The organism is Limnobacter sp. UBA7229, assembly GCF_002473065.1.
In the GTDB taxonomy this organism is placed as follows: domain Bacteria; phylum Pseudomonadota; class Gammaproteobacteria; order Burkholderiales; family Burkholderiaceae_B; genus Limnobacter; species Limnobacter profundi.
In genome coordinates this window covers 399347-455812 of record NZ_DKTN01000003.1, presented here as the reverse complement: position 1 = coordinate 455812, position 56466 = coordinate 399347, and the positions used below count along the sequence as shown (strand labels likewise).

Below are 56466 nucleotides of genomic sequence, written 5' to 3'. Positions count from 1 at the left end.
CCCCCGAGATTTTCTTTCGCCATTCCGAGCCGGGGCAATATGCCACCGTGGCTGCCATTCTGGAAAATGTCATTGCGAAAATGGACGACCAACAAGTGATGGCCGACCTGGACAAGTGTGTGGAATTTGCAGGCTCCGAGGGTGCGGATGTAAAAAAACTCGCGATCACCGGGTTTTGTTGGGGTGGCCGCATTACTTGGTTGTACGCAGCACACCAGCCGGCTGTGAAGGCAGGGGTGGCCTGGTATGGTCGCCTGGTTGGGGCAAAAACCGAATTAACGCCTGCACACCCGGTGGATGTGGCTTCGAAACTGAAAGCGCCGGTGTTGGGTTTGTATGGTTCGGAAGACAGCTCAATCCCGCTGGACACCGTAGAGCAAATGAGAAAAGCCCTCGCCGAAGCCGAAAAAAATCCATTTGCAAAGGCCAGCAGCATCACCGTATTTGACAAGGCTCAGCACGGTTTCCACGCCGATTATCGCCCCACCTACAATTCCACCGTGGCGAAACAGGCGTACAATCAGGCGCTTGAGTTCTTGCGGGGCAAGAACCTGATCTAATCTCGGACCCAATCAATCGTGCAATCCAGTTTACCGCTTGTTCTCCTGGCCGCTGCCCTGGGCACGGCCTTGGCCATTTTTGCATCTGCATTGTTAACAGCACGACACATCGCCCGCTCGCTTGAGCCCATGGTGAGCGTGTCTGCTGGTGTACTTCTGGGCGCATCGCTTTTGCATTTGTTGCCCGAAGCGCTGGACAAGGGCATGGATCATCACAACTTGTTTGCCCTGTTGCTGGCGGGTTTGCTGTTTTTCTTTGTGCTGGAAAAGTTTTCAATTTTTCGCCACAGCCATCACCACGAGCACGATGGACACGACCACCACCATGGTTTCGACAAACGCGAGGCGCGCCGCGGTGGTTTGTTGATTGTGGTGGGCGATTCCATTCACAACTTTGCCGATGGCTTGTTGGTGGCCAGTGCATTTTTGGTTGATTTCGAGTTGGGTTTGGTGACCACGCTGAGTGTGGTGTTGCATGAAATTCCGCAACAAACCGGGGATTATCTGGTGCTGGTGAATGCCGGAATTGCTCGCAAAAAAGCCTTGCAGCTGATGTCGGTTGCTGGTTTGGCTGCAGTGTTGGGCGCAGGTTTGGGTTACACCTTGTTCACGGAATTGCAGGCTTTACTGCCCTATGCCTTGGTGTTTGCGGCAGCCAGCTTCATTTATGTGGCGGTGGCCGATCTGATTCCGCAAATGCAGCAGCGTGTGAAAATCAAGGAAAGTGTGGTGCAGTTGCTGTGTATTGGGTCAGGCGTGGCTCTAATCGCGATTTTGGCCGAGATACTTCATCACCATCATTGAACAACTACTCGCCCACCAGTTTTCTCTGGTGGGTTGCATAAGAAGACATTGCTCCGCAGGCAATAATCAGTAAAACACCCAACCAGGTTGTGCTGGTGGGAATGTCGCCCAGCACCACAATTCCAAAGAATGTCGACACCAGAATTGTGCAGTATTGCAAAGCGGCTGAAAGCCAGGTTGAGCCGCTTCCGAATGAACGGGTCAGCGCCAGATTGCCTGCACCACCAAAAAACCCCAGCGCCACAAGCCACAACAAGGTCCAATCGGTATCTGGAGCCTTGAACACCTCAAATTCCCCGAAGCCAATGATGTACACCAACGATGTGACTGTGGCTGTGCCTGCGAAGTACAGCACGGTTCGCCACTCGGGTTCGCGGGCCTGCCCAAGGCTTTTTAATTGCATGTAAGCCACGGCAGACACCGCACCAGCACTCAGGCCTATAAGGGCAGTTTGTAGTTGGTTGCCGTAAAACACGGGTTGAAGAACCGCAATGACACCAGAAAAGCCGATTGCAATTGCGAACTGCTCCAGGCGATTTCTGGATTGCCCATACCAAAGCCACAAGATCAGGGCAATGAACAGGGGGGAGGTGTACATCAGTGTGGTCGCCGTGGCCAGGGGCAATTGCGTGGTCGCATAAAAGCCGCACCACATGGCAATAATTCCTGCAACATTTCGTTTCAAATGAAGAAAGGCAACCGGGCTTTTCAGGCTAAGGCCCTGAAGCAGAGCCCAAACGGTGATTGCAATGGCTGGCACTGCACCGCGAAAAAGAACAATTTCACCCAATGTGGCATGGGTGCCCGCGAGTTTAACCATCAGGCCCATGGTGCCGAAACACAGGCAGGCCATTAACATCCAGAGTGCTTGCATGGGGGCAGATTGTAGCTTGGCTTCCGGACGTGGATGAATGATCAGGACAATTCGGGCGTGGCTTTGTAATGTGCAAAGCTCGGATCAAGCCACACCTCCCGTTTCTCCAGCGGCGTGTTGTCCATCGAATGGGTAATGCGAAATACACGCAGACTGGGCGCATCCGGAATTTTATTGAACAGGCTCGCGATACGGGGCTCCATCGACTTCACCGACACTTCATCGGTCATCTGGCCAATCCGCATTTGAAACACCTCGGAGGCCAAACGGTACAAGTTGCCAGCCGATTTCTGCAGCATTTCAATGCTCAACTTCGGAAAAACCTTTTTGGAGAGGCACAGCTGTTCGTAAGCAATCAGTTGGGTGTGCAGCATGTGCCGAACTTCAATCAACCAGATTGGATCGCCCAAGGCGATACCCAGGGCTCGAGATTCTTCGGTGTCAGCCTGAATACTCTCCAGGCTGATCAACTCGGTTTTTACTTCGGTACCCGCGTACTCGGTTGCCCAATGGTCATTGAGTTTGAAGGGATCTGCCCGATCGTATACCGGTGAAGGCAAGGCTTTGTCGGTCACAAATGTCCCGAGCCCCTGCATTTTTGTCACCAGTCCAGATTTTTCCAGTGATTCAATTGCGCGGCGAATAGTGCCGATTGACACCTGAAAACGGTCCGACAGTTTTTTTTCATTGGGCAGTGGTTCACCGACTTTCCAGGTTTGCCTGAAAATTTCATCGGTCAGAACTTCACTGATTTGCTGGTAGGCGGGGCCGCCACTGCGTACAACGGGCCCGTCCAAGGAATTGGAGCCACGCATCATCTAAATATATCCAGAGTTTTATTTTTGTCTAATCAATGTACCAGAAAAAGATTAAACAAAAATACAAATCGCGATATTGATTTTGACGATGCGTGGTTTTGCCGGTCAGAAGGTTTTTTTCAGTTTCCCTGACTGTTTATGTGTAGGGCTCATTTGAGCCCCATACCAGGAGTGAAAGTGCGCCATGCCATCTTCCATCGGGCTTTGATAGGGGCCTGCGTCGTGTTCCCCTCGATCCATCAGCACCCGGCGGCCTTCGTCCATTCTCTCGGCAATTTCATCGTCTTCAACAGCGGTTTCCATGTAGGCTGCTTGTTCAGCCTCCACGAATTCCCTTTCAAACAGACGAATTTCCTCGGGGTAATAAAATTCGACCACATTCAGTGTTTCCTGAGGGCCTTTGGGGTGCAGCGTGGAAACAACCAGCACATGCGGGTACCACTCCACCATGATGTTGGGGTACATGCAAAACCAGATTGCGCCGTACTTGGGTTCTACGCCGTTGCTGAACTTTTTCACGGCTTCGTGCCATTGCCGGTATACCGGCGTGCCTGGGCGACGCAGGCCTGCTTTCACACCCACCGATTGCACGCTCCAGTTCTCGCCGTAGTACCACTGCAAATCCGAGCAACTTACAAACTGGCCAAGGCCAGGGTGGAAGGGCTCAACGTGGTAATCCTCTAGATAAACCTCAATGAAGGTCTTCCAGTTGTAGGGCAGCACATTGGTTTTTACGGAATCCAGTTGAAATTCCGAGAAATCGATCTCTGCGAGAAACGGAACATTTTTCAGATCCTCAAGCACGTTACGCCCGGAATTGAACAGCAGGCCGCGCCAGTTCTGCAATGGATACGACTGAAGTTTTGTGCAAGGTTGCTGCGCAAAATGCGGTGCGCCCAGCAATTCACCCTTCAAATCGTAAGTCCAGCGGTGAAGCGGGCAAACGATATTGCTGGAATTGCCATGGCCTTTCAACATAATGGCTTGACGGTGGCGACACACATTGGACAAAAGCTCGATTTCAGAGCCGTTGTTGACTAGAATGCGGCCGTCGCCTTCCCACGGAAGTGACCTCCAGTCGCCGCACTCGGGCACCCAATGGGTGTGACCGACGTAACCCGGTCCGTCTCGATAGAGTAGTTGGATTTCATCCTTCAAAACATGTTCATCGAAATACGTTGAAACATGAGGCTGTAAACTTGATTGCGTCACGGCATGTGACACATTGGACAAATCACTCAAATCGGACATGATCCCGGGGACCTCCTCCAACAGTGTCCCTGATCGACACTGATGCAAATTAACCTGTTGAACAAAAAGAGAAAGTGGGATTGTACCCTTTAGTCTGCATTCCGGCCAAAGACTTTTCGCCTTTGGACAAAGTCGCAGTAAAATGGAGGACTTTGCATCACGCACAGCAGCACAATGAGCCCAAGCAAATCGAAAACAGCGCCAGTCGACAATGCCCAAGCGGTGCCAGCCTCTTTTGAAGAAGCAGTGGCCGAGCTTGAGGCTTTGGTGAATACCATGGATTCCCAGAATCTTGGCCTGGATCAATTGCTGACCGATTACAAACGTGGGGCCTATCTCGTGAAGTATTGCAGGGACCGGTTAAGCCAGGTTCGCAAAGAGGTCACCGAGATTGAACAAACATTGAACAAACCCGCTGATGAAGGTGCACAGTGAGCTTCGCCCAGCCCATTCAGTTGAACTGGTTTGATGAGACCCGCGCGGGTTTTGAAACAGCATTGGCAAAAAAGTTAAACCAGTCCAAAGGTCCTTCCAGTGAGCTGAATGCTGCAATTGAATATGCCTTGCTGGATGGCGGAAAGCGCTTGCGCGCCATGTTGGTATTCGCCGCCGGCCATGCAGTGGAGACACCAGCCAGTGAGTTAAGCGATGCGGCCTGCGCCATCGAAGCCATGCATGCCTATTCTTTGGTGCACGACGATTTGCCCAGCATGGACAATGATGTACTTCGCCGTGGCAAACCAACCTGTCATGTGAAGTTTGGTGAGGCTTTTGCCCTGTTGGCAGGTGATGCACTACAAACGCTTGCTTTTCAATGGCTGGCTGAATCGGACCAGGGTAATGTTCAGGTTCGCATACAGCAAATTGCAGCCTTGGCCGGCGCCTCTGGTTTGCAAGGCATGGCTGCCGGGCAGGCAATAGACCTTGCGCATGTGGGCAAGCCTATGGACTTGCAGTCGCTTGCCAATATGCACGCGCGCAAAACAGGTGACTTGATCTCGGCGTCAGTTCGCATGGGATATGTCAGCAATACAGCGCTTTCGGCCGTTGAGAAGAATGGATTAGAGGCCTATGCCCATTGTTTGGGCTTGGCATATCAGGTAATAGACGACATATTAGACGTGGAGTCCACCAGTGAGGTGCTCGGTAAAACATCGGGCAAAGACGCGCTGAACAACAAACCCACCATGGTGAGTTTGATGGGCTTGGGCGAAGCCAAAGCACTTTTGGCCCGGCTGCGAGAACAGGCTTTCACAGCCTGTGAGGTTATTGCTGCCCCGCGCCGCGCCCCGCTGGAAACCCTTGTAGAACTGATTACAAACCGGAAATCATGACCGATCTGCTGAAAAAAATTGATTGCCCCGCAGACCTGCGGCGACTGTCTGAAAACCAGCTGCCCAAGCTGGCAGACGAGTTGCGCAATTACATCGTGGAGCAAGTGGCCAAAACCGGCGGGCATTTGTCATCTAACCTGGGAACGGTCGAATTAACCGTGGCCTTGCATTATGTGTTCAACACCCCAAATGATCGCGTGGTGTGGGACGTGGGCCACCAAACTTACCCGCATAAAATTTTGACTGGCCGGCGCGATGCCATGCCGGGTTTGCGCCAATACGGCGGCATCTCCGGTTTTCCAAAGCGTTCGGAATCTGAGTACGATGCCTTTGGTACTGCACATTCCAGCACCTCCATTTCCGCTGCCTTGGGCATGGCGGTTGCCTCACGCAACCTGGGCGTGAACCGAAAACACATTGCTGTAATTGGCGACGGCTCCATGACCGCAGGCATGGCCTTTGAAGCCTTGAACAACGCCGGTGTAACGCCCGACATTGATTTGCTCGTGATTTTGAACGACAACGACATGTCCATTTCACCGCCTGTGGGCGCGCTGAACAAGTACTTGGCCAAGTTGTTGTCGGGCCGCATGTTGAACAATGTGAAGGAAGTGGGCAAGGGCATATTGGGTGTGGCCCCACCCCTGTATGAACTGGCGCACCGGCTTGAAGAGCATGTCAAAGGCATGATGAGCCCGGCCACACTGTTCGAGGAATTTGGGTTTAATTACTACGGCCCCATTGATGGCCACGATCTGGACGCACTTGTGCCCACGCTGCAAAACCTGCGTGCAATGAAAGGCCCGATCTTCCTGCATGTGATTACCAAAAAGGGCGCAGGCTACAAGCTGGCCGAGCAAGATCCCGTGCTATACCACGGCCCGGGCAAGTTCGATCCCAGCATCGGTATTCAAAAATCAAGTACACCTAAGCCCCCTACCTACACCCAAATTTTTGGCAAGTGGTTGTGCGACATGGCGCAATCCGATCGCAAACTGGTGGGCATTACCCCAGCCATGCGCGAGGGTTCCGGCATGGTTGAATTCGAGCGTCGCTTCCCTTCGCGCTACTTTGATGTCGGTATCGCAGAACAGCACGCAGTCACCTTCGCGGCCGGTTTGGCCTGCGAGGGCATGAAGCCCGTGGTGGCCATTTATTCAACATTTTTGCAGCGCGCCTATGACCAACTGATACATGACGTCGCCTTGCAGAATCTCGACGTTACTTTCGCGCTGGACCGCGCCGGCTTGGTGGGGGCCGACGGTGCAACGCACGCGGGCAATTACGACATTGCTTACCTGCGTTGCATTCCCAACATGGTGATTGCCGCTCCCTCCAACGAGGATGAGTGTCGCAAATTACTTACAACCGCTTATCACTACCCCGGCTGCGCTTCGGTTCGCTACCCGCGCGGTATGGGCCCCGGTATAGTCGCTGACGAATCACTCGATTCCCTTGAAATTGGCAAGGCAATTGTGCGTTATTCGCCCGATGAATCGGAGCATAAACTTGTAATTTTGGCATTTGGCTCCATGTGTGAACCAAGCCTTGAGGCTGGCCGAGCGCTGGGTGCCACCGTGGTGGACATGCGCTGGGTCAAGCCAATTGATGCAGAATTGTTACAACGGTTTGCCGAGCAGCGCTACAGCTTTGTGACCATTGAAGAGGGCTGTATCATGGGTGGCGCAGGTTCAGCCGTGACCGAACACTTGCACGCCCAAGGATTTAATAACGCAGTGTTGCAACTCGGCTTGCCCGATGAATTCATCGACCATGGAGACCCCGCTCTCCTGCTCAAGAATCTTGGACTGGACGCCCAAGGCATAGAAACGTCCATCAAGCAGCACTATGGCGAGCTCTTTGATCGCCACACCAATGTGGTACGCCATGTAGCAGGGCGTGCCGCGAACACATGAGGAAGTTATGAATACACGTGACAAAGGCTTGGAGAATGCCGTGGCCACTAACCCAATTGACCAGGCCATTCCCGACGTCCAAAGCACCATCGACACCCGCCACATTGCAATCCAATCGGTGGGCATTCGTTCTGTCAAGTACCCAGTTCTGATTGAGCTTCAAGGCCAAAAGCCGATGCCCTCTGTGGCCGAGTTCGAAATGACCGTGTTTCTGCCTGCCGATCAAAAAGGCACGCACATGTCTCGTTTCATTGCTTTGCTGGAGGAAGCGCAGGGCACTGTGCTGACGGTCAGCGGTTTCCGTGTCATGCTGGTTGAAATGTTGCAGCGTTTGGACGCACCTTCTGGTCGCATCAAGATGGAACTGCCTTATTTCCTGTCCAAGGTTGCGCCCATTAGCGGCGTTTCAAGCCTGATGGACTATCAGTTGACCCTCGAAGGTTCAGCCACTGCGACAGGCCAAGACATTTACCTCACAGTGGTTGTTCCGGTGACCAGTTTGTGCCCCTGTTCCAAGAAGATTTCTGAGTATGGTGCGCACAACCAGCGTTCGCACGTCACCGCGCGCGTGCAGTTGAAAGAAGATGTGGACATTGCACAGTTTATTTCCGCGATTGAGCAGCAGGCTTCCTGCGAACTGTATGGTTTGCTCAAGCGCCCCGATGAAAAGTATGTGACTGAGCGTGCCTACGACAACCCGAAGTTTGTGGAAGATTTGGTTCGAGATGTGGCCATTGCCATGAACAAGTTCTCGCAAGTGGGTCAATACACAGTAGAAGCGGAAAACTTCGAATCAATTCACAATCACTCGGCTTATGCTCGCATCGATCGAGCTTAAGTAGACCCTCGCTGGTTCTTCAGCGCGCTGTAAGAATCAACCCCGACAATACTTACAAAATTAAATGTCGGGGTGCGTGTGTACCTCAGGAGCTATTCGGTTATGGCTGAACCACCCAAGGTCAAGCCCAAGGAATTTTTTATTCTCGGACTCACGTCGGGAGGGCGGCCCTTTCGTCCTTCAGACTGGGCCGAACGTCTTTGCGGTGTGTTGTCTTGTTACCGCCCGCCTGGCCGCCAGCAGAGCCAGCAACACCTGGCTTACAGTCCCTACGCCAAGCCAATCTTGATGAACAATGTAAAGTGCGTTGTGGTCGATGAGCGCTTGCGAGACATTGAGCCCATGGCCATGACTTTTGTATTGAACTTTGCGCGTGACAACGATTTGCAACTGCTGGATGCCTGTCTGTTGCCTGACCCCGAGTAGTCAATTTCTCAGGGATGGTTTCCAAAGCCGGCTTGGCTTTGGCAACAGAATTCGGCAACACAAAAAGCCCCTTTCAATCAAGGGGCTTTTCTATGTGGAGCAAATTAAAACCTTAAGGCCTCTTAAGGCCTCTTAAGGCCTATTAGGCGGCCATGCCTTTCACAAGTGCTGACAAGCGTGACTTGTTACGTGAGGCTTTGTTTTTGTGGATCAGGTCTTTGTCTGCAACGCGATCCAGAATGCTTGTTGTTTCGCGATAAACTGCCTGAGCGGCGGCTTTGTCGCCTGCTTCAACAGCAGCGCGTACTTTTTTAACTGCGGTTCTCATCGCTGAGCGAATGGCTGAATTGTGCGCATTTGCTTTGGCGGCTTGTTTTGCGCGCTTGCGCGCCTGTGCTGAGTTGGCCATATTGCTGAGGCTCCAAGGGGTGTAGAATTCGAAAACCTGCAATTTTAACAAAATACTAGCCCTTTCACAATCACTATATGAATTTATTGAAATCGGCCGCTGCGGTCAGTGCCATGACCATGCTCTCTCGGATCACTGGTTTGATCCGAGAGACAATCACTGCGCGGCTCTTGGGGGCCGGGGCTGAATCCGATGCCTTTTTTATTGCTTTTCGAATTCCCAACCTTTTGCGCAGACTGTTTGCAGAAGGTGCTTTTTCGCAGGCTTTCATTCCAATTTTGTCCCAGACCAACGCCACACAAGGAAAATCAGCAGCGGTTGACCTGGCCCGGCGCGTCAGTTCTCTCTTGTTCATCGTTTTGTTGCTGATTGTTGTGGCTGGTGTATTGGGTGGCAGTTGGGTGGTCATGGGCATGGCCAGCGGGCTTGCGCAGGGTAGTGAACAGTTTGAACTCACCGTGTTGCTCACCCAGTGGATGTTTCCCTACATTCTTCTTATTTCAATGGTCGCACTGGCCTCGGGCTTGCTGAACACTTTCCGTTCATTTGCCTTGCCTGCCTTTGCACCGGTGCTGCTAAACATCAGCTTCATCGCGGGCGCTTTGCTGCTTGCCCCTTATTTTGATCAAGCAGTGAAAGCATTTGCAGTTGCAGTGATGGTGGGTGGTGTTTTGCAGGTTGCCGTGCTTTGGTATGGCTTGGCGCGCACCGACTGCCTGATCAATCCCTTTGCAGGATTTGGGGCGATTAAGGCAGCTTGGGGTGATGAGCAGGTTCGTCGGGTTCTGAAAAACATGGTGCCAGCAACGCTTGCCGTGTCAGTGGCGCAGATCAGTTTGATCATTAACACCAATATTGCGTCGCATCTGGAGCAGGGCAGTGTGTCCTGGATTTCTTATGGCGATCGCTTGATGGAATTTCCCACCGCTTTGTTGGGTGTCGCTTTGGGTACTGTGTTGCTGCCATCGCTTTCTGCTGCGGCCACACGCAGCCACGATGAATATTCACGCTTGATGGACTGGGGCTTACGCCTAACAGTGGTGCTTGTGCTGCCGGCGGCCGTGGGCATGGGCTTGTTTTCAGATGCCTTGGTGGCCTTGCTGTTTCATTATGGGCGCTTTGATGCCAACGACGTGGCCATGACTAGCCAGGCCGTGATTGCTTACAGTTTGGGCTTGGCTGGTTTGGTGTTGGTCAAAATTCTGGCGCCTGGTTTTTATGCCAAACAAGACATTCGGACTCCCGTGAAAATCGGGATTGTGGTTGTGTTGGCTACTCAATTGATGAACCTGTTCACGGTGCCCTGGCTAGGTCATGCGGGTTTGCCGCTCAGCATCAGTGCTGGTGCTGTGTTGAATGCGACGGTACTTTATTGGGGCTTGCGCAAGCGTGGCCTGTACACGCCTTCAAGCGGTTGGGGGCTTTATTTGATCAAGGTGTCAGTGGCTGCAACGGCCATGGGCTTTGCCTTGTGGCTCATGAATCAGCAGTTTGACTGGCTGAGCATGGCTTCTACACCACTGGTGCGTGTGGCTGCTGTACTGGGGGTAATTGGGGTTTGCGGCGTGCTTTATTTTGCAGTGTTGGCCGCCTTGGGTCTAAACCCGAAACGCTTGATTCGCAAGCCTGCTGTCTGATGGTGTGTGCTGTCCAGCTTGCGGCACCCAGGTTGTGGGCGCCGCAGCCGTGTATGGTCTTTACTTCAAAGCATCAAAGGCGCGTGCCTTGATTTCTTCTACGCTGCCAACACCAGCAATTTTGCGATATTGTGGCGCGCTGGCATCGCCTGTCGCTGCCCATTGGCCGTAGTAGTCCACCAAGGGGCGTGTTTGCTTTTCATATACGTCAAGGCGTTTCTTGACGGTTTCTTCTTTGTCGTCATCACGCTGAACCAAAGGCTCGCCCGTCACATCATCAATGCCTTCCTGTTTCGGAGGGTTGAATTTTATGTGATAAGTGCGCCCCGAGGCCGGGTGCGTGCGGCGGCCACTCATGCGGTCAATAATCGCGTCGTGGGGCACATCAATTTCAAGCACGAAATCAATTTTTACGCCGGCCTCTTTCATGGCTTCGGCTTGTGGAATGGTGCGGGGAAATCCGTCAAACAAATAACCATTTGCACAATCGGATTCTTTCAAGCGCTCTTTCACCAAATTGATGATGATTTCGTCGGACACCAGGCCGCCACTGTCCATGACTTTTTTTGCTTCGATACCCAGGGGGGTGCCGGCTTTAACAGCTGCGCGCAGCATGTCGCCAGTGGAAATTTGGGGAATGCCAAACTTTTCCTTGATGAATGTCGCCTGCGTGCCTTTGCCAGCACCGGGCGCTCCCAATAGAATTAAACGCATAGTCGCCTCAAGAGTTTTAAATCTGCTGGCCTGTTGTACAAGATGCGTCGTTTACAACAGGCAATATTTTTGGCCGTTTTTTCTTATTCGAGGCCTTTGCGATTATGGGTGCTTCAACTTGCAGAAAACTTACCCATGGGCAGGCTCGAATATTTTTTCATGGTCGTTCAGCCTTAACGAGACCCGAACAATGCCCTGACTTTCTCCAGGTCTTGCGCGGTGTCTACCCCGGGAAGCGGGGCATCCTGAATCATACACACTTTTATGCGAAAGCCATTGGCCAGCGCCCTGAGTTGTTCAAGTGATTCAAGCACTTCAATTCTGGCTGGAGGCAGTGTTTGATACACCTTCAGAAAGCGGGCGCGGTAAGCATACAAACCAATGTGGCGAATGCCCAGTTGCCCCGCTGGCACACCTTGGGGCCAGGATTCAGTGGCATAAGCATCCCGCGGATAAGGAATAGGGGCCCGGGAAAAGTAAAGTGCTTCGCCGTCTTCACGCATGGCGATTTTCACCACATTGGGGTTTTTGAATTCTTCCCAGTTGTCGATTGCATGCCCACAGGTCGCAATGTCTTGAGCATCTTCCAGCAAGGCTTTGGCCACCAGGTCAATCAAGGCTGGGTCAATCAGGGGCTCATCGCCCTGTACATTCACCACCACGGTGTCGTTGGCCCAGCCTTTGAGTTGGGCCACTTCCGCAATCCGATCGGTGCCTGTTGGCCAGTCGCCACGGGTCATGACAACCTGCAAGCCATGGTTTATACACACCGACTCAATTTCCGGGTGATCAGTGGCGACCAAGACTTCGTCTGCCCCCGATTTCAAGGCCTGCTCGGCCACTCGCACAACCATGGGCTTTCCCGCAATGTCCAGCAGGGGTTTGCCGGGCAGGCGAGTAGATGCATGGCGGGCCGGGATAACGGCTTTGAACATGGAAACTTAGTTGTTGGAGGTTGATACGGGTTCGGCTTGTTCCACCAGCATGATGGGTATTCCGTCCCGTACGGGAAATGCAAGTTTGTCGGCTTTGCATACCAGATAGCTGTCGCTTGGGCGTTTTTCAAGCGGCCCTTTGCAGATGGGGCAAACCAGAATGTCAATCAATTGTGGGTCCAATGCAATCCTCTAGGGCTTGTGTCAGGGCAGGGGGCAATTTCACGCTGATCTCGGCCACCCACACTTTTGGGTTTGAATCACCCAATTTTACGGCATCTTTGCCACTTGTGATCAGCACTTGTTGATCGAACTGTGCGCAAAAGTCTCCAGGGTAATTGAAATGGTCAGGAAGGCCGCGGCTTGCGTCAAGATTGAGACCGGCTGATCGAATCGCATCAAATAATTTGCCTGGATCACCAATGCCGGAAAACGCCATCAGTTTCAGCGGTTTCCACTGTTCCATGGCTTGTTCGGTTGTCAGGAATTGGCCAGAGCTTAGTTGCCGAAAGCCAGTGAGCTGAACATGGATCGCATGCCAGTTGTCTCGCAATGGCCAATTCAAGGACTTGCTTAAGGATTCGGGCGAAATATTGGAGCACAGCACTGCATCCACCGAATTAAGCCGGGAAAGTGGCTCGCGCAGAGGGCCAGCCGGCAACATGCGGCCATTGCCATGGGCCCGCCGGTCAAATACCACCCATTCAAGTTGTCGGGCAAGTTTGTGGTGTTGCAGACCATCGTCTGACACAATCAATTTCAAATCCGGGAAGTGGGTCAAAAGAAGCCTGACCGCTTGGTTTCGATCCGCGCACACAGCCACCGGGCAACCGGTTTCACGGCTTAAAAACAGCGGCTCGTCTCCCGCTTCAATTGCGGCGGGTGTGTTTTTGGCTGGGTCAATTACTATTGGCGCAGTTGTTGATCGCCCATAACCCCGGCTCACGATGCCAACCTTGTCACCGCGGGCGACCATGTATTGGCAAATTGCCATCACGATGGGCGTTTTTCCTGCACCGCCGGCAATCAGGTTGCCGACCACCAAAACTGGCGGATGGCTTGCTTTCTTTGCGGCGATCGATTTGTAATTTTGCCGGGTGGCCCAGCGCAACGCCTTGTAGGTACATTCAAGTAAACCCAGGGTCAAGCCTGTAACAAGCCCTGGTTTTTGTCCCGAGTACCAAATATTGAGCAAGGCAGACTCAATCCTGGCCTTGCGTTCATCTGTGCTCATGGGGATTTGCCACCGGCTGTGGCAATCGACACTTTGGCCACGCCCAATGAGGCCAGCATGTCCATCACCATCACCACCGATTGGTGCGTGGCAGCCGCATCGGCCTCAACAATGGCCCTGCGTTCCTCGCTTGCAGGTTTGGCTGACAAAACTTTGCTGAGTTCTGTGCGAAGTTGGGTTTCCGTCAATACACCCTGAGCGCCCAGCGCATAGTTGCCATCCCGACCCACTCGAATTCGAAGTGCTTCAGGCGGTGTGGCATCTTCCTGAGCACTTCGTGTACCAGGTAAATCAACTTCCAGTTGGCTAGGCTGCATGAATGTGGTGGACACAACAAGAAAAATCACGATGACCAACAACACGTCGATCAGCGGGATGAGGTTGATGTCGGGTGCTTCCGTGCTCGTTGTACGCTTGATTCTCAAAGACCCGCTCCTTAGCCTGCTTTGCGCGAGTTGGTGTGCTGTTTCAGCAGGTCTTCAAAAGGCTTCAGTGAGTTTCCCATGTCCTCGAGCAGGCCGTTGATACGGATCCGGAACAGTCGATAGGCGACCAGGGCCGGTATCGCAACAATCAAGCCGAATGCCGTGTTGTAAAGAGCTACTGCGATGCCAGCGGCAATCGCTTCGGGCGTCTGGGCACCAGAGCCTTGAACTGCAAAAATCTCGATCATGCCGATGACCGTTCCCAGCAAACCCATCAAAGGCGCGGCACTGGCGATCATGGACAGCACGTCAAGGTGTTTTTCAAGTGCGTTTTGAATGCCGACGGATTTGTCCTGCATCGCGGTTTCTATGTCCTCGTTCTTGTAGAACGCAGACAGCCCTGCAGCCATCAAGCTTCCGAGCGCACTGTGTGATTCCAGACGGGCAATGTTTTGCCGGTCTTTGAACTGGGGCAGTGTTTTGCACACATCGGCCACCAGGTTTTCCGGGATCAAGTCTTTTTTTCGCAAGGCCCAAACGCGCTCAAGCACGATTGCCAACGCGACCACCGAGCCAAAAATCAAAGGCCAAATTGGCCAGCCCGCCGCAGAAATGATTGACCACACAAGTACACTCCTATTCAGTAAGACAGGGACTCTAGCGAAAAAACCAACATTACACAAATTACACAAAAGCCGACATATTTGTTCATTGTGGATAACTTTGGGGAAAAGCCCCCCAAATTTTCGAATAATCAGTCGCTTGTGAGAAAAATGAACTTTTTGTGTATCGTATTTTGTTGTATTTTTCCTTTTTAATCAGTCGCTTGTGTTTATTTTCTTGTATTTCAGCCATGTTGCACAGAAAGTAGCTTTTTGTTAGCGCATGTGGAAATGTTCTGGTTTTTTAGCCAATTTGGTCTATAAATGATTGACTTAAAAACGGTTTTCTCGGTCAGCCAGCTCGCCAGGCACCTGAATGATCACCTCCGAAATGAATTTGGCTCCATCCGGATTCAGGGTGAGGTGGCGTCTTTTACCCGTGCCTCCTCCGGGCATTGGTATTTGGCCCTGAAGGACGAATCTGCACAACTGAAGGCGGTTATGTTTCGCCAACGCAATGTTCTCGCAGGTTTTTTCCCAGCGGTGGGCGACAAAGTTGAAGTGCTTGCGCAACTGGCCATGTATGAACAGCGTGGCGAGTTGCAGTTGATCATTGATGTCATGAAAAAGGCCGGGCAAGGCAATCTGCATGAACAGTACCTGCAACTGAAAACCAAATTGACTCAGGAGGGGTTGTTCGATTCTGCCCGCAAGCGCCCACTGCCTTCGGTGGTTTTTAATCTCGGGGTGATCACTTCACTGCAAGCCGCTGCACTTGCTGATGTAAAACAGGCCTTGGCAAGGCGCGCGCCCCATGTTGAGTACTCGGTTTACCACACCGCGGTGCAGGGCGAACAGGCCGCAGCACAAATTATTGAGGCCCTTCGCAAAGCCGATTCAGCAGGCCATGAAGCGCTTGTGCTATGCCGTGGGGGCGGGAGCCTGGAAGACTTGTGGAGTTTCAACGTCGAGGCTGTTGTGCGCGCAGTCGCGGCTTGTAAAACACCGATCGTAGTTGGAGTAGGGCACGAAACGGATGTGACCCTGGCTGAATTTGCCGCAGACCTTCGCGCTGCCACGCCGACCGCAGCTGCCGAATTGATCAGCTGGCCCACCAGTGAACTGCTGTCCGAGATTCAAAGTTTGCATGTGGGCTTGCGCAAGGCTTTACGTCACCGAGCCCAAATGCTTGTTCAACGGGTGGATCGGGCTGAACTAGGTTTGCTGACCCCTACTGCTTATCTGAACACCCTTGAATCTCGTTTGAGCACCGCAAATGGCCGCCTGCCGCGCCTTGTCGAGCGAGGCCTTGCACAACAAAACAATTCAATTCAGGTGTTGTGGGAATCCGTGTCGCTTGAAATGAATGCAGCTCAAAACTCAGCCAATCGAAGTGCCCAGCTTCTTGAAAGTGGGCTAATGGCTGCGCAGCGGCGCAACATTGCCGCATTGGATTCTCGCGTGGACCGTCTTGGCTCTGTGGTTGAGGCCGTCTCCCCCCAAAGAACGCTGGAGCGTGGCTATGCCTTTTTGCAGCCACAGCACGGAAACGCAGTTGTTCGCTCTGTGCTGGATGTGCAAACTGGCGATGCCTTGCGAGCCACAGTGGCGGACGGTGAAATTTTGGTGAATGTGCGCGAGAAAACTGAGCTGCGTGGACCGTTCAACGAGGACGTCAAAAATTCAAGATAGAATCAGAGGGGTTGAAATGTGGGGTTTTGCCCCAAGCTGAAGTTTTCGTATTGATTGAAGTGAGAGAGGATACTGATATGCAACATACACTGCCCGAATTGCCCTACGCGATGGACGCGCTGGCTCCCCATATTTCCAAAGAAACACTGGAGTACCACTACGGCAAGCACCACGCTGCTTATGTGACCAACCTGAACAATCTGGTAAAAGGCACCGAGTTTGAAAGCTCCAGCCTGGAAGACATCGTCAAGAAGTCAACCGGTGGTGTATTCAACAACGCGGCACAGATCTGGAACCACACGTTCTACTGGCACTGCCTGTCACCCAATGGTGGTGGTGCACCCACTGGCAAGTTGGCCGACGCCATCAATGCCAAATTTGGCAGCTTTGATGCGTTCAAGGAAGCCTTTACCAAAAGCGCGATTGGTAACTTTGGTTCTAGCTGGACATGGCTTGTGAAAAAAGCCGACGGTTCAGTGGATATCGTTAACACGAGCAACGCAGCCACACCCTTGACCACTCAAGACAAGCCTTTGTTGACCTGCGACCTGTGGGAACACGCCTACTATATCGATTACCGCAACGCTCGCCCCAAGTACATTGAAACCTTCTGGAACCTGGCGAACTGGGAATTTGCATCGAAGAATTTCGAAGGTTAATCCCCCGAAAGCCTTTTCAACACGCCAGCCCCTCCTTGTGCTCACAGCGCAAGGAGGGGTTTGTTTTTGCGGTCTATTCCCTGGTTTCCAGGACATGCTCTGGCACATGCAGTTTTTCACCCGCATCAATACCGCGCGTTGAAAACCAGCCATGGTTCATTTCCAGCGCAAGTTTGGCGTTGCCGCTGGAGCAGTGAATGTCAGTCGTACCTGCTTTCATCTGTTCAATATTCAGAATTTTGCCGTTGGCGTCTGCAAAGGCCACATCCAGATCAATCAGGGTGTTTTTCATCCACATACATTGTGTTTCACTGCGTTTGAACACAAACAGCATTCCTGAATTCCCGCCCAGCTCCTTTCGGTTCATTAGCCCGATTTGACGGCTTAGATCGGTGTTGGCCAACTCTGCTTTCACATCATGTTGGCCCACGCGCATTTGAAGTGTTGGCAATTGGGATTGCGCCGGCCCTGCAGCATTGCTTATGCAGGCAGCCAAGCCCAGCGCAGCTGTCACCAAAGTCAACCTGAAAGTAGTGCAGTATTTGTTGATGTGATCAAAGTGCATGAAATCTGGTTCCTGTCAGAGATCTGAAAGAAGATGGCGGTATTATACGGCTTGGCGCAATAAGGAATGCAATTTCATATTGCGAAATAATTGTGATTTTCGTAGTGAAGGGATACACTAGAGTGTTCCCTCTAACACACCAGAGAAGCAGCGGAGAGACCATGTACCAACACATTAAAGTCCCATCAGTCGGCGAAAAAATCACGGTCAATAGTGATTACTCGTTGAACGTACCCGATCAACCCATCATTCCATACATCGAAGGCGATGGCACTGGTTTTGACATTACACCAGTGATGATCGACGTGGTCGACGCTGCTGTGGCCAAAGCATACGGTGGCAAGCGCAAAATCAGCTGGATGGAAATTTACGCGGGCGAAAAGTCCACCAAGGTGTACGGCCCCGATGTGTGGCTGCCAGAAGAAACCCTGGAAGTGTTGAAAGAATATGTGGTGTCTGTCAAAGGCCCATTGACCACACCCGTAGGTGGCGGTATTCGTTCCATTAACGTGGCTTTGCGTCAGCAGCTTGATTTGTATGTGTGCCTTCGCCCAGTGCGCTACTTTGCCGGCGTGCCCAGCCCGGTAAAAGAGCCCCACAAAACCGACATGGTGATTTTCCGCGAGAACTCGGAAGACATTTATGCCGGTATTGAATACGAGGCGGAAACCGACAAAGCCAAAAAGCTGATCAAGTTTCTGCGTGAAGAAATGGGTGTGAGCAAGATTCGTTTCCCCGAAACTTCAGGCATTGGAATCAAGCCAATTTCTAAAGAAGGCACAGAGCGCCTGTTCCGCAAGGCCGTTCAGTACGCCATCGACAATAAAAAGCCTTCGGTGACGATTGTGCACAAGGGCAACATCATGAAGTACACCGAAGGCGCTTTTGCGGCTTGGTCGTACGCTTTGGCCAAGAACGAATTCGGCGCCGAACTGCTGGACGGCGGCCCCTGGATGAAAATCAAGGCTGCGCATGGTGACATTGTGATCAAAGATGTGATCGCCGATGCCTTCTTGCAGCAAATTCTGCTGCGCCCAGCTGAATACAGCGTGATCGCCACCATGAACTTGAATGGCGACTATATTTCTGATGCCCTGGCCGCCCAGGTCGGTGGTATTGGCATTGCCCCCGGTGCGAATTTGTCCGATTCAATTGCCATGTTTGAAGCCACCCACGGCACAGCGCCCAAGTATGCAGGCAAAGACTATGTGAACCCGGGTTCGCAAATTTTGTCTGCAGAAATGATGCTGCGTCACATGGGTTGGGTTGAGGCGGCTGATCTCATTATTACTTCCATGGAAAAATCCATCACGTCCAAGAAAGTAACTTATGATTTTGCGCGCTTGATGGACGGTGCCACACAGGTAAGCTGTTCAGGTTTCGGTCAAGTCATGATCGACCACATGTAACAAGCCTGCTTCTGCTGTAAATAAAAAAGCCCCATAGAGATGGGGCTTTTTTTATGGGCAAGAAAAAAGCCGGCTTGGGGCCGGCTTTTTTCTTAATCGGTGGTTTGATTATTTTACTTGTCAGGCGGCGCTGGTTGCGTCCATCACAGAGATGTTCTGAGCCTGCTTACCTTTTGGTCCATCCACCACTTCAAAAGTCACTTTCTGACCTTCTTTCAGTGTGCGGAATCCAGATGCCTGGATTGCTGAAAAGTGGGCGAAAAGTTCATCGCTCCCTTGATCTGGAGTAATAAAACCAAAACCCTTTGCATCATTGAACCATTTTACGGTGCCGGTCGCCATCGCGAAACCTCCTTCAAAAAACAATACTTCGATCGGAACGCACGAACTTTCCGACAACTCGCCAGTCTGAACCAGCTTGCCTTCTATTCTTTGACCTGTTTGGGCTGGGGTCAACCATACAATAGATACATTTTTTAAGGGTTTACCCCTTGTAATAGACAGGTGTTGTCTACATCTGGTTAATTCAGGCTTTTCGGGTGATTGACCTTGTGGGTTATCGATTGCAAATTTGAGAGTGGGTTTGCATAATTTTTGAGATGTTCCTGATTGAATTTTCAGGAAAAATTTCTAGCCTTGAATAAAGGCAGTGTATTGCTCTCTAATCCTTGTTGCGTGCCCCTTAGAAGTGATTACAATGAAGTTATGAGTTCGCAAAACAATCCATCAACAGTACTGGAATCGCAGGCGCAAAAAGCGAAGCTGCCCCCGATGTATCAGGTCGTGCTCTTGAACGATGACTACACCCCCATGGAGTTTGTCGTGATTGTTTTGCAGAAGTTTTTTGGAAAGGGAAGGGAACAGGCCACCCAAATCATGCTGAAAGTGCATCGAGAGGGCAAAGGGGTCTGTGGGGTATATCCCAAAGACATCGCCTCGACAAAAGTCGAAATGGTATGCGGTTTCGCAAAGCAGCATCAACACCCGCTGCAGTGCGTGATGGAGGAAACATGATTGCGCAAGAGTTGGAAGTAAGTTTGCACATGGCATTTGTTGACGCACGTCAGCAAAAGCATGAATTCATCACGGTAGAGCACCTGCTATTGGCCTTGCTGGACAATCCTTCAGCGGCTGAGGTGCTACGTTCATGCTCATGCGATGTCGAAGAAATTCGAAAGAACCTGCAAAATTTCATCAAGGACAACACCCCTGTGGTGTCCGGTCAGGATGAAGTGGACACGCAGCCCACGCTGGGTTTCCAGCGGGTTATTCAGCGCGCCATCATGCATGTTCAAAGCACATCGAATGGCAAGAAAGAGGTGACTGGCGCGAATGTGCTGGTTGCGATTTTTGGTGAGAAAGACTCCCATGCGGTGTATTACCTTCACCAGCAGGGTATTACCCGTCTGGATGTGGTGAATTACATTTCACACGGCATTACCAAAACGCCGCAGGCGCCCGCGCCGAAGCCCGAGAATTCCCAGAACGAGAATCAGGAGCAGGAAGCCGAGGCCACCCAAAACGTGGGTGACAAGCAGTCGCCGCTTGACCAGTACACCCAGAATTTGAATGCATTGGCCAAGGAAGGGAAAATTGATCCGCTGATCGGCCGTGAGCAGGAAGTGGAGCGGGTTATTCAGGTGCTGTGCCGCCGCCGCAAAAACAACCCGCTCTTGGTGGGTGAGGCTGGTGTGGGTAAAACCGCGATTGCCGAGGGCTTGGCTTGGAGAATTGTGCAAGGTGACGTGCCGGAAATTTTGGCAACAGCGCAGGTGCATTCACTGGACATGGGCGCGTTGCTGGCGGGCACCAAATACCGTGGCGATTTCGAACAGCGTTTGAAAGCGGTGTTGAAACAGTTGAAGGCCAACCCGGATTCCGTGTTGTTCATTGATGAAATCCACACCTTGATTGGCGCAGGCTCCGCTTCTGGCGGCACGCTGGATGCGTCCAATTTGCTGAAACCTGCCTTGTCGTCAGGGCAGCTGAAGTGCATTGGCGCAACTACCTTTACCGAGTACCGTGGCATTTTCGAGAAAGACCACGCGCTTTCACGCCGCTTCCAGAAAATCGATGTGTCTGAACCCACCGTGGAACAGACCATTGAAATTTTGCGCGGTTTGAAGAGCAGGTTTGAAGACCACCATGGCGTGAAGTACTCCAGCGCGGCCATTTCGGCAGCCGCTGAGTTGTCGGCCAAGTTTATCAATGATCGTCATTTGCCCGACAAGGCCATTGACGTGATTGATGAAGCCGGTGCGGCTCAGCGTATTTTGCCAAAAAGCAAACAGCGTAAAACAATTACGAAGGGCGACATCGAAGACATTGTCTCGAAAATTGCCCGTATTCCGCCACAGTCGGTTAATACCGATGACCGCAACAAGCTGGCCACGCTCGATCGCGATTTGAAAGCCACTGTGTTTGGGCAAGACCCCGCCATTGAGGCTTTGGCAAACGCCATCAAAATGTCGCGTGCAGGTTTGGGCAAGGCCGACAAGCCGATTGGCTCGTTCTTGTTCAGCGGCCCCACGGGTGTGGGTAAAACCGAGGTGGCCAAACAGTTGGCCTTTATTCTCGGCATTGAAATGCTGCGTTTCGACATGTCGGAATACATGGAACGCCACGCTGTTTCTCGTTTGATTGGTGCGCCCCCAGGTTACGTTGGCTTTGACCAAGGCGGCTTGTTGACCGAGGCCATTACCAAGAAGCCACATTGCGTGTTGTTGCTCGACGAAATCGAGAAAGCGCACCCCGATGTGTTCAATATTCTGCTTCAGGTCATGGACAACGGTACTTTGACCGACAACAACGGTCGCAAGGCTGACTTCCGCAATGTGATCATCATCATGACCACCAACGCGGGTGCAGAAGCCCTGACCAAGCGCGGTATCGGCTTCATGGAATCCAAGGTGCAGGGCGATGAGATGGAAGACATCAAGCGCATGTTCAGCCCCGAGTTCCGCAACCGTCTGGATTCTGTCATTTCCTTCCGTGCGCTGGATGAAGAAATCATTCTTCGCGTGGTCGACAAGTTCCTGATGGAGCTGGAAGAACAGCTGCACCAGAAGAAAGTGGATGCGGTGTTCACAGACGAATTGCGCAAGCACTTGGCCAAGAAAGGTTTTGATCCATTGATGGGTGCTCGCCCAATGCAGCGCTTGATTCAAGACACCATCCGCAAGGCCTTGGCCGATGAGTTGCTGTTTGGCAAATTGGTGAACGGCGGCAAGGTGACTGTGGACCATGATTTGGAAAATGACCAGGTGTCACTGACTTTTGATGAAGGTTCATCGGGGCAAGAGTCGGAGAGCGGCACTGAGGTTGCTGTTGATTAAAAGCAAAGTTTGGTCGTAATAAAGCATCAGGTAGCGACAAGCCCGGACAGGTATCCGGGTTAATCGCGAAGTGGGCTCGCCTGAGTATCCCTTGTGGTTACTCAGGCGTTTTGTTTTTGGACTAGGCCTTGCTTGCCTGATTAACCACTCACTTGGCCCAGGCAACTGCGGTTTCTACCTTTGTTCTTGGCTTGGTAAAGCGCGTGGTCAGCTTGCGCCATGGTACGGTCAATGCTGTCAGCGTGGGTGATGTCGCAAATTCCTGCCGAAAACCCAACTTTGCAATTGCCGTTCAGCCGAATTCTGTCCACGATTCTTTGGGTGTCGTCGGCGGTGCAGTTCGGTAGAAGCACTGCAAACTCTTCGCCCCCGACACGTGCGATCAGATCACCAGGCCTGAAGTTGGTTCGAAGCGTTTCGGCAAACTCCCGAAGTCGCATATCCCCGGCCTCGTGGCCATAGGTGTCGTTGTATTGTTTGAAGTAGTCAATGTCGATAATTGCCACACTGCCTTGACGCTGATTTTCTCGTTGCATTTTTCGCAGATAGGCGCTGCTCAGGTCTTGCCAGCCCCGGCGATTGAGCAAACCAGTGAGTGGATCGCTGCGAGCCTGATTGCTCAGGTGAAGCAGTTCAATTGCGAAGCGCTTTCGCAAGTTTGATTGTCGCCACAGAGTGAGGCTGACAAAACTTACCGAGTGAACCAAGACAATCAATGTGAGTATCAGGTTGTTGCGTTGCAATGCATTAACCTTTTCATCGGCCGATTGTGCATGTTTCTTCAAGGTGGTGTTGAATATCCCAAGCTCGATCAACCAAAACTCGATGCGTTGAGGGTCGGGTTTTCCGAATTTTTCAAGTTGCTGGTCCATCGCGATCAGGTGTTCTCGAAGGCTTGCAGCCGATTCAGTCAGCCCGCTGTGGGTGTTGATCGTTTCGATGACAGCCAATCTCGCAGCCAGTTGATTGAGTAACTCTTGGGGTGAGCTGTAGCCACGCATTTCCAGACCAAGTTTGGTTTCATAAGCATGCTGATTGCCCAGGTGATGCAGGGCGGTGCTTTGTACGATCAGGTCTTGCAGGGACACTTCAAGTAGCCGTCTCTTGGCCAGATCACCTTGAATTTGATGTACTTTGCCGTAGTTGAATACAGCCACTGCCGCCAGAATGACGCAGAGTGCCAACCAAAAATACCGGATGGTTTTTTCAGAACAGGGACGCAGCTGCCGGATTGCGTGAACCAACCATGTACGGCCTGTCGTTGTGGCTGGCCCGTTGCCCCCTGAGTCCATTGTTTTCCTGATGATTCACAATGACACTCAGTGGCAAATCTGCTTGGGGTGGTTCCTTTCGCTTGGTTTTCTCTAGCGTGTCCCGGTGCTTCCGAATCCGCCTTCACCGCGTTCGCTGGGGGTGAAATCGCTGACCACCTTGAAGTCGGCGTGTGCCACCGGCAAGATGACCAGTTGAGCGATGCGCTCCATGGGTTCAATGGTCACTGGCACTTGGCTGCGGTTCCAGGCCGAGACCATCAGCGGGCCCTGGTAGTCGGAATCGATTAAACCCACCAAATTGCCAAGTACCAAGCCTTTTTTGTGACCCAAGCCTGAACGGGGCAAAATTGTTGCACAGTAATTGGGGTCGCCGATATACATGGAAAGACCGGTTGGCACCAATTCAGCCTGGCCGGGTTGCAAAGTCAGTGGCTCAGTCAGGCAAGCGCGCAGGTCGATGCCTGCACTGCCCGGTGTGCCATAGGCAGGCAATTGCTCTTGCATGCGCGGGTCGAGTACTTTCAGTTCAACTTGAATTTTCATGAGGGTATTTGTATTCAGGAGTGTTTGGAAATGAAAGACAAAACTGCCCGTGCAGCTTGCAGTTTGTCCAAAGAGGCCAGGTATTCAGGGGGCAGTTTTTTACTGTAAATGGTTAACTCGGTTTGGTCGGAGCCCAATGCTTGTTGCGCCAGGTTGCCAACAATGAAATGCGCTTTCTTGCTGTCCAGTTTGCGGTTGGCGTAGTCATCCAGATTTTCTGTTTCGGCAGCAAAACCGACCACCGTCAGCGATTTTTTTCGAGTGCTGGCAAATTCGCCAACATCTGCAAGAATGTCGGGGTTCAGTTCGAACTCCATGTTTAAACCCGCGGCTTGATCGGGTTGTTTTTTCTGCTTTTGGGCGCTTGGGTTTTTAATACCGTAATCGGCCACAGCGGCGACACCAATGAACAGGTCTTGTTGCTCGATTTGACCGAATACTGCAGCATGCATTTGCCTGGCAGATTGAACACTCACCATGGGCACACCGTACGGTGTTGGCAAAGCGGTAGGGCCACTCACCAAACTCACTTCGGCACCCATTAACCATGCTGCTTGTGCCAAGGCGTAGCCCATTTTTCCGCTGGATCGATTCGTGATGCCGCGCACCGGGTCAATGGCTTCAAAGGTGGGGCCGGCTGTTACCAATACCTTTTTACCAGCCAGGGGTTTGTGATTCACTGCCCGCGCCAGTTCCAATACGATCTCAAAGGGTTCCAGCATGCGGCCACTGCCGACTTCACCGCAGGCCTGTTCGCCAGCAGCGGGGCCAAACACATTGATACCATCGGTTTTAAGTTGACTGATGTTGCGCTGGGTGGCTGGGTTGTTCCACATTTCCACGTTCATGGCCGGCGCAATGCCCATGGGGCAATTGCGGGCCAATACGAGGTTGTCCAGCAGATTGTCAGCAAACCCGTGTGCATATTTCGCCATGGAGTTGGCGGTGCACGGGGCAATCAATAAAAAATCAGCGTTGCGGCTGATGTCGATGTGCGGCATGCCACGGTCAATATTGTTATCACTGTGCCCAGCTGGCCATTGCGACACATGCACAGCCTTGCCCGAAAGGGCTTGGAAGGTGAGTGGTGCAATGAATTGTGTGGCCGATTCAGTCATGACCACTTGCACCGTGCAGCCCTGTTTCATTAACAGGCGTACCAGCTCGGCCGATTTGTAAGCGGCAATGCCGCCGCACACGCCCAACACTACACGCAGTTGGTTCAAACCAGGAAGCGGTGGCAATTCGACTGGGCGCATGGGCAATAAACCTTATTCGCTTTTTGCAGGTTTGGCGGCTTTGTGTTCTTTGTTGAAGAACAGTTCGTCGATGATTAGACCGACTGCTCCCATGGTAATTGCAATGTCGGCCACATTGAATGCGGGCCAGTGATAATTTCCCACATAAAAATCGAGAAAGTCGATGACTGCGCCGTGAGCGACACGGTCAATCAAATTGCCGATCGCACCACCCAGAATACAGGCCAGGCAGAACATCGCGAATTTGCGGTGGCTGGAGGAACGCATCATGAACAGAATGACAATGGACGCAATGACCGCTACAGCGGAAAGAAAATGTTTTTGCCAACCCGCCTGATCGGCGAGGAAGCTGAATGCAGCACCCGGGTTGAGCACGTACACCAGGTTGAAGAAAGGGGTGATTTCAACCACCGCACCCAGATCAAGGCGTGATTGAACCCACAGTTTGCTGATTTGATCAACCAGGATAAGCAGCAGGGAAAAACCGATCCAGGGGAGGATGGATTTTTTGGGTGCCCTCAACGCGCCGGTTGCATTGACTGGTTTGGTGGTTGAGGCTGGTTTTCTCGGCATGGGTTTAGACATGATCACGCACCTCGCCTTGACCAAACAGATTGCTTACACAGCGGCCACAAATACCTGGGTGTTCGGGGTTTGCGCTTGTGTCGGAGCGCACATGCCAACAACGTTCGCACTTTTCACCTTCTGCAATACCCACTTCAATTTTCTCCTCGGCCGCTGGGGCTATTTCAATATTGGAAACGATGAACAGGAATTTTAGATCATCGCCCAGACTGGCCGCCGCCTGATACAGATTAGGTGGCAAATGAAGTGTTGCTGTGCCCTGCAGGGAGGAGCCAATTTTGCCCTCGGTGCGCAGGTTTTCCAGTTCCTTCACCACGCGTGCGCGCAGCGCGAGCAACTCAGCCCACTTGTTGCCCAATTCATCAGCCTGCGCCACTTGGGGCACTTTGTAAAACTCGTTGCAGAAAATCGAAGGTTCTACATTGCCCATTACTTCGCGGGCTTCTTCAGCGGTAAAGCTGAGCACTGGTGCCATGAGGCGAAGCAGGGCATGTGTGATGTGGTAGAGCGTGGTTTGCGCACTGCGACGTGCCTGCGAATTCTCGCCAGTGGTGTACAAGCGGTCTTTCAGTACATCCAGATAGAAGGCACCCAAGTCTTCGGAACAGAAAATTTGCAGTTTGCTGACAATCGGGTGGAACTCGTACTTCATGTAGTGCGCTTCGCACTCGCTTTGCAGCTTGCCCAGCAGTGTGAGTGCGTATTGGTCTACTTCGGCCAGTTCTTCGGTGGGAACGGCTTCTGTGGCAAAGTCGAAATCGGAAATATTGGCCAATAAAAAACGCAGGGTGTTGCGAATGCGGCGGTAGCTTTCGACCACACGCTTCAAAATTTCATCGGAAATAGTGAGTTCGCCGGAGTAATCGGTGCTGGCCACCCACAGGCGCAAAATTTCCGCGCCCATTTTGTCGGATACCTGCTGGGGCGCAATCACGTTGCCCACGGATTTGCTCATTTTGCGACCCTGGCCATCCACCACAAAACCGTGGGTGAGCAAGGCTTTGTAAGGTGGTACACCGTTGATCATGCAGCTGGTGAGCAATGAGGAGTGGAACCATCCACGGTGCTGGTCAGAGCCCTCCAGATACAAGTCGGCCGGAAAATGGCTTTCATCGGCATGGCTGCCGCGCAGCACGGTTTCGTGCGTGGTGCCAGAGTCGAACCAAACATCGAGCGTATCGGGGTTCTTGACGTAATCTTTTGCTTCATTGCCGATCAATTCTTCAACAGTGACGTGTTGCCACGCTTCGATACCTTGTTTTTCGATCAGTTGTGCAATGGTTTCGGTCAGCTCAGGGGTTCGTGGGTGCAATTCACCGGTTTCGCGATGCACAAGGAATGCCATGGGTACACCCCACTGGCGTTGGCGCGACAGGGTCCAGTCTGGGCGATTGGCGATCATGGCGTGCAAGCGCGCCTTGCCCCAAGCCGGGAAAAACTCGGTGGCTTCAACACCAGCCAAGGCCTTTTCGCGCAGGCTTGCGCTGCCATCGTTGGGTTTCACATCCATGCCCGCGAACCACTGTGAAGTGGCGCGGTAAATGATTGGGGTTTTGTGGCGCCAGCAGTGCATGTAGCTGTGGCCAAATTTCACTTGTTTGATGAGCGAACCCACTTCGATCATTTTTTCAACAATGAGCGGGTTGGCTTTCCAAATGTGCAGGCCGCCGAAGAAGGGCAGGGAATCTGCGTAAACACCATTGCCTGTCACCGGGTTGATGATGTCGGCATCTTTCAAGCCATAAGCTTTGCTGGTCAAGAAGTCGTCTACACCATAGGCTGGCGAGCAGTGAACTATGCCTGTACCTGCATCGGTACTCACGTATTCAGCAAGGTACACGGGGCTCAAGCGGTCGTAGAAGGGGTGCTTGAATGAAACGCCTTCCAGCGCGGCACCCTTGGCGGTGGCCACTTCTGAACCATGTAGCTCATAGCTTTCAAGGCAGGGTTTCACGCGTTCCTGGGCCAGCAACAAATACTTGTTGCCCACGTCTACCAGGCTGTACACCAATTCAGGGTGCATGTTCAGTGCCTGGTTGGCCGGCAGTGTCCATGGGGTGGTGGTCCAAATGACCAATTGCCCTGGCTTGGCCTGAAGCGTGGCCTTGGGGATGTTGAATGCTGCGGCGAGCTTGTCCAGGTTCGATTCGTCGAATGCAAAACCCACATCGACAGCGATGTCTTGTTTGTCTTTGTACTCGACCTCGGCTTCAGCCAATGCAGAACCGCAATCGAAGCACCAGTTCACGGGTTTCAGGCCACGGAACACATAGCCCTTCTCCATGATTTTGCCCAACGCGCGAAGCTCGTCTGCCTCGTTGCCAAAGTTCATTGTTTTGTAAGGGTTGTCCCAATCAGCCAGCACACCCAGCCGGATGAAATCTTTTTTCTGGCGTTCAATTTGTTCAGCTGCGTAAGCGCGGCTTTTCTCTTGAACTTCCAGTGTGGGTTTGCCCTTGCCGATGGTTTTTTCGATCTGGATTTCAATCGGCATGCCATGGCAGTCCCAGCCTGGAACGTATCGGGCATCGTAGCCAGCCAGGCAACGACATTTCACGATGATGTCTTTCAGGATTTTGTTGACCGCATGGCCAATGTGGATGTCGCCATTTGCATAAGGGGGGCCGTCGTGCAGCACGAATTTTGGCTTGCCTGCCTTGGACTGGCGAATCGCCTTGTACAAGTCTTCCTTGCACCATTGTTCAACCCAGTTCGGTTCCCGTTGCGGCAGGTTGCCGCGCATTGGGAAGGGCGTGTCTGGCAGGTTCAGTGTGTTCTTGTAATCCATGTTGGGTTAACAGCCTGTATTTGAAATCTTGGGTTGGTTGGCATCAAGCATTGCCATGGCTTTTGCCGTGTCTTTGTGCATTTGCTCAACCATCGTATCGAGCGAATCAAAGTGTTGTTCTGGGCGAATGTGCGCCAACACCTCGATGCGCAGCAGCTTGCCGTAAGCATTGTCTTGCCAGTCTGGAATGAATGTTTCAAGCAAAATTTGATCGGATTGTTCAACGGTGGGGCGCACACCCATGCTGGCGACAGCAGGAAGTGGCTGGGGCTCCAGCCCATGCACCCACACCGCCAAAATACCAGTGAGTGCGCTGGCCCGCCCTGCAATTCGCAAGTTCATGGTGGGGAAGCCCAGTGTACGGCCCAGCTTTTTGCCATGCACAATGTGCCCGGAGTACACCAGCGGATGCCCCAACATGTGGGTGGCTTTTGCAACATCGCCAGCTTTCAGGGCTTCCCGAATATTCGAACTCGATACCCGGCTACCGTCTGTCTGAACCTCGGCAAGGTCGTTCACTTCGAAGCCGCTTGATTCCCCGAGACCCCTCAGCAACGCGAAATCGCCGGCGCGCTTGGCACCAAAGCGGAAATCATCGCCTACCCACACCTGCTTGGCATTCAATTGGTTTAGCAACACTTCCTGCACAAAGGCTTCGGGGGCAAGGCTTGCCATGCGCCGGTTGAAGGGCAGAATACACACTTGCTCAATGCCGCAGCGCTTCATTTCAATAATTCGGTCGCGAAGCGTGGAAATTCGGTCGAGCTTGAAATCAGGATTGAAAAATTCTTTCGGGTGTGGGTGCAGCGTAACCACAGTAGGTACCAAACCTTGCGCGTGTGCCGCAGACACGACACGGCGGAACAACTCGGCATGGCCAGAGTGAACGCCGTCGAAGTTTCCAATGGTGAGCGCAGTGCCCTTGGCAAATGTGTGTGGCCGGGGGCGGCGAATGATTTTCATACCGAGTGTGTCGGCTCTTTAGTGGTTGCAAAACAACCGGTTATTATAAGGCCTGAATGGTGAAAAATAGGGCTTTTTCGCCCGCACAGTGATAAACTCGCGCCATGCAAAATTCCACACCTTCCGTCGTCATTTTGATCTCGGGGCGGGGTTCAAATTTGAATGCCCTGATCGATCATGCCAAACAGACCGGGGCCTACCAAATTCGTGCAGTCATTTCCAACCGCCCAGCCGCGGCTGGATTGGCCTTGGCGCAGTCGGCAGGGCTCGATACTGCAATTCTTGACCACACTGAATATGAAAGCCGCGAGGCCTTTGACGAAGCCTTGGCCAGCCTGATCGATCAATATCAGCCCGACTGGGTTGTGCTGGCTGGTTTTATGCGCGTGCTCACCGAGGGTTTTGTGAACCGGTATTTGGGGCGCTTGGTGAATATTCACCCATCTCTGTTGCCCGCTTTTCCGGGTTTGAAAACCCACCAGCAGGCGCTGGATGCCGGGGTGCGGGTGCACGGCGTCACGGTTCACTTGGTGACGCCAGAACTAGACCATGGCCCGATTCTGGATCAGGCCTTGTTGCAGGTGTTGCCCGGTGATACCCCAGAAACACTGGCTGCGCGTGTGTTGGAATTGGAGCATCAAATCTATCCCCGTGCACTGGCGGCATTGGCTGGCGGGCAAATTAAAATGGTGAACGGGAAGCTGGAAGGCACTTTGGCCACTGCCCTGGTTCACGCAATTCAATAAAACAGGACATTCAATATGGTCGGGTCTACTAAAAAAACCCCATTTCGCAAACCCAGCACACGGCGCGATAGCAAAGTGGAGCGGCAAGGCGCCCAGTCTCGCTATGGCCTGGTGAGCACGGTTGCGCAGTTGATTGATCTTCTGGCCCAGTTTGAAGGCCCCGCAGATGCTGCCATTTCCCGGTTTTTTAAAGACCATCCCGAGTTGGGTGGTCGCGACCGCCCTATGGTGGCCGAGGCTGTGTATTGCTGGTTGCGTTATCGTTATCGAATCAACCACTTGGCGCAGTCGGGCGAAGGCCCCTCTGTGGTTCGCCAAGCCAAGCTGGCTTTGTTGTGGTCGGGTGCGCCCGAGCAAATTTGGTCTGCAGGCAAGCAGGCTGACAATGAATGGTTAAGCCGGGTTATTAATATTTCAGCCGATGACCTGGGTGTTGAGGCGCGTACCTGTTTGCCTGAGTGGTTTTACACCAAACTGGCTGAGCAATTTGGGCAAGATCGCGCGGAGTCTTTTTCTCAGGCCGTGCTGAGTGCCGCGCCGCTGGACTTGCGTGTGAACACAGTGAAAGCCAGCACGGTCGATTTGTTGGCCGCCCTCACCAATATGGGTATTCAAGTGAACCCAATTGAAGGCCTGCCCGAGGGCTTGCGCGCTGTGGGCAAACCAATCGTGGGCAAAACTGAAGTGTTTCAAGAGGGTTATTTCGAGGTACAAGACGCCGGCAGTCAGTGGGTTAGCCGCCTTGTGGCCCCGCGCCGGGGTGACCTTGTAATCGATTTTTGTGCAGGTGCTGGCGGCAAAACCCTGGCCATTGGCGCGCAGATGAAGAACACAGGCCGCATTGTGGCGCTGGATACTTCGGAAAAACGCCTGGTGAAGTTCAAGCCCCGTGCGGCTCGCTCGGGATTGAGTAACTTCTACACCATGGTGATCAATGATGAAGCCGATCCTCGCCTGAACAAATATTTTGGCAAGGCCGACCGGGTCGTGACCGATGTACCTTGTAGCGGCATGGGAACCTTACGGCGTAACCCGGATCTTAAATTTAGACAGAACTTGCAGAGTCTGTCAGAATTGACCGCGAAGCAAAAATCCATCATCGAGCATGCAGCCAAGTTGGTAAAGCCCGATGGTCGGCTCGTTTACATCACATGCAGTGTTCTTCGCGACGAGAACGAAGACATTGTCAATGCGTTCCTGGAAAGCAATCCGGAATTCCGGCTTCGCCGCTGGACTGAAGTGTTGAACCCCGGAGAGCGGCCTGTCAAGGCGAACACGACTGACGACATGCTTCGATTGTGGCCAGAGGATGGTGAATCCGATGGCTTCTTTGCAGCAGTGTTACAACGTTCCAAAGCCTGAACTGAATATAAATTCCAAATGTGTTCCGGCTTTAAAAGTACACTTGTACACTGAAAATATGATACGGCTCCTTCAGAAGCAAATTGAGATGGCCGTAACCTTTGAAATACGACCTGTTGAGAGTTAGTGAATATGATTGAATTTTTGACCTCGGGCATTACCGGCGCAAGCATTGGCCAAATGGTAATTTACACCCTCATCGTGACCCACATCACGATTGTGGCGGTGACTGTTTACCTGCACCGTTGCCAGGCTCACCGTGCTTTGGAAGTACACCCAGCGCTGGCGCATTTCTTCCGTGCATGGCTGTGGTTAACCACCGGCATGAGCACCCGCGCATGGGCTGCCATTCACCGCAAGCACCATGCCAAGTGCGAAACCCCCGACGACCCCCACAGCCCACAAACCCGTGGGTTGAAAACCGTATTCTGGCGCGGTGCAGAGTTGTATCGTGCAGAATCCAAGAATGCTGAAACGCTGGCCAAGTACAGCCACGGTACGCCCAGCGATTGGCTGGAGTTTCAGGTGTACGAGCGTTTCCCCTGGCAGGGTGTGGGCTTTACCTTGGTGCTCAGCTTCATTTTGTTTGGTTTTCCTGGTGTCAGTATTTGGGCCATTCAAATGTTGTGGATTCCTGTGTTGGCCGCAGGCGTGATCAACGGCATTGGCCACTACTGGGGTTACCGCAATTTCGATTGCCCCGATGCAAGCCGCAATATTTCACCATTCGGTATTTTGATCGGCGGCGAAGAGCTGCACAACAACCACCATACCCACGCCACTTCTGCCAAGTTGAGCAACAAGTGGTATGAGTTCGACATTGGCTGGATGTACATCAAGATTTTCAGCTTCCTTGGTTTGGCCAAGGTCAAAAAGGTGGCTGAATCCCCCAAGTTTTCGTCGGAAAGCAAGCCAGTGCTTAGCTTGGTGACAGTCCAGGCGGTTGTGAACCACCGTTACGATGTGATGGCTCGCTATGCCAGTTCCATGCGCAAGGCTTTCCGTTCTGAGGTGACTGCACTGAGGCAGAAAGCTGCCAACGCGCAAGAGCGCAAGGTGTTGGCCAAAGGCACCAAGCTGTTGTCGATCGACGAAAGCAAACTGTGTGATGTGCAGCGGGCTGAACTGGCGCAGTTGTGTGCCCAGTCCAAAATGATCAATACGCTGGTGGAAATGCGCGCTGAACTTCGTCAGATTTGGGAAAAAACCAATTTGAGCCGTGAACAAATGCTGGTTCAGTTGCAAGCCTGGTGTGAGCGTGCTGAGCAAAGCGGCATTCGCTGGCTGGAAGACATGTCGATTCGGATTCGTCGCTACGCGGCGTAATTTGAAAGTTGTTTGATTGATGAAAGCCGCTGGTGAGAATCAGCGGCTTTTTTCTTTTCCTGTAGCGGGGTGCTGGTTGGGTTCTGGTGATTTGCATCGCGCAGCATTATCCCGCCAAGATCTAAGTCGAATTCCCCGCTTTTGATTCTGGCTCGGTGTATGCGAAACGCAAAAGCGTCTTCGCATCGACCTGCGGTCGCCCCTCGCTGCGAATCAAGCCGGGCGACTTGATCTTGAATTGGCTGGATAATTCAACGCTGCTGCAAATCACCCAAGCCACTTCTACATTAACCATTAAGCCTCGCCAAAGCAGTGGCCAACAAAAAACCCGCTCTGAATTTCAGTAGCGGGTTTCTGTAGAAACAGCGAAGTAAGTTGAATTACTTCAGCTTGGTTTCTTTGTATGACACATGCTTACGAACCACTGGATCGTATTTCATGATTTCAATTTTCTCGGGCTTCGTACGCTTGTTCTTGGTCGTGGTGTAGAAGTGACCAGTACCAGCAGAAGATTCGAGTTTGATTTTTTCGCGACCACCTTTAGCCATGATTTACTCCTGCTTAGATTTCGCCACGTGCACGAAGATCGGCCAAAACAGCATCAATGCCGTTTTTGTCGATAGTGCGCAGGGCGTTATTAGTTAGACGCAGGCGAACCCACCGGTTTTCGCTTTCAACCCAGAACTTGCGTGACTGCAAGTTAGGCAGGAAACGACGTTTTGTTTTGTTGTTGGCATGGGAAACTTTGTTTCCAACCATCGGGCGTTTACCCGTTACTTGACATACGCGAGCCATGATGACCCCAAAAAATTCAGCAAATTAGTGTATCTGCAAAACCACACGGCATGAATTGAAAAACCATGGATTTGCGGCGAAGTCCAAGATTGTAACCAATTACTATTCTTTTGCCCAGCCCTTTTTGCGGAAAAAATCAAAAAGGTGGGCGATTGTTGAGTCGATATGAATACCCGCAGTTGGGGCCGACCACCACATGGTCTACCAATTCTATGTCAACCAGTGCCAAGGCTGAATAAAGTTCACGGGTCAGGCGGTCATCAGCGCTGCTGGGGGTGCAGCAGTCGCTGGGGTGATTGTGCGCCATCATGATGCGGGGTGCATTGGTTTGTATGGCAAATTTAAGCACTTCACGCGGAAAAACCACAGTTTTGTTCACGGTGCCGCTGGAAAGTATTTTGTGGTCTAGTACTTTCAATTGGCTGTCCAGGGCAATCACCAGAAAATGTTCAATTTCGCTTAAGCCGATTTGTGCGCGCACAAACTGTTCAAACAGATCGGGAGAGGCAAGCATGCCGTGTGGTGTTTCCTGCAATTCATGGCTTAGTTGATGACTTAGGCAGCGTTTGGCCATTTCAAGGCAGGCGCGCAGTTGGGCGTATTTTGCTTCGCCGAGGCCGCGAATTTGGACCCATTCAGCCAGGGAAACACGGTTCAGGTTTTGCAGGCCACCGAACTGGCTGATCATTTCGCGGGCCAGATCCACGGCGCTTTTTCCCGGGAGGCCTGTGCGCAGGAAAATGGCAAGCAATTCGGCATCAGAAAGCGCCTGAGCCCCTTGTTTGATCAGCCGCTCTCGTGGGCGGTCGTGTTTGGGCCAGCTTTGAATGCTCATGAAAAATTGAACCTGAAAGCCACTAAGTGGCTTTCGACCAGGTCAAGTTCCCAGTTTGTTTAACAGCGAGGACTGTACAATTTCGATCCAGTAGCCGTCGGGATCTTTGATGAAGGCCACGTTTTTCATCTTGCCTTGTTCGGGACGTTTCACATAGGAAACCTGATTTTCGTCAAACCAGTGAACAGCGGCCGCCAGATCGGGTACGGAGAAGCAAATGTGTCCAAATCCCTGTGGCTGCTGATTGCCATCGTGATATTTGAAATCCGGGTCGTTTTCAGTGCCCCAGTTGTGGGTTAATTCGAGAATGCCAGTCTGGCTGAATGTCCATGCGGTGCGGGTGCCTTCATCTTCGGGTATTTCGTCGGTCTCGGTGACTCGAGCGAGGAAGTACAGCGAAAACTTCATTTCGGCAAAGTCCAGCTTCCGAAGCACCCGCATACCCAACACCCGGGTGTAAAAATCGAGTGAGACGGCAGGGTCTTTCACCCGCAACATGCTGTGATTCAGCACGAAACCTTGCGTGGCCTTCGGCACTGTTGGGCTGACTCCGGGGTGATTCTCTGTGTTAAATGCCATGGCTTTCAAACTCCTTAATACGTTTTTTAATGCAAATGTCGCGTGTTCACCTACATGTTACTACCACAATGTGAGGCCGGACTCGAACCATTCACGCCCGCCTCGGGATGCCTGACTGCTTCCAAAGGCGTAGAATAGAGCCGTTTTTGAAATGAATTCAGGATGTTGAAATGACTGATGCAGTACAACCCAAGCCCGTAGTAAACGAATCTTCATTCGTGACACTGCATTACCGCATTCGCTTGGCTGACAGCCAGCAGGTGATTGTGTCCACTTTTGAGGACAAGCCCGCCACATTGTCGATTGGCGCAGGCCAGTTGGCTGAGGGTTTGGAGCGTTGCCTGTTTGGTATGCAGGCGGGGCAGCGTGACATATTCACTTTGCCCGCAGGCAGCGGTTATGGTGACATAAATCCCGATTTGTACCGACCGGTCAGCAAAGCGTTGCTGTCAAAATACGCCGAAGAGGGCACTACGTTTGAGCCAGGCGAATTTGTGCATTTTCCTGCACCCGATGGTGGTCAGTTTGCTGGCACCGTGGTGGAAGAGCGTGAAGACGATATTTTGTTTGATTTTAACCATCCCTTGGCAGGCAAGGCACTGACCTTTGAAGTGCAATTGATCGGGGTGCTGTGAGGTGAGTATGGAAATTAGCCTGGCCCAACCACGCGGTTTTTGCGCTGGTGTAGACCGCGCCATTGAAATTGTGGAACGCGCGTTGCAGCAATTCGGTTCACCCATTTATGTGAAGCATGAAATTGTTCACAACAAAACGGTGGTCGAAGATTTGCGCGGCAAGGGTGCAATATTTGTTGATGAACTGGAAGATGTGCCCACCGGCTCCACAGTTGTGTTTTCTGCCCATGGTGTGTCGCAAGATGTACGCGCACAAGCAGAAAGCCTGGGTTTGAAAGTGTTTGATGCCACATGCCCACTGGTTACGAAAGTGCATGTAGAAGTCAGCAAAATGCGCGCGCAGGGTTGCGAGATCATCATGATTGGTCACGAAGGCCACCCCGAGGTGGAAGGCACGATGGGACAGGTGAAAGACGGCATTTACCTGGTGGAAACCGAGGAGGACGTGGCCAAGCTGAATATTGCAGCGGGTACGCAACTGGCTTTGGTGACCCAAACCACGTTAAGCGTGGACGATGCTTCCAAGGTAATCACGGCGCTAAAAGCAAAATTTCCCGATATCCGCGAGCCGAAGAAAGCAGACATTTGCTATGCCACGCAAAACCGCCAGGACGCTGTCAAGTTTATGGCGCGCCAGGTTGATTTGGTGTTGGTGGTGGGCAGCCCAAGCAGCTCCAATTCCAATCGCTTGCGCGAAGTGGCCGAGAAGTTGGGTGTGCCAGCCAAGCTGATTGAAAATGCGGACAGCCTGGAGCGAGACTGGTTCGACGGTGTGAAACACATAGGCTTGACGGCGGGTGCTTCAGCGCCTGAGCACCTTGTGCAGGGTGTGGTGAAGCGCCTGAAAGAATGGGGTGCTTTGTCGGTTCGAAACATGGAAGGCGTGGAAGAAAATATTGCCTTTCCAATGCCCAAGGGTTTGGTCCGCTCTGAAGTATGAGCGGACTTGCTTAACTGTTCAACACATGGTGCTGGTGCCAATCGACCAGGTCTCGAACAAACCATGGGTTGACCTTTGCGGCCGGTTTGGCCGAGTAAACCGCAAGCAGGGCCTGTTTGACATTCATGTCTTCGTGCTGAATAAGGTGTGCTGCAATCAGGGCAGCTGATCTGCTGATTCCCTGTTCGCAGTGCACGATTACCTTGCCTTGGTTTTGGTGTGCCTGGTTGATAAATTCACACACGGTTTGGAAGTGAGCAAGCAGTGACTCGTCAGGGTTGTCGCTCACTGGAATGTGCAACTGAACAATGCCCTGCCGAAGCCTGGGGCAAATTTCGATGCAGCTGACCGCATGAGTAAATGACGAGTGTGGTTTTTGAAGTGCTTCGCTGGCGCCCTGCAGTGAACCAATCCACAGATTGGGACGTACTTCATGAATCACTGTGCAAGCCCTGGATGATGTCATTAATTCTGGACTTAATTGCCCCTTGTTGCGACGAGGTGTACCGGCTGAACAAATTGACCTTCAAATGAGGGGCGACCTTGGGATCTTGTAGGGTGGATGCAAGCAGGCGAATTTGCAGACTGCGGGCATTGGGCACTTCTTGGTTGGTGTGCGGTGTTTTCAGCTTTATAAGGGTGTTCAGGGTATCTGGATTGGCGGAATCGGGGATGCCGTTGCTCGCTGATATGTAAGCAAGCTTGTTCACCAGTGCATGTGGAATTAAAACCTGCATCAGGACGCTTGCTTTTTTTGTGGTTGGCAAGGCATTGCTCGCCTGGGTACACAGGTGGAGAATGTCATCGCTGGCTTTGTTGATGCGGGCGTTTTCGCAGGCGGGGAAGCGGGTATGCAACATGCCAGAAATCCATTCCTTCAGATTGGGTGGAGCCACGTTGATCGCGTCGTGCAAGTAATCTGCGGTGCTCTCCATGGCGTCGACATCCGTATTCTGAAACAGGCTTGGATTACAGGACAACAAGGAAAAGCGCCCCACATCGCCATTGTCTCTGGAGGGGTGGTTGGTGGTGTGTTCCATCAGGTTGTGAACGTCGCGGCCTCGATTTTTGTTGATTTCAAACGGGTTTCGGTGCCAGCTTAAGTGGTTCAGGTTTCCTCGTATTCCTGCGCTTTCGTGTTCGCAAAGCGCTTTCATCAGCACTTCGCCGGTCCAGTGCCCTGGCAAAAGACTGTCCGCAAATGCGTGGTAGGCCACTACATGGCTTTTCGAATGTTCATCCTCGATGCGGATTATTTCCGGGATACTTACCGGCAGCTTGTCGATGGTGTCCTGATCCCATCCGGGTGGAAGCTGATTTGGATGTTGACTTAACCAAACCCTGGTCGGAGCTTCCGCATGTTCAATTAAAGCCTGAGTTTCAGAGGGTAGGGCTTGCGCGAGGCTGGTTTCGACGGACGACGACACAGGAGTTTCGAGATTGCGCAAGGCAAACTGTGCCTCTGTAATGTAAAGCGGGTTTGTGTTGGGTGTGGCATTGACTGCAAATGAGAGGGGCTGGTTCTGGATTGCCGTGGCCCACTGCTGCGCCATGTGATCAAGCGCACATCGAACACCCGGATGCAATTCGGACGTATGCGCGGCCTGCTCAAGGGCTTGCCATGAATAGGCATTGTGTTCAGCACGAATGCTCGGGTTCCATTGACTGTTTGTCGGCAAGAGGCACAAGAATAGACGATAAGTAAAACCAGTGTGCGCGTTGCGCAGCACAATCGGGTTAGTCCACACCTGGCCGTTGGGCAGTCGATAAACTTCCTCCAGTGTTTCGCGCAGTGCACAGTGCAATGGGTCTTCGGGTTTGTTGGTGTGCGCAATTCTTTCTATTGCGCCCCCGGGGACGCTCCATAGCCCTTCATCGTGTGTGCCCTGCGCATTTTTCAGAAGCAGTATCGAACACCTGCCAGAATCATCGGGCTTGAGCATGCACAGGCCAGCGCCACCATCACAGCCCCATTCTCCATGGGGTGTTTCAGACGCGCCGTTCAGCTGGGGGTACTTTAAGCCCAATGTAGATTCTTTGAGAGGAATCCAGCAGCTGGACCCCGCTTTAACTACAGCTGCATCACGATGACTTGTTTGGCTTTCTGTGACTGAACCTGATGGTGAAAAAAAATGGCTGTTTGATGTTGGCGACAACTGCGGCATTGAGGGGCGGGGCGAAGCAAATGTGAAATCTGAGTGCCGCCAAACCCGGGAAAGTTCATTTGTTGGGAGTGGCCAGTACTTGGTCTACCCGATTTCTGTCTACGTCCACCACTTCAAATCGCCAGTTGTTCCAGTCGAATTTCTCGGTTTTTTTCGGGATTCGACCCAACGAGGCCAATACGAACCCACCGACGGTGTGGAAGTTGCCCAAGTCTTCCTGGGGCAAGCCGCGAATGCCCAGTTTTGTTTTCATTTCGTCGATGGGTAAAAGTCCATCGAGCAACCATGATCCGTCCTCGCGTTTTACAGCAAGTGATTCTTCGGGGGTGTCCATCATGGGCATCATGTCACCCACCACGCTGGACAGCACATCATCGATGGTGACAATGCCTTCGGTCATGCCAAATTCGCTGACCACGAATGCAAAGGTTTTTTTCTGCTGGCGGAAAGTGCGCAGCAGATCGACCAGCGTGAGTGAGGCGGGAACAAACAGTGCATTTTGCAGGGGTATTTCAGCGAAATTGATGTCGCCCTCCATGGCGGCTTGAAGAATATCGTGGCTTTCTGCCACGCCGATTACTTGCTGCAAACTGCCTTTACAAATTGGCAGCATGGAGTGGGGCGCTTCACGCAACAAGCGCAGGTTGTCCTCGCGCGGGGCATGTAAATCAAGGTAGGCAATGTCGCTGACCGGGGTCATGACTGAGGCCAGGCGACGGTCTTCAAGGCGCAACACATTGCTCATCAGGTGGCGTTCTTCGGGGGCCAGCATACCTGTTTTGGCGCCTTCATCAAGAAAGGCTTGAATTTCTTCGATGGTGCTAACCGCAGGTGCAGCTTTGAACGGGATGAAGCTGAGCACCAGGTCGGAGCCCTTGGACAGCAAGGTGATGGCGGGGCTGAGCACTTTCAGGAATATCGACATGAAAGGTGCGCAAAACGCAGCAACCTTTTCCGGGTTGGCGATGGCCAGGCGCTTGGGCACGATTTCGCCAAAAACAATTGAAAAACCTGTGACCAAGGCAATCGTGACTGCGAATGAGATAACACTGGCCCAATCGCTCAGTGCCGGAAAGTGCTGGTCGATGGTTTGTTGAAACGTGGCGGTAAGCGCCGATTCGCCATAAATGCCCATGAGCAAAGCGGCTGCGGTAATGCCGGTTTGAGTGGCCGCAAGCAGGCGGCTGGGGTTGTCCATAATTTGAATGGCGATTCGGGCTTTTGGATTCCCTGAGTCGGCCATGGCTTGAAGTTTGGAGCGTCGACTGGAGGCCAGTGCCATTTCCGAGAGGGCAAAAAAGCCGGAAATCAATATCAAAAGGACCAAGATCCAGAAGGCATTCATGATGTGTGTTCTTGTAGTGGGTGTTGCGGCTGCACGGTATTGCTCACGCCCAGTTTACCAAAGCCCATGCTGCTTTGGCTTTTTGCTTGATTGGGTAAAACCGGGGGCTCGGTTACAATAACGGGCTAAGTTGTTTTGTCAGATGATTTTTTGAAAGAATTGCCATGTCCATGAGCGAAGCCTCCATTCCCAAGTCCGATCAAATTGTAGTCGCGGCCCTGTACAAATTTGTCAGCCTGCCCGATTTCGAGGAAATCAAGCCCAGACTTGAGGCTGTGTGTACTGAAAACTCGGTGCTGGGCACCTTGTTGTTGGCCAGGGAAGGGATCAATGGCACGGTCAGCGCGCCACGCGCGGGCATTGTGGCCTTGATGAATTTTTTGTGGGCCGATTCCCGGTTTGCCGATTTGGCGCCCAAGTATTCAATTGCGCCAGAACAGGCGTTTACGCGGATGAAGGTGAAGTTAAAGCGTGAAATTGTGACCATGGGCAAAGACGGGATCGACCCCAATCGCCTGGTGGGCCGCTATGTGAAACCAGCCAACTGGAATGCATTGATTCAAGACCCGGATACCTTGGTAATCGACACTCGCAACAACTATGAGTACGCGATTGGTACTTTTGAAGGGGCCGTGGATCCTGCCACCACGACATTCCGCGAATTTCCGCAATGGGTTGAAAAGAACTTGAAAAGCCTGCCTGTGGACAAACGCCCCAAGAAAATTGCCATGTTTTGTACCGGTGGTATTCGCTGCGAGAAATCCACGGCCTACATGCTGGAGCAGGGCTTTGAGGAGGTGTACCACCTTGAAGGCGGTATCCTGAAGTACCTCGAAGAGATTCCCGAAGAACAAAGTTTGTGGAAGGGCGAGTGCTTTGTGTTTGATCAGCGGGTGTCGGTCACCCATGGTTTGCAGGTTGGGCATTACGACCTGTGCCACGCTTGCCGCATGCCGATCACAGAGGAAGAAAAGCAAAGCGAAAAATACATTCAGGGCGTGGGTTGCCCGCATTGCTATGATTCGCTGACCGACGATCAAAAGAAGCGCTTTGGCGAACGCCAAAAACAGATTCAACTGGCCAAGCAGCGCAATGAGAAGCACATTGGCCGCAAGATGTTGGCCAAAGAAACGCACACGGAGTGAGCAGGGTGGAGCAGCAAGCCGATCATGGGCACCAGCTTGGTTTACCCGTGTTATACACCTTTCGCCGTTGCCCCTATGCCATGCGTGCGCGGCTGGCGATTGTTGCCGCCGGTTTAAAGGTTGAAGTGCGTGAACTGGTGCTGCGCGCCAAACCCGCACACATGCTTGAAATTTCACCCAAAGGCACGGTACCCGTGTTGTGGTTGCCGGATGGCACCGTGATTGACGAAAGCCTGGATGTGATGCGTTGGGCGGTGGGCCAGAATTTTCCGGCAGAGTGGTTGGTGCCGAACGCCGAACAGCAACAACAGTGTGACGAATGGATTGCGCTGCTTGATGGCGAATTCAAGCGAAACCTGGACCGTTACAAATATCCACACCGCTATCACGTAAAAACCGACACTGACGCCTACACCTGCGACCCGCTCGAACACCGCGCAGTGTGTGAAGAAATTTTGGCACAATGGAATGCGGTGCTGGTTCAGAATGGTCCTTGGCTGCTTGGCGCTAACCCCAGCTTTGCCGACTTCGCAATTTTGCCTTTTGTGCGCCAATTCAGGATCGCCGATGAGGCTTGGTTCGATGCGGTACCTGGTTATGATGCACTGAAGTTGTGGCTCCATTCTTTTTTGGCATCGCCTTTGCTGGAACAAGCCATGGTGAAGTACACCCCTTGGCAACCTGGCGACACACCTTTAGCCTTTCCGGGTTAGAGACGACCCTCTACGATTTTCTGGTCAAGTTTCTATACACTCGCAAGTTACGCAACAGTAACATTGTCTTGCTGGGCTATGCTAGGCCCTGAAAAAAGACATTCCCCCTATAAGAAGGACGAGACTCATGGCCGACAAAATTCTTGAATTTGTTCACACCTCCACAGGTAAACAAATTGCCGCCGCACTGGGCCTGCCCGTGCCCCCCCTCTTGAAGCGCGCCAAAGCTGGATACGCCGAAAAATCATTGGCCAATTCAAATGCCTTGGTGGGTGCCAGTGCATTTGGCCCAGTGGCCACTGCGGTGGTGAAGGCATTGAATGCCATGGGTGCATCCATCAAGGTATCCGCCGATTTGGCGGGCCTGGATGGTATCAAGCAAGCCGCGGCCAAAGCCAAAGTAGACGTGAGCATTTCTCAAGCTGACAATGGCGTACCTGAAAACGTGTACGTGTTGGACGTTACAGCAGCCGCCAATGTGGCAGACCTGCGTTTGTTGTACGACTTTTTCAACCCACGCTTGCGCAAAGTGCCATCGAACAGCCGCATTGTGGTGATTGGTCGCCCACGTGGTGATTGCAAAGACGCCCTGGCTGAAACAGCACAGTCCTCATTGCCCGGTTTTATTCGCAGTCTTGCGAAAGAAAGTGGCAAGAACGGTACAACCGCCAATCTGATTCAGGTAAAAACCGGCGCTGAAAACGGTATTGAAGGCGCACTGCGCTTTTTCCTGAGCCCGCATTCTGCCTTCGTTACCGGCCAGGTATTGCCAGTGGTTGGTGCACCTAAAGGTGTAAAGGTTGCTGCATTTTCTGAAAAACCATTGACAGGCAAGTTGGCGGTGGTAACCGGTGCAGCACGCGGTATTGGTGCAGCCATTGCTGAAGTGCTGGCCCGCGAAGGTGCTACCGTGATTGGTGTTGATCGACCAGCAGACGAAAGCGTGTTGGGTACAACCATGAGCAGCATTGGCGGCATTGCCTGCCCGCTGGACATTACTGATGCCGACGCGGGCAAGAAGCTGGCAGCTGTGGCTGCACAGAAGGGTGGCAAGATTGACATTATTGTGCACAACGCAGGTATTACGCGCGACAAGATGATGCGCAACATGGCGGCCCACCTGTGGGACATGGTGCTGGACGTGAACCTGGGTGCGATTGTTCGTTGTAACGACCAGTTGTTGGCAGGAGATGCATTTGGTTCCAACGCCCGTATCGTGTGTATTTCATCGATTGGCGGTATTGCCGGTAATGCAGGCCAAACCAACTATGCAGCCACCAAGAGCGCCGTGATTGGTTATGTGGATGCCATGGCCAAGCAACTGGAAGGCAAGGGCATTTCGATTAACGCGATTGCACCTGGCTTTATTGAAACTCAAATGACTGCGGCCATTCCTGTGGTAACCCGGGAAGTGGCACGTCGTTTGTCCAGCCTGTCGCAAGGTGGATTGCCAGTGGACATTGCTGAGGCAGTCACTTTCATGGCCAGCCCGCTGGCCGCTGGTGTAAACGGCGCCACTCTGCGTGTGTGCGGACAAAACCTGGTGGGCGCGTAATTCTTTCATTCACTGAATACGCTGCCTGCAACTAAAAAATTATCTGGAGAAAACTATGAAACACGGTCGTCGCGTTGCCATTATTGGCGGTTCACGCATTCCATTTGCACGTTCAAACACAGCCTACATTGGCAAATCCAACCAGGACATGTTGACAGCAGCATTTCGCGGTGTTGTTGACAAGTTCCAGTTGCATGGTGAAGAACTGGGCGATGTGGTGGCTGGTGCAGTGGTGAAGCACAGCCGCGATTTTTCCCTTTGCCGTGAATCAGTATTGGGTTCAGGCCTTAGTCCGATGACCCCGGCATTCGATATTCAGCAGGCTTGCGGTACTGGTCTGGAAGCTGCCATTGTGGTGGCCAACAAAATTGCATTGGGTCAAATTGAAGTGGGCATGGCTGGCGGTGTAGACACCACCACCGATGCACCTATTGCAGTCAGCGAAGGTCTGCGTAAAATTTTGCTGGAAGCCAACCGTGCCCGCGACACCAAAGGCAAGCTGGCCGCACTGTTGAAAATTCGCCCCAAGCATTTGGCACCACTGCCACCTGCAAACGCCGAACCCCGCACAAAAATGAGCATGGGTGCGCACTGTGAAGTGATGGCGCAAACCTGGGGCATCACTCGTGAAGATCAAGATGAGTTGGCTGTAAGCAGCCATTTGAAAGCTGCCAAGGCTTACGAAGAAGGCTTCTTCGATGACCTGGTGGTGCCATTCAACGGTTTGACCCGCGACAATAATCTGCGTGCTGATTCTTCAGTTGAACGCCTGCAAGGTTTGAAGCCCGCATTTGACCGCAAGAGCGGCAAGGGCACGATGACTGCTGGTAACTCTACACCCCTGACTGACGGCGCTTCTGCTGTGTTGCTGGCTTCTGAAGACTGGGCCAAGGCACGTGGCATTCAGCCACTGGCCTACCTCACTTTCAGCGAAACAATCGGTGTTGATTTCGTTTCGGGCAAAGAAGGCCTGTTGATGGCGCCAGCCTACGCAGTGCCACGCATGCTGAAAAAAGCCAACATGAAGCTGCAAGACTTCGATTTCTATGAAATTCACGAAGCATTTGCTGCACAGGTTCTGTGTACCTTGAAGTCTTGGGAAGATCCCAAGTTCTGCAAGGAAAAACTGGGTCTGGACTCAGCTCTGGGTTCAATTGACCGCAGCAAGCTGAACGTGAAAGGCGGTTCACTGGCTGTGGGCCACCCGTTCGCCGCCACTGGTGGCCGCATTATTGCCACCTTGGCCAAGCTGTTGAATGAAAAAGGCAGCGGCAAGGGCTTGATCTCTATTTGTGCAGCCGGTGGTATCGGCGTAACAGCAATTATCGAGAAGTGAAATCATGAGCGTGAATGACACCCTGAAAGCAGCGGCGAAATTTTTCGAGCTGACCGAGTTTCCAAACGGCAAGGCGCTGCTGCTGAAGGCTGCCACCACGTCCAATAAAAAACCAAAACCCGACACACAGGCTGCACGCCTGGGTGCCCGGGTGAAGAAAGTGTTTATTGACCGCGAGTGGGTACGCCAGTACAACGCTGTGTGTGGCTTCAAGGAAGATGAAATTTCCCTGACCGCGCCTCAGGTGGTGGCTTCGCCCCTGCACATGTATTTGCTGAGCCGCCCTGAGCACCCCATGCCGATGTTGGGCATGGTTCACTTGCACAACTCAATTGAATGCGCCAAGCCGCTGGAATACGGTGTGGCTTACGATGTGTTGGTGACAGTGGGCGATACCCGCAGCATTTCGCTGGGTCTGGAATTTGATGTACACACCCAGTTTTTGGTGGGTGAGGAAGTGCACTGGAGCAGTGTGATGACCATTTTGTGCCGCGTAAAGGGCATGCCCAAGCCACTGACAAAGCCTGCGCCAGTTGAGCCATTGAGTGCCCTGGGTGCGCAATACGCCGCCGTGAAAGTGCCTGAAAACCAGGGCCGCAAGTACGCCAAGGTTTCAAATGACTACAACCCGATTCACCTGTATGCGCAAACCGCGAAAATGTTTGGTTTCAAGCAAGCGATTGTGCACGGCATGTGGACCGCAGCAAAAACATTGAGCATTGTTGAGGCCAGCTTGAGCGCACGTGCAAGCAAGTTTGATTTGTCGTTCAAACAGCCGGTGTTTCTGCCGTCTGACATTTCGGTGAAGCATGTAACAGCTGATAGTGCTTCGAAGTTTGAGGTGCTGGCCGAGCGTGATTCGAAAGTGTTGATGGTTGGAAGTATTGAAGCTCGATGAGTTTAGTGACTGAGTAGCTTGGTGTAGTTTGCAGCGCGTCACTCATTGCGCCTAGATCCAAGTCGAATTCCCCTTTTTGATTCTGGCTCGGTTCGTGCGACTTCGCGAATGCAAAAGCGCTGGCGACTATCGTTCCGACAGTCCCGGCATCAAACTGGTTTCGATCATTTTCTGCATGTCGCGAATCGGAATTTCCGGGTGTTGAATCCACCAACGTGCGCCCGCTTCAACAGCGCCAACCATGATGTTGGCCAAGGCCACGGCTTGTATGCCGGCCTTGTCGCTGCTTTTGGCCTTTGATGGATCGTTGAGTTCTTCAATGGTTTTGGCCGAGGCCTCAATAAAGCTGTTTCTGAAGAAAGCAACCTTCTCGCCGACTGGCCCCACACTGGTGAGCGCCTCGTTGTAAAGCACTGACCAACCTTCCCTGTGACGTTCCACAAACGTCAAAAAGCTGAGCATGATCAACTTCAGCCGCTCTTTGGGGTTTGGGTTGGCCATCAGCAAGGTTAGGCCCGACATCAGGTGATTGCCGACCTGGGTAATGGTGGCCAGGTAAAGCGCATCTTTCGAGCCAAAGTAGCGGTAAAGCAGAGGCTTTGTTACGCCAGCGCCTTCGGCGATTTGCTCCATGCTGGTGGAGTGAAAACCGTGGCGGGAGAACACTGAGCCGGCCACGTCCAGAATTTGACTCATGCGTTGTTCTTTGGGCACCTTTCGTGTGCCCAGGCGTTTTGTCTCGAGGGTAGGCGCCGCGTTTTTGTTGTTGTGGTTCGCTTTTTTCACCAATTTACTAGCCGGTTACATGGATGTTTTGAAGTGTAGCAAGCTTCTTTCAGTTTTGTGAATAAAAAAAGCCCCACAAAAAATGTGAGGCCTTTTTACGGGTGGGCAGTCGGTAAGTTACCGCTTTTTCTTACTTGTAACCCACACGATCCATAATTTGCTGGGACAAGGCCGTGTTCGCCGCCAGTGTTTTGGAAGGTGTTACGTCTTGCTTGTAAGCCCCCAAAGACTCCAAAGCAGGATTGTCTACTTTCACGCCAGGCACTGTTGGCCATTCATTGTTGCCATTTGCGAAGTATTTTTGGGCGGAGTCGCTGGCCAGATATTCCAGAAACTTGATTGCACCATCGCGATTGGGTGCGTTTTTGGCCACAGCACCACCAGACACGTTCATGTGCACGCCATAGCTGCTTTGGTTGGGCCAAATGAAACCAACCTTGGACACCACTTCCTTGTCTTCAGGTTTTGATGAGTTTAACAAGCGAACCCAGTAGTAGCTGTTGGTCAGGGCCACGCCACACTCGCCAGACGCCACTGCACGAATTTGATCAGTATCACCGCCCTTGGGGCTGCGAGCCATATTGGCGACCACGCCTTGTGCCCAGGTTTCAGCGCCTTTTTCACCCAGGTGGTTGATCATGCTGCTCATCAAAGAAAGCATGTAGGGATGTGAGCCCGTGCGGGTGCAAACCTTGCCCTTCAATGCGGGCTTGGCCAAGTCTTCATAGTTTTGGGCAAGCTTGGGGTCGACGTTTGCTTTGTTGTACACAATCACGCGGCTGCGTGCTGAGAATGCATACCACAGGCCATTTTCACCGGTGAATTGCGCCGGGATTTTGTCGCTGAGCACTTTGGATTTCACAGGCTGAAACAGGCCATCTTGTTGGGCTGTCGCAAGGCGTGCAGCATCCACCAGCAACACCACGTCGGCAGGGCTACGCGCGCCTTCGCTGCGCATGCGCTCAAGCAGAGCCTCATCGCCCAATTCGAGGCGCTTGATGGCAATGCCAGTTTGCTTGGTAAAGTCCTCGTACATTTTTTCATCTGTTGAGTAATGGCGGGCCGAGTACAGGTTGATGACTTTCTCGTCAGCCTGAGCGGCAGCGCTTACGCCAATCAAGCCAGCGATGGAAACTGAAATCAGTTTTTTGAAAGTGTTATTCATGGTGATAAGGACTTTCCTGAATGTGGTTGGTTGAAATTGAACCGCTCTAGTCTAGCAAATAGTAATCATTCATGTAACAAGAAGTGTTCTCGTTTAACAATAATTTTTGTAGTAGTCAGAGTGTCGTAAGCGCGAGTTTCTACATTGGTTGCAACAAGAACGAGGAGACAGCGCTGTGGTTGAGCAAGCGAAGCACCAGTCCAATGGGACTTATCAGAATTTGTACGATGAATCCATCCGCAATCCCAAGGGTTTTTGGGCCCGTCAGGCGGATTTGATTCATTGGCAAAAGCCGTTTGAGAAAGTGCTGGATGACAGCAAACCCCCTTTTGCCGCTTGGTACGTGGGTGGAGAAACCAATCTGTGTTACAACGCGGTGGACCGACACTTAGACCAATTGGGCGACAAGCCAGCTTTGATTTATGTGTCCACAGAAGTAGATCAAGAAAAGGTTTACACATTCCGCCAATTGCACCAAGAAGTGCAAATTGCTGCTGCGATGCTGCAAAACATGGGTGTGAAAAAAGGCGACCGTGTGTTGATCTACATGCCCATGATTCCAGAAGCGACCTTTGCAATGCTGGCTTGTGCGCGAATCGGTGCAATTCATTCGGTGGTGTTTGGCGGTTTTGCATCACACAGCCTTGCTTCACGAATTGAAGACGCAAAACCGAAGGTGATTGTTTCGGCCGATGCAGGTTCACGCGCTGGCAAGGCAGTCGCTTACAAACCACTTTTGGACGAAGCGATTGCCCGTTCAAGCTACAAGCCTGGCCATGTGTTGATGGTGAACCGGGGTTTGGTGCCATTTGACACAGTGGAGGGGCGAGACCACGACTACGCTGCATTGCGCAAAGAACTGGCCACGGCCAAAGTGCCAGTAACCTGGCTTGAGGCGACAGACACCAGTTACATTTTGTACACCAGCGGTACCACCGGCAAACCGAAGGGTGTGCAGCGCGACGTAGGCGGGTACGCCGTGGCTCTTGCAGCTTCCATGAAATACATTTTCATGGGCGAGAAGGGAAAAACGTTTTTTGCGACCAGCGACATTGGCTGGGTTGTGGGGCACAGCTACATTATTTACGGCCCTTTAATCGCAGGCATGGCCACGGTGATGTACGAGGGCTTACCCATTCGGCCTGACGCCGGCATTTGGTGGAAGATCGTTCAGGATCACAAAGTGTCGGTGTTGTTCTCGGCACCAACGGCTGTGCGCGTGCTGAAAAAACAGGATCCCGCCTATTTGAGCAAATACGATTTAAGTTCGCTGAAAGCATTGTTTCTGGCGGGCGAGCCTTTGGATGAAACCACTTCAGACTGGATTTCAGGGGCTATTGGAAAGCCGATCGTTGATAACTATTGGCAAACCGAAACTGGCTGGCCAATTTTGGCGATACAGCGTGGCGTTGAGGAAATGCCCGGTAAGTTGGGCAGCCCCGGTGTGCCAGTGTTTGGTTTCAACGTGAATGTGTTGAATGAAGACACCGCGCAACCTTGCAAGGCGAATGAAAAAGGGGTGGTGGCCATTGAAGGGCCACTGCCTCCCGGTTGCATGCAAACCGTGTGGGGCGATGATGAGCGGTTTGTAAAAACCTACTGGTCAAGCTTTAAAACCCGGCAAGTTTATTCCACTTTCGATTGGGGCATTCGCGACGAGGACGGGTACTTCTTTATTCTCGGCCGCACCGACGATGTGATCAACGTGGCGGGTCACCGCCTGGGTACACGGGAAATTGAGGAGAGTATTTCTTCTCACTCCGCGGTGGCGGAAGTGGCTGTGGTGGGTGTGGCCGATCAGGTGAAGGGGCAGGTGGCTGTGGCGTTTGCCATTTTGAAGTCGGCTGACGCAGTCAACGAGGCACAAGCCAAAACACTGGAAGCCGAGATCATGAAGGTGGTGGATTCCCAGTTGGGCGCAGTGGCCAGGCCCGCGCGCGTTTACTTTGTGAATGTGTTGCCCAAGACCCGTTCCGGCAAATTGCTGCGCAGGTCAATTCAGGCGGTGTGCGAAGGCCGGGACCCAGGCGACATGACCACCATTGAAGACCCCACCGCACTTGCGCAAATCAAGAACGCAATGGCGTGAACGAAGCACACCAGGGAAGCTTGAAAACAGACCAGGAAATTCGGGCTTGTTTCAGTTTTGTGGTGTGTTTTAAAACGTGTTTTAATGGTTTGTCACTGGCCGTTTCAGGGAGGGCTACTGAATGGCAAATCATTCGCTGGAAGTACTCAAGCTCAGCGTGTTGTTCGACAACCATTTTTTCAATGGTGTGCCCACGCAGGTTCACTTTATTCAGAACAGCACCATGGTGGGTACCTGGATAGACGAACAAGGTGCCGCAAATTTAAGCATTGGGCTAGATCGAATCAAGTTCATGAACAGTGATCAGTTGGTTTTTTTGATCGCGCATGAGTACGGTCACCTTGTGTTGAAACATCCTGATAAAACCATTGAGATTCAACAGCAGTACGGGATTGTTTCCACGTTCGATGAATTCATGTTGTCCCCGGACATGAAACGCGATTATTCCAGGCTGATGCGCGAGATGGAACTGCAGGCAGATTTGTTCGGCGCGCAGTTGGTGTTGGGCTTGGGGCACGACCCTGTGTCGGGCGCTTCATTTTTACTTGGCGAAACCAAAAGCATTCAACACCCCGAGGGCACCTTGCGGGTCGCAAAAATCAAGGCCGGTGAGCAAAGCCTGGTGGCCGAGGATTTCTCGGGCACCTTCAATAATTTGGCCATGCAGTTGAGCGATGCGGAAGTATTGGCAGCCTTGGTGCCTAGCTACACCCAGCCTATCGATTCTATTGATTCGACGGTAAAAGCGGCGGTGGAAAGCTGGCCAGCATCCGGTGCTGGCAGCTATGCCGGCGACACTTTGTATGGATTTGAGGTGTCGGTTTTGCTGACAATTGCGGTGCTGGCCTGCGCCATGCCAAGATGGTGGCGCAAGACCAGCGTCGGTTAGCTGTGGTGGATGGTTAAGCCACGCTGACTGGAATTTTTCCGATCTTGGCTTGCCACTCTTTCGGGCCGGTGTTGTGCACGGAAATACCGGTGCTGTCCACGGCCACTGTGACCGGCATGTCCTTGATCTCGAACTCGTAAATGGCCTCCATGCCCAGGTCTTCGAAGCCGACCACCTTCGCATTGGTAATCGCTTTGGACACGAGGTATGCCGCGCCACCCACAGCCATCAGATAGGCTGATTTGTTGTCACGAATTGCCTCAATCGCAACCGGGCCGCGCTCGGCTTTGCCGATCATCGCGATCAAACCTGTTTTTTCCAGCATCATGCGAGTGAACTTGTCCATGCGCGTAGCGGTGGTGGGGCCGGCTGGGCCCACAGCTTCGTCGCGCACCGGGTCGACAGGGCCCACGTAGTAAATCACGCGGTTGGTGAAGTCCACCGGCAATTTTTCACCTTTGGCCAACATGTCGGCGATGCGTTTGTGGGCAGCGTCGCGGCCGGTCAGCATTTTGCCGTTCAACAGTAAGGTTTGACCGGGTTTCCAGCTGGCCACTTCTTCCGGGGTTAGCGTGTCCAGGTTCACACGCTTGCTTTTCTCGGTGTCGGCAGTCCAGCTTACCTGTGGCCAGTCAGCCAGGTTTGGCACTTCAAGCTTGGCTGGGCCATCGCCATGCAAATGGAAGTGCACGTGACGTGTGGCGGCACAATTCGGGATCATTGCGATTGGCAAAGACGCGGCATGTGTGGGGTAGTCGAGAATTTTTACGTCCAGCACGGTGGTCAGGCCACCCAGGCCTTGCGCACCAATACCCAGTGAATTCACTTTGTCGTAAAGCTCCAGGCGCAATTCTTCAATTCGGTTGCTGGGGCCGCGCTCCAGCAGTTCATGAATGTCGCAAGGGGCCATCAGGCTTTCTTTGGCCAGCAGCATCGCTTTTTCGGGCGTGCCACCAATACCAATGCCCAAAATACCCGGGGGGCACCAGCCCGCGCCCATGGTGGGTACGGTTTTCAGTACCCAGTCCACGATGGAGTCAGAGGGGTTGAGCATGACCATTTTTGATTTGTTCTCGGAGCCGCCACCTTTGGCTGCGCAAATCACCTCAACGTCGTCGCCGGGCACTATTTCATAGTGAATAACGGCGGGGGTGTTGTCTTTGCTGTTTTTGCGGGCACCGGCCGGGTCGAGCAGCACCGAGGCGCGCAGTTTGTTGTCGGGGTGCAGGTAAGCACGGCGCACACCCTCATTCACCATGTCGGTTACGCTCATGGTCGATTCCCAACGCACATTCATGCCCACTTTCAGGAACACCACTGAAATACCGGTGTCTTGACAAATAGGGCGTTTGCCTTCGGCGCACATGCGGCTGTTGGTCAGGATTTGCGCAATCGCATCTTTGGCAGCAGCACTTTCCTCGCGCTCATAGGCCTTGCCCAAGGCTTGAATGTAATCAAGCGGGTGGTAATAAGAAATATATTGGAAGGCATCGGCGATCGAGCTGATGAAGTCTTCTTGCTTGATGGTGGTCATGAACTGCTCCTGATCAAATTGGGTGCTTAGCCCCTTATTTTAATGTGCTTTGCCGTGGGCTGGTTGCGAGATGAGTCGGTCACACCAGGCAATTGCAACCGCAGACAGCAGGAAAATGACGTGAATGGCGGACTGGGCCACGATAGTTTTGGTGTCGTACTGCTCAGCGTTGATGAAAGTTTTCAGCAAGTGAATGGAGGAAATGCCGATGATGGCCATGGCCAGTTTTACTTTTAACACCGAGGCGTTGACGTGATCCAGCCACTCGGGTTGATCTGGGTGGGTTTCAAGCCGCATGCGGCTGACAAAGGTTTCATAACCGCCCACGGTGACCATGATCAGCAGGTTCGATATCATGACCACATCGATGAGCGCCAAAACGATCAGCATGATGCCGGTTTCGTCGAGTTGATGGCTGGCAGTGCCACCCACCAAGTGCCAAAGTTCGATCAAAAAGTGATACACGTAGACGATTTGGGCAACGATCAAACCGAGGTAAAGGGGCAACTGCAGCCAGCGACTTGAGAAAATGATTCGGGCCAGAAGCGGAATGGGTTGTTTGGTGTGTTGTTCCATTTTGTGACAGGTGTGCGGTGCAGCAATGGTTAATCGGGTAATGGCGGAAACTATAGCAGAACCAAACTACACCGGTGCTACTTGCGCTCAGCTGGAACGCGAATTGCTGTGGTGCGCCATGGTGTAAGGTGAGAGTAAGAGCTTTTGCCTATTGTTTATGCAAACTAAATTAATAGAAAACTAAGTAACCCTTGGAGGACAGGATGTCATCGATCGAATCAGTGTCACACGAAACGCGTGTGTTTCAGCCCAGTGCTGACTGGCAGCGCAGCGCCGCAATTGGCGGTATGGACGCTTACAAAGCCTTGTGCAAAGAAGCTGAAACGGATTTCGAAGGTTTTTGGGCCCGTTTGGCCAAAGAAAACCTGCAGTTTGCAAAGGCTTACAACCAGGTATTGGATGAATCCAACCCCCCATTCTACAAATGGTTTACTGGTGGCGAATTGAATGTTTCTGCCAACTGTTTGGACAAGAACGTGGATGCTGGCTTGGGTGACAAGGTTGCCTTGATTTTTGAAGCCGATGGCGGCGAAGTGACCAAGGTGACTTACAAGGAATTGCTGGCCAAGGTAAGCCGCATTGCCAACGGCCTGAAAAGCCTGGGCGTGAAGAAAGGCGACCGTGTTGTTATTTACATGCCCATGAGCGTGGAAGGTGTTGCGGCCATGCAAGCCTGTGCGCGTATTGGTGCAACCCACTCCGTGGTGTTTGGCGGTTTCTCGGCCAAGGCCTTGCAAGACCGTATTGTGGATACAGGTGCGGTGGCGGTGTTCACTGCCGATCAACAAGTGCGCGGTGGCAAGCAGTTGCCCCTGAAAGCGATTGTGGATGAAGCGCTAAGCCTGGGTGGCTGCGACGCTGTGAAGAATGTAATTGTGTACAAACGCACAGGTGCAGATGTGGGCATGCAGGCTGGCCGGGATGTGTACATGCACGAGTTGGCTGACAAGCAAAGTGATGTGTGCGCGCCTGAAATGGTGGATTCCGAGCACCCACTGTTTATTCTCTACACCTCAGGTTCTACCGGTAAGCCCAAGGGTGTGCAGCACAGTTCTGCTGGTTATTTGCTGTGGGCCATGCTCACCATGAAGTGGACATTCGACATCAAGCCCAATGATGTGTTTTGGTGTACGGCCGACATTGGCTGGATTACCGGCCACACCTACATTACCTATGGCCCATTGGCTGTGGGTGCTACGCAAATCGTGTTTGAGGGCGTGCCCACATATCCGAATGCTGGCCGTTTCTGGGAAATGATCCAGCGCCACAGCGCCACCATTTTTTACACCGCACCCACAGCGATTCGTTCATTGATCAAGGCTTGTGAGTCTGATGAAAAAGTACACCCCAAGAGCTACGACCTTTCAAGCCTTCGCTTGATGGGTTCAGTCGGCGAGCCGATCAACCCGGAAGCCTGGATGTGGTACTACAAGAATGTGGGTGGCGAAAAGTGCCCTATCGTTGATACCTTCTGGCAAACCGAAACCGGTGGCCACATGATCACGCCACTGCCCGGTGCCACACCCCTGGTGCCTGGTTCATGCACATTGCCACTGCCCGGCATCATGGCGGCGGTGGTGGACGAAGTGGGTGGTGATTTGCCCAACGGCCAGGGCGGCATTTTGGTGGTGAAGCGACCATGGCCTTCGATGATCCGTACCATTTGGGGCGATCCCGAGCGTTTCAAGAAGAGCTACTTCCCTGAAGAATTGGGCGGCAAGTTGTACCTGGCCGGTGACGGCGCTGTGCGCGACAAGGACAGCGGCAATTTCACCATCATGGGTCGAATCGACGATGTGCTGAACGTCTCGGGACACCGCATGGGCACCATGGAAATTGAAAGCTCTCTGGTGGCCAACGAATTGGTGGCCGAGGCCGCAGTGGTGGGTCGCCCTGACGAATTGACCGGTGAAGCGATTGTGGCTTTTGTGGTGTTGAAGGGTGATCGCCCTACGGGTGAAGCCGGGCAGAAACTGGCCATGGACTTGCGCAACTGGGTTGGAAAAGACATTGGCCCGATCGCCAAGCCCAAGGAAATTCGTTTCGGCGACAACCTGCCCAAAACACGGTCAGGCAAAATCATGCGTCGTTTGTTGCGCAGCCTGGCCAAAGGTGAGCAAATTACGCAAGACACCTCCACCCTGGAGAATCCGGCCATTCTGGATCAATTGGGCAAGCCGCTTTAATTGAACCGGCCCCTTCCTTGAACCGGGAAGTGTTGGCAATCCTGAAAACCAGTTCCACTTCGGTGGACTGGTTTTTTTCGTTTGAAACAATCAAGTCACCGGGAGTAAATTTATGAGTTTCACGCTCAGCCTGACCCGGTTTTTCTCGGTGCTTACCTTCGGCTTTTTGGTGTGCATTGCCGGCGCCGCCATTATGGAGGACTACGGCATAGGCCGGCAGTGGATTGGTTACTTTTTCATTTTCGTCACGCTGGGTGCTTATGCGGTGATCGGCCTGCTCAGCCGCACCTCGGACATGCACGAGTACTTTGTGGCCTCGCGTACCGTACCCTCGGTGTACAACGGCATGGCCACAGCTGCAGACTGGATGAGTGCGGCCTCCTTTCTGGGGGTGGCGGGCACCTTGTTCTACAGCGGTTTTGAAGCCTTGGCCTTGCTGGTGGGTTGGACTGGCGGTTTTGTGCTGATCGCCTTGCTGATTGCGCCCTACCTGCGCAAATTCGCTTTTTTCTCCGTGGGCGATTTTTTGGCCACCCGCTATGCCGGACCTGACAAGGGCAGGGCAGTGCGCCTGATTTGTGTATTGATCACCGTGAGTATTTCTTTCGTGTACGTGATTGCGCAAATTTACGCGGTGGGTTTGATTACGTCGCGCTTTGCCGGTGTCGAGTTTGGTATCGGTGTGTTCTTCGGACTTGCCGGTATTTTGGTGTGCTCTTTCTTGGGTGGCATGCGGGCGGTAACCTGGACCGCAGTTGCGCAATACATTGTAATGATCGTCGCCATGATGGTGAGCGTGGTGGCCTTGATCGGGTTTACCGGCAAAGGCGACACCGAGCGTTTTGTGGATGGTGGCCCCACCAGTTTTCCCGAGTATGTGCGGGCGCAGGAACGTAAATTTTTTGCCGACCCTGCGGAAGCCGAGGTGCGCAGTGTGTACCTGCGGGAAGCGGATCGCTATCAATTGTTGATTGATACCCTGCCTTCATCTTGGGCGGAAGGCTATGAGGCACGCCG

Annotated in this window: 57 protein-coding genes (2 of these 57 only partly in view); 27 read left to right on the top strand and 30 right to left on the bottom strand. The window is 52.6% G+C overall.

Annotated features, from left to right (window positions below; genetic code table 11):
- Positions 1-560: the 3' portion of a dienelactone hydrolase family protein gene (locus B4C79_RS02770; RefSeq protein ID WP_171100064.1), read on the top strand. Its footprint begins 358 nt before the window's first position; only the last 560 of its 918 coding nucleotides appear in the window; its start codon lies off the left edge, out of view; it ends in the stop codon at positions 558-560.
- Between the two features lie 18 nt (positions 561-578).
- Positions 579-1364: a ZIP family metal transporter gene (locus tag B4C79_RS02765; protein WP_105029619.1), complete on the top strand. Its 786-nt coding sequence runs from the start codon at positions 579-581 to the stop codon at positions 1362-1364.
- 4 nt (positions 1365-1368) lie between these two features.
- Here B4C79_RS02765 and B4C79_RS02760 read toward each other — a convergent pair whose 3' ends face one another.
- The 3 genes from B4C79_RS02760 to B4C79_RS02750 all read right to left on the bottom strand — a co-directional run bounded on the left by B4C79_RS02760 (position 1369) and on the right by B4C79_RS02750 (position 4289).
- The gene (locus B4C79_RS02760) at positions 1369-2238 is read right to left on the bottom strand and encodes a DMT family transporter (RefSeq protein ID WP_105029618.1); all 870 of its coding nucleotides are present in this window, start codon (positions 2236-2238) and stop codon (positions 1369-1371) included.
- A gap of 41 nt (positions 2239-2279) precedes the next feature.
- On the bottom strand, positions 2280-3056 hold the full coding sequence (locus tag B4C79_RS02755) for a GntR family transcriptional regulator (RefSeq protein ID WP_105029617.1): 777 nt from the start codon (positions 3054-3056) through the stop codon (positions 2280-2282).
- Between the two features lie 105 nt (positions 3057-3161).
- Positions 3162-4289, bottom strand: a complete 1128-nt coding sequence (locus B4C79_RS02750) for an aromatic ring-hydroxylating oxygenase subunit alpha (RefSeq protein WP_105029923.1) — start codon at positions 4287-4289, stop codon at positions 3162-3164.
- A 192-nt stretch (positions 4290-4481) separates the two neighbouring features.
- Between B4C79_RS02750 and xseB the strand changes: the two genes are divergently transcribed.
- The 5 genes from xseB to B4C79_RS02725 all read left to right on the top strand — a co-directional run bounded on the left by xseB (position 4482) and on the right by B4C79_RS02725 (position 8821).
- Entirely contained in the window at positions 4482-4742 is a 261-nt protein-coding gene (gene xseB, locus B4C79_RS02745) for an exodeoxyribonuclease VII small subunit (protein ID WP_105029616.1), read from the top strand.
- Positions 4739-5641 (top strand): polyprenyl synthetase family protein, encoded by a 903-nt coding sequence (locus tag B4C79_RS02740; protein WP_291739266.1) that lies wholly within the window; start codon positions 4739-4741, stop codon positions 5639-5641. The genes xseB and B4C79_RS02740 overlap by 4 nt, the downstream gene beginning before the upstream one ends.
- Complete coding sequence (gene dxs, locus B4C79_RS02735) at positions 5635-7557, top strand: 1-deoxy-D-xylulose-5-phosphate synthase (protein WP_291739269.1); 1923 nt, start codon at positions 5635-5637, stop codon at positions 7555-7557. The genes B4C79_RS02740 and dxs overlap by 7 nt, the downstream gene beginning before the upstream one ends.
- Before the next feature lie 7 nt (positions 7558-7564).
- Positions 7565-8395 (top strand): GTP cyclohydrolase FolE2, encoded by an 831-nt coding sequence (folE2, locus tag B4C79_RS02730; RefSeq protein WP_291739267.1) that lies wholly within the window; start codon positions 7565-7567, stop codon positions 8393-8395.
- A gap of 102 nt (positions 8396-8497) precedes the next feature.
- Entirely contained in the window at positions 8498-8821 is a 324-nt protein-coding gene (locus tag B4C79_RS02725) for a DUF3579 domain-containing protein (RefSeq protein WP_105029613.1), read from the top strand.
- 142 nt (positions 8822-8963) lie between these two features.
- On the opposite strand, the gene rpsT is transcribed toward B4C79_RS02725, so the two are convergent.
- The gene (rpsT, locus tag B4C79_RS02720) at positions 8964-9230 is read right to left on the bottom strand and encodes a 30S ribosomal protein S20 (RefSeq protein WP_105029612.1); all 267 of its coding nucleotides are present in this window, start codon (positions 9228-9230) and stop codon (positions 8964-8966) included.
- A 77-nt stretch (positions 9231-9307) separates the two neighbouring features.
- Between rpsT and murJ the strand changes: the two genes are divergently transcribed.
- Positions 9308-10867 carry a murein biosynthesis integral membrane protein MurJ gene (murJ, locus tag B4C79_RS02715; RefSeq protein WP_291751345.1) on the top strand — a complete coding sequence of 520 codons (1560 nt, stop codon included), beginning with the start codon at positions 9308-9310 and terminating at the stop codon, positions 10865-10867.
- Between the two features lie 60 nt (positions 10868-10927).
- Here the strand turns inward: murJ and adk are convergent, their stop codons facing one another.
- The 6 genes from adk to B4C79_RS02685 form a co-directional block, all read right to left on the bottom strand.
- Positions 10928-11581: an adenylate kinase gene (gene adk, locus B4C79_RS02710; RefSeq protein WP_105029610.1), complete on the bottom strand. Its 654-nt coding sequence runs from the start codon at positions 11579-11581 to the stop codon at positions 10928-10930.
- Positions 11582-11754: 173 nt separating this feature from the next.
- Positions 11755-12516 carry a 3-deoxy-manno-octulosonate cytidylyltransferase gene (gene kdsB / locus B4C79_RS02705; protein WP_105029609.1) on the bottom strand — a complete coding sequence of 254 codons (762 nt, stop codon included), beginning with the start codon at positions 12514-12516 and terminating at the stop codon, positions 11755-11757.
- Positions 12517-12522: 6 nt separating this feature from the next.
- Complete coding sequence (locus tag B4C79_RS02700) at positions 12523-12699, bottom strand: Trm112 family protein (protein ID WP_105029608.1); 177 nt, start codon at positions 12697-12699, stop codon at positions 12523-12525.
- The gene (gene lpxK, locus B4C79_RS02695; RefSeq protein ID WP_291739381.1) at positions 12680-13750 is read right to left on the bottom strand and encodes a tetraacyldisaccharide 4'-kinase; all 1071 of its coding nucleotides are present in this window, start codon (positions 13748-13750) and stop codon (positions 12680-12682) included. Before lpxK ends, B4C79_RS02700 begins: the two co-directional genes overlap by 20 nt.
- Positions 13747-14175 carry an ExbD/TolR family protein gene (locus B4C79_RS02690; RefSeq protein WP_291739382.1) on the bottom strand — a complete coding sequence of 143 codons (429 nt, stop codon included), beginning with the start codon at positions 14173-14175 and terminating at the stop codon, positions 13747-13749. Before B4C79_RS02690 ends, lpxK begins: the two co-directional genes overlap by 4 nt.
- An 11-nt stretch (positions 14176-14186) precedes the next feature.
- Positions 14187-14801: a MotA/TolQ/ExbB proton channel family protein gene (locus B4C79_RS02685; protein WP_105029605.1), complete on the bottom strand. Its 615-nt coding sequence runs from the start codon at positions 14799-14801 to the stop codon at positions 14187-14189.
- 300 nt (positions 14802-15101) lie between these two features.
- On the opposite strand from B4C79_RS02685, the gene xseA reads away from it, so the two are divergent.
- Positions 15102-16469, top strand: a complete 1368-nt coding sequence (xseA, locus tag B4C79_RS02680) for an exodeoxyribonuclease VII large subunit (protein ID WP_291739383.1) — start codon at positions 15102-15104, stop codon at positions 16467-16469.
- A gap of 77 nt (positions 16470-16546) precedes the next feature.
- Entirely contained in the window at positions 16547-17128 is a 582-nt protein-coding gene (sodB, locus tag B4C79_RS02675) for a superoxide dismutase [Fe] (RefSeq protein ID WP_105029921.1), read from the top strand.
- 73 nt (positions 17129-17201) lie between these two features.
- Here the strand turns inward: sodB and B4C79_RS02670 are convergent, their stop codons facing one another.
- Entirely contained in the window at positions 17202-17693 is a 492-nt protein-coding gene (locus B4C79_RS02670) for a DUF192 domain-containing protein (RefSeq protein WP_291751677.1), read from the bottom strand.
- Positions 17694-17854: 161 nt separating this feature from the next.
- Between B4C79_RS02670 and icd the strand changes: the two genes are divergently transcribed.
- Positions 17855-19102, top strand: a complete 1248-nt coding sequence (gene icd / locus B4C79_RS02665) for an NADP-dependent isocitrate dehydrogenase (RefSeq protein WP_171100038.1) — start codon at positions 17855-17857, stop codon at positions 19100-19102.
- Between the two features lie 120 nt (positions 19103-19222).
- On the opposite strand, the gene B4C79_RS02660 is transcribed toward icd, so the two are convergent.
- Entirely contained in the window at positions 19223-19444 is a 222-nt protein-coding gene (locus B4C79_RS02660; RefSeq protein ID WP_008252332.1) for a cold-shock protein, read from the bottom strand.
- A gap of 363 nt (positions 19445-19807) precedes the next feature.
- Between B4C79_RS02660 and clpS the strand changes: the two genes are divergently transcribed.
- Both clpS and clpA read left to right on the top strand, forming a co-directional pair.
- On the top strand, positions 19808-20116 hold the full coding sequence (gene clpS, locus B4C79_RS02655; RefSeq protein WP_105029601.1) for an ATP-dependent Clp protease adapter ClpS: 309 nt from the start codon (positions 19808-19810) through the stop codon (positions 20114-20116).
- Complete coding sequence (gene clpA, locus B4C79_RS02650; protein ID WP_171100037.1) at positions 20113-22437, top strand: ATP-dependent Clp protease ATP-binding subunit ClpA; 2325 nt, start codon at positions 20113-20115, stop codon at positions 22435-22437. The genes clpS and clpA overlap by 4 nt, the downstream gene beginning before the upstream one ends.
- 140 nt (positions 22438-22577) lie before the next feature.
- Here clpA and B4C79_RS02645 read toward each other — a convergent pair whose 3' ends face one another.
- The 6 genes from B4C79_RS02645 to B4C79_RS02620 all read right to left on the bottom strand — a co-directional run bounded on the left by B4C79_RS02645 (position 22578) and on the right by B4C79_RS02620 (position 29849).
- The gene (locus tag B4C79_RS02645; RefSeq protein ID WP_291739432.1) at positions 22578-23621 is read right to left on the bottom strand and encodes a GGDEF domain-containing protein; all 1044 of its coding nucleotides are present in this window, start codon (positions 23619-23621) and stop codon (positions 22578-22580) included.
- A 180-nt stretch (positions 23622-23801) separates the two neighbouring features.
- Positions 23802-24254 carry a dUTP diphosphatase gene (dut, locus tag B4C79_RS02640; RefSeq protein WP_171100032.1) on the bottom strand — a complete coding sequence of 151 codons (453 nt, stop codon included), beginning with the start codon at positions 24252-24254 and terminating at the stop codon, positions 23802-23804.
- A gap of 14 nt (positions 24255-24268) precedes the next feature.
- Complete coding sequence (gene coaBC / locus B4C79_RS02635) at positions 24269-25513, bottom strand: bifunctional phosphopantothenoylcysteine decarboxylase/phosphopantothenate--cysteine ligase CoaBC (protein ID WP_291751674.1); 1245 nt, start codon at positions 25511-25513, stop codon at positions 24269-24271.
- A gap of 12 nt (positions 25514-25525) precedes the next feature.
- Complete coding sequence (lspA, locus tag B4C79_RS02630; RefSeq protein ID WP_240605739.1) at positions 25526-26098, bottom strand: signal peptidase II; 573 nt, start codon at positions 26096-26098, stop codon at positions 25526-25528.
- Positions 26091-28886 carry an isoleucine--tRNA ligase gene (gene ileS, locus B4C79_RS02625; protein ID WP_291743292.1) on the bottom strand — a complete coding sequence of 932 codons (2796 nt, stop codon included), beginning with the start codon at positions 28884-28886 and terminating at the stop codon, positions 26091-26093. Before ileS ends, lspA begins: the two co-directional genes overlap by 8 nt.
- Before the next feature lie 6 nt (positions 28887-28892).
- Positions 28893-29849 (bottom strand): bifunctional riboflavin kinase/FAD synthetase, encoded by a 957-nt coding sequence (locus tag B4C79_RS02620; protein ID WP_291743294.1) that lies wholly within the window; start codon positions 29847-29849, stop codon positions 28893-28895.
- Between the two features lie 104 nt (positions 29850-29953).
- Here B4C79_RS02620 and purN point away from each other — a divergent pair, with 104 nt between their 5' ends.
- The 3 genes from purN to B4C79_RS02605 all read left to right on the top strand — a co-directional run bounded on the left by purN (position 29954) and on the right by B4C79_RS02605 (position 33283).
- A complete protein-coding gene (gene purN / locus B4C79_RS02615; protein ID WP_171100024.1) occupies positions 29954-30595 on the top strand; it encodes a phosphoribosylglycinamide formyltransferase in 642 nt (213 codons plus the stop codon).
- Between the two features lie 15 nt (positions 30596-30610).
- Positions 30611-31957: an RsmB/NOP family class I SAM-dependent RNA methyltransferase gene (locus B4C79_RS02610; protein ID WP_171100022.1), complete on the top strand. Its 1347-nt coding sequence runs from the start codon at positions 30611-30613 to the stop codon at positions 31955-31957.
- 132 nt (positions 31958-32089) lie between these two features.
- Positions 32090-33283 (top strand): DesA family fatty acid desaturase, encoded by a 1194-nt coding sequence (locus B4C79_RS02605; RefSeq protein WP_171100020.1) that lies wholly within the window; start codon positions 32090-32092, stop codon positions 33281-33283.
- A 121-nt stretch (positions 33284-33404) separates the two neighbouring features.
- Here the strand turns inward: B4C79_RS02605 and B4C79_RS02600 are convergent, their stop codons facing one another.
- The 5 genes from B4C79_RS02600 to gloA all read right to left on the bottom strand — a co-directional run bounded on the left by B4C79_RS02600 (position 33405) and on the right by gloA (position 35492).
- Positions 33405-33578, bottom strand: coding sequence for a hypothetical protein (locus B4C79_RS02600; RefSeq protein ID WP_291743305.1), 174 nt, complete (start codon positions 33576-33578; stop codon positions 33405-33407).
- An 85-nt stretch (positions 33579-33663) separates the two neighbouring features.
- Positions 33664-33831 (bottom strand): 50S ribosomal protein L33, encoded by a 168-nt coding sequence (gene rpmG / locus B4C79_RS02595; protein ID WP_008253405.1) that lies wholly within the window; start codon positions 33829-33831, stop codon positions 33664-33666.
- Positions 33832-33844: 13 nt separating this feature from the next.
- A complete protein-coding gene (rpmB, locus tag B4C79_RS02590) occupies positions 33845-34078 on the bottom strand; it encodes a 50S ribosomal protein L28 (protein WP_008253404.1) in 234 nt (77 codons plus the stop codon).
- A gap of 136 nt (positions 34079-34214) precedes the next feature.
- The gene (gene radC / locus B4C79_RS02585; protein ID WP_291743308.1) at positions 34215-34913 is read right to left on the bottom strand and encodes a RadC family protein; all 699 of its coding nucleotides are present in this window, start codon (positions 34911-34913) and stop codon (positions 34215-34217) included.
- A gap of 42 nt (positions 34914-34955) precedes the next feature.
- Entirely contained in the window at positions 34956-35492 is a 537-nt protein-coding gene (gene gloA, locus B4C79_RS02580) for a lactoylglutathione lyase (protein WP_291743311.1), read from the bottom strand.
- A gap of 170 nt (positions 35493-35662) precedes the next feature.
- Between gloA and B4C79_RS02575 the strand changes: the two genes are divergently transcribed.
- Positions 35663-36127, top strand: a complete 465-nt coding sequence (locus tag B4C79_RS02575) for an FKBP-type peptidyl-prolyl cis-trans isomerase (RefSeq protein ID WP_105029590.1) — start codon at positions 35663-35665, stop codon at positions 36125-36127.
- Between the two features lie 7 nt (positions 36128-36134).
- Complete coding sequence (gene ispH, locus B4C79_RS02570) at positions 36135-37067, top strand: 4-hydroxy-3-methylbut-2-enyl diphosphate reductase (RefSeq protein WP_105029589.1); 933 nt, start codon at positions 36135-36137, stop codon at positions 37065-37067.
- 10 nt (positions 37068-37077) lie between these two features.
- Here the strand turns inward: ispH and B4C79_RS02565 are convergent, their stop codons facing one another.
- From B4C79_RS02565 to B4C79_RS02555, 3 genes are all read right to left on the bottom strand, one after another.
- Positions 37078-37509 carry a dual specificity protein phosphatase family protein gene (locus tag B4C79_RS02565; RefSeq protein WP_171100014.1) on the bottom strand — a complete coding sequence of 144 codons (432 nt, stop codon included), beginning with the start codon at positions 37507-37509 and terminating at the stop codon, positions 37078-37080.
- A complete protein-coding gene (locus tag B4C79_RS02560) occupies positions 37499-39094 on the bottom strand; it encodes an NUDIX domain-containing protein (RefSeq protein ID WP_291751670.1) in 1596 nt (531 codons plus the stop codon). Before B4C79_RS02560 ends, B4C79_RS02565 begins: the two co-directional genes overlap by 11 nt.
- Positions 39095-39287: 193 nt before the next feature.
- A complete protein-coding gene (locus B4C79_RS02555; protein ID WP_291751668.1) occupies positions 39288-40577 on the bottom strand; it encodes a hemolysin family protein in 1290 nt (429 codons plus the stop codon).
- 164 nt (positions 40578-40741) lie between these two features.
- Here B4C79_RS02555 and B4C79_RS02550 point away from each other — a divergent pair, with 164 nt between their 5' ends.
- The 5 genes from B4C79_RS02550 (at position 40742) to B4C79_RS02530 (ending at position 46224) form a co-directional block, all read left to right on the top strand.
- Positions 40742-41722: a rhodanese-related sulfurtransferase gene (locus B4C79_RS02550; protein ID WP_291751666.1), complete on the top strand. Its 981-nt coding sequence runs from the start codon at positions 40742-40744 to the stop codon at positions 41720-41722.
- A gap of 5 nt (positions 41723-41727) precedes the next feature.
- Positions 41728-42435 carry a glutathione S-transferase gene (locus tag B4C79_RS02545; RefSeq protein WP_291751664.1) on the top strand — a complete coding sequence of 236 codons (708 nt, stop codon included), beginning with the start codon at positions 41728-41730 and terminating at the stop codon, positions 42433-42435.
- Between the two features lie 127 nt (positions 42436-42562).
- A complete protein-coding gene (locus tag B4C79_RS02540) occupies positions 42563-43990 on the top strand; it encodes a 3-oxoacyl-ACP reductase (protein ID WP_171100006.1) in 1428 nt (475 codons plus the stop codon).
- Between the two features lie 55 nt (positions 43991-44045).
- Entirely contained in the window at positions 44046-45326 is a 1281-nt protein-coding gene (locus tag B4C79_RS02535) for an acetyl-CoA C-acetyltransferase (RefSeq protein WP_105029584.1), read from the top strand.
- Positions 45327-45330: 4 nt separating this feature from the next.
- Entirely contained in the window at positions 45331-46224 is an 894-nt protein-coding gene (locus tag B4C79_RS02530) for a MaoC family dehydratase (RefSeq protein WP_291739159.1), read from the top strand.
- Positions 46225-46350: 126 nt separating this feature from the next.
- On the opposite strand, the gene B4C79_RS02525 is transcribed toward B4C79_RS02530, so the two are convergent.
- Together B4C79_RS02525 and B4C79_RS02520 are read right to left on the bottom strand one after the other, a co-directional pair.
- The gene (locus B4C79_RS02525) at positions 46351-46920 is read right to left on the bottom strand and encodes a TetR/AcrR family transcriptional regulator (protein ID WP_291762221.1); all 570 of its coding nucleotides are present in this window, start codon (positions 46918-46920) and stop codon (positions 46351-46353) included.
- A 220-nt stretch (positions 46921-47140) separates the two neighbouring features.
- A complete protein-coding gene (locus tag B4C79_RS02520) occupies positions 47141-48175 on the bottom strand; it encodes an extracellular solute-binding protein (RefSeq protein WP_105029581.1) in 1035 nt (344 codons plus the stop codon).
- A gap of 175 nt (positions 48176-48350) precedes the next feature.
- Here B4C79_RS02520 and B4C79_RS02515 point away from each other — a divergent pair, with 175 nt between their 5' ends.
- Both B4C79_RS02515 and B4C79_RS02510 read left to right on the top strand, forming a co-directional pair.
- Positions 48351-50264: a propionate--CoA ligase gene (locus B4C79_RS02515; protein ID WP_291742283.1), complete on the top strand. Its 1914-nt coding sequence runs from the start codon at positions 48351-48353 to the stop codon at positions 50262-50264.
- 121 nt (positions 50265-50385) lie between these two features.
- Positions 50386-51153, top strand: a complete 768-nt coding sequence (locus tag B4C79_RS02510) for a M48 family metalloprotease (protein WP_105029580.1) — start codon at positions 50386-50388, stop codon at positions 51151-51153.
- Between the two features lie 13 nt (positions 51154-51166).
- Here B4C79_RS02510 and B4C79_RS02505 read toward each other — a convergent pair whose 3' ends face one another.
- Together B4C79_RS02505 and B4C79_RS02500 are read right to left on the bottom strand one after the other, a co-directional pair.
- A complete protein-coding gene (locus B4C79_RS02505) occupies positions 51167-52687 on the bottom strand; it encodes a fumarate hydratase (RefSeq protein ID WP_171099998.1) in 1521 nt (506 codons plus the stop codon).
- A gap of 39 nt (positions 52688-52726) precedes the next feature.
- Positions 52727-53263, bottom strand: coding sequence for a TIGR00645 family protein (locus tag B4C79_RS02500; RefSeq protein WP_105029578.1), 537 nt, complete (start codon positions 53261-53263; stop codon positions 52727-52729).
- A gap of 203 nt (positions 53264-53466) precedes the next feature.
- On the opposite strand from B4C79_RS02500, the gene acs reads away from it, so the two are divergent.
- The gene (gene acs, locus B4C79_RS02495) at positions 53467-55449 is read left to right on the top strand and encodes an acetate--CoA ligase (protein ID WP_171099996.1); all 1983 of its coding nucleotides are present in this window, start codon (positions 53467-53469) and stop codon (positions 55447-55449) included.
- A gap of 112 nt (positions 55450-55561) precedes the next feature.
- Positions 55562-56466, top strand: the 5' portion of a protein-coding gene (locus tag B4C79_RS02490) for a VC_2705 family sodium/solute symporter (RefSeq protein ID WP_171099994.1). The gene runs 1150 nt beyond the window's last position; only the first 905 of its 2055 coding nucleotides appear in the window; its start codon is at positions 55562-55564; its stop codon lies beyond the right edge, outside the window.

Excerpts from the sequence above, each read along its gene's own strand:
- B4C79_RS02620 (WP_291743294.1), bottom strand. The coding sequence starts at position 29,849 with ATGAAAATCATTCGCCGCCCCCGGCCACACACATTTGCCAAGGGCACT.
- B4C79_RS02510 (WP_105029580.1), top strand. The coding sequence starts at position 50,386 with ATGGCAAATCATTCGCTGGAAGTACTCAAGCTCAGCGTGTTGTTCGAC.
- B4C79_RS02725 (WP_105029613.1), top strand. The coding sequence starts at position 8,498 with ATGGCTGAACCACCCAAGGTCAAGCCCAAGGAATTTTTTATTCTCGGA.
- B4C79_RS02505 (WP_171099998.1), bottom strand. The coding sequence starts at position 52,687 with ATGACCACCATCAAGCAAGAAGACTTCATCAGCTCGATCGCCGATGCC.
- B4C79_RS02575 (WP_105029590.1), top strand. The coding sequence starts at position 35,663 with ATGACTGATGCAGTACAACCCAAGCCCGTAGTAAACGAATCTTCATTC.
- rpsT (WP_105029612.1), bottom strand. The coding sequence starts at position 9,230 with ATGGCCAACTCAGCACAGGCGCGCAAGCGCGCAAAACAAGCCGCCAAA.
- dut (WP_171100032.1), bottom strand. The coding sequence starts at position 24,254 with ATGAAAATTCAAGTTGAACTGAAAGTACTCGACCCGCGCATGCAAGAG.
- clpS (WP_105029601.1), top strand. The coding sequence starts at position 19,808 with ATGAGTTCGCAAAACAATCCATCAACAGTACTGGAATCGCAGGCGCAA.
- xseB (WP_105029616.1), top strand. The coding sequence starts at position 4,482 with ATGAGCCCAAGCAAATCGAAAACAGCGCCAGTCGACAATGCCCAAGCG.
- B4C79_RS02555 (WP_291751668.1), bottom strand. The coding sequence starts at position 40,577 with ATGAATGCCTTCTGGATCTTGGTCCTTTTGATATTGATTTCCGGCTTT.
- kdsB (WP_105029609.1), bottom strand. The coding sequence starts at position 12,516 with ATGTTCAAAGCCGTTATCCCGGCCCGCCATGCATCTACTCGCCTGCCC.
- rpmB (WP_008253404.1), bottom strand. The coding sequence starts at position 34,078 with ATGGCTCGCGTATGTCAAGTAACGGGTAAACGCCCGATGGTTGGAAAC.
- sodB (WP_105029921.1), top strand. The coding sequence starts at position 16,547 with ATGCAACATACACTGCCCGAATTGCCCTACGCGATGGACGCGCTGGCT.
- B4C79_RS02525 (WP_291762221.1), bottom strand. The coding sequence starts at position 46,920 with ATGAGTCAAATTCTGGACGTGGCCGGCTCAGTGTTCTCCCGCCACGGT.
- B4C79_RS02610 (WP_171100022.1), top strand. The coding sequence starts at position 30,611 with ATGGTCGGGTCTACTAAAAAAACCCCATTTCGCAAACCCAGCACACGG.
- rpmG (WP_008253405.1), bottom strand. The coding sequence starts at position 33,831 with ATGGCTAAAGGTGGTCGCGAAAAAATCAAACTCGAATCTTCTGCTGGT.
- adk (WP_105029610.1), bottom strand. The coding sequence starts at position 11,581 with ATGCGTTTAATTCTATTGGGAGCGCCCGGTGCTGGCAAAGGCACGCAG.
- B4C79_RS02605 (WP_171100020.1), top strand. The coding sequence starts at position 32,090 with ATGATTGAATTTTTGACCTCGGGCATTACCGGCGCAAGCATTGGCCAA.
- icd (WP_171100038.1), top strand. The coding sequence starts at position 17,855 with ATGTACCAACACATTAAAGTCCCATCAGTCGGCGAAAAAATCACGGTC.
- folE2 (WP_291739267.1), top strand. The coding sequence starts at position 7,565 with ATGAATACACGTGACAAAGGCTTGGAGAATGCCGTGGCCACTAACCCA.
- ispH (WP_105029589.1), top strand. The coding sequence starts at position 36,135 with ATGGAAATTAGCCTGGCCCAACCACGCGGTTTTTGCGCTGGTGTAGAC.
- radC (WP_291743308.1), bottom strand. The coding sequence starts at position 34,913 with ATGAGCATTCAAAGCTGGCCCAAACACGACCGCCCACGAGAGCGGCTG.
- murJ (WP_291751345.1), top strand. The coding sequence starts at position 9,308 with ATGAATTTATTGAAATCGGCCGCTGCGGTCAGTGCCATGACCATGCTC.
- lpxK (WP_291739381.1), bottom strand. The coding sequence starts at position 13,750 with ATGAGCACAGATGAACGCAAGGCCAGGATTGAGTCTGCCTTGCTCAAT.
- B4C79_RS02520 (WP_105029581.1), bottom strand. The coding sequence starts at position 48,175 with ATGAATAACACTTTCAAAAAACTGATTTCAGTTTCCATCGCTGGCTTG.
- B4C79_RS02530 (WP_291739159.1), top strand. The coding sequence starts at position 45,331 with ATGAGCGTGAATGACACCCTGAAAGCAGCGGCGAAATTTTTCGAGCTG.
- xseA (WP_291739383.1), top strand. The coding sequence starts at position 15,102 with ATGATTGACTTAAAAACGGTTTTCTCGGTCAGCCAGCTCGCCAGGCAC.
- B4C79_RS02755 (WP_105029617.1), bottom strand. The coding sequence starts at position 3,056 with ATGATGCGTGGCTCCAATTCCTTGGACGGGCCCGTTGTACGCAGTGGC.
- B4C79_RS02600 (WP_291743305.1), bottom strand. The coding sequence starts at position 33,578 with ATGGTTAATGTAGAAGTGGCTTGGGTGATTTGCAGCAGCGTTGAATTA.
- ileS (WP_291743292.1), bottom strand. The coding sequence starts at position 28,886 with ATGGATTACAAGAACACACTGAACCTGCCAGACACGCCCTTCCCAATG.
- B4C79_RS02500 (WP_105029578.1), bottom strand. The coding sequence starts at position 53,263 with ATGGAACAACACACCAAACAACCCATTCCGCTTCTGGCCCGAATCATT.
- coaBC (WP_291751674.1), bottom strand. The coding sequence starts at position 25,513 with ATGCGCCCAGTCGAATTGCCACCGCTTCCTGGTTTGAACCAACTGCGT.
- purN (WP_171100024.1), top strand. The coding sequence starts at position 29,954 with ATGCAAAATTCCACACCTTCCGTCGTCATTTTGATCTCGGGGCGGGGT.
- B4C79_RS02660 (WP_008252332.1), bottom strand. The coding sequence starts at position 19,444 with ATGGCGACCGGCACCGTAAAATGGTTCAATGATGCAAAGGGTTTTGGT.
- acs (WP_171099996.1), top strand. The coding sequence starts at position 53,467 with ATGTCATCGATCGAATCAGTGTCACACGAAACGCGTGTGTTTCAGCCC.
- gloA (WP_291743311.1), bottom strand. The coding sequence starts at position 35,492 with ATGGCATTTAACACAGAGAATCACCCCGGAGTCAGCCCAACAGTGCCG.
- B4C79_RS02540 (WP_171100006.1), top strand. The coding sequence starts at position 42,563 with ATGGCCGACAAAATTCTTGAATTTGTTCACACCTCCACAGGTAAACAA.
- B4C79_RS02550 (WP_291751666.1), top strand. The coding sequence starts at position 40,742 with ATGTCCATGAGCGAAGCCTCCATTCCCAAGTCCGATCAAATTGTAGTC.
- B4C79_RS02760 (WP_105029618.1), bottom strand. The coding sequence starts at position 2,238 with ATGCAAGCACTCTGGATGTTAATGGCCTGCCTGTGTTTCGGCACCATG.
- clpA (WP_171100037.1), top strand. The coding sequence starts at position 20,113 with ATGATTGCGCAAGAGTTGGAAGTAAGTTTGCACATGGCATTTGTTGAC.
- B4C79_RS02670 (WP_291751677.1), bottom strand. The coding sequence starts at position 17,693 with ATGCACTTTGATCACATCAACAAATACTGCACTACTTTCAGGTTGACT.
- lspA (WP_240605739.1), bottom strand. The coding sequence starts at position 26,098 with ATGTCTAAACCCATGCCGAGAAAACCAGCCTCAACCACCAAACCAGTC.
- B4C79_RS02535 (WP_105029584.1), top strand. The coding sequence starts at position 44,046 with ATGAAACACGGTCGTCGCGTTGCCATTATTGGCGGTTCACGCATTCCA.